The 57013-nt window shown below is 65.3% G+C and carries 50 protein-coding genes, 4 tRNA genes and 3 pseudogenes (1 of these 57 only partly in view); 28 read left to right on the top strand and 29 right to left on the bottom strand.

The annotated features are described in order from the left end of the window. Window positions 1-1390: 1390 nt before the first annotated feature. Window positions 1391-2530 carry a M42 family metallopeptidase gene (locus ACYQOP_RS20965; RefSeq protein WP_461223799.1) on the bottom strand — a complete coding sequence of 380 codons (1140 nt, stop codon included), beginning with the start codon at window positions 2528-2530 and terminating at the stop codon, window positions 1391-1393. A 748-nt stretch (window positions 2531-3278) separates the two neighbouring features. Further along, window positions 3279-3617 carry a DUF6894 family protein gene (locus ACYQOP_RS20960; RefSeq protein WP_461223797.1) on the bottom strand — a complete coding sequence of 113 codons (339 nt, stop codon included), beginning with the start codon at window positions 3615-3617 and terminating at the stop codon, window positions 3279-3281. A 221-nt stretch (window positions 3618-3838) separates the two neighbouring features. Here ACYQOP_RS20960 and ACYQOP_RS20955 point away from each other — a divergent pair, with 221 nt between their 5' ends. The 4 genes and pseudogenes from ACYQOP_RS20955 (at window position 3839) to ACYQOP_RS20940 (ending at window position 6241) form a co-directional block, all read left to right on the top strand. Further along, the gene (locus ACYQOP_RS20955; RefSeq protein ID WP_461223795.1) at window positions 3839-4900 is read left to right on the top strand and encodes a zinc-binding metallopeptidase family protein; all 1062 of its coding nucleotides are present in this window, start codon (window positions 3839-3841) and stop codon (window positions 4898-4900) included. 113 nt (window positions 4901-5013) lie between these two features. Continuing rightward, window positions 5014-5160: pseudogene (locus tag ACYQOP_RS20950) on the top strand (IS5/IS1182 family transposase); the annotation flags it as partial. Window positions 5161-5298: 138 nt separating this feature from the next. Then, window positions 5299-5511 (top strand): hypothetical protein, encoded by a 213-nt coding sequence (locus ACYQOP_RS20945; RefSeq protein WP_461225519.1) that lies wholly within the window; start codon window positions 5299-5301, stop codon window positions 5509-5511. Between the two features lie 391 nt (window positions 5512-5902). After that, complete coding sequence (locus ACYQOP_RS20940) at window positions 5903-6241, top strand: hypothetical protein (RefSeq protein WP_461223793.1); 339 nt, start codon at window positions 5903-5905, stop codon at window positions 6239-6241. Between the two features lie 197 nt (window positions 6242-6438). On the opposite strand, the gene ACYQOP_RS20935 is transcribed toward ACYQOP_RS20940, so the two are convergent. The 5 genes from ACYQOP_RS20935 to ACYQOP_RS20915 form a co-directional block, all read right to left on the bottom strand. Next, on the bottom strand, window positions 6439-6651 hold the full coding sequence (locus tag ACYQOP_RS20935) for a hypothetical protein (RefSeq protein WP_461223791.1): 213 nt from the start codon (window positions 6649-6651) through the stop codon (window positions 6439-6441). A 222-nt stretch (window positions 6652-6873) separates the two neighbouring features. After that, entirely contained in the window at window positions 6874-8496 is a 1623-nt protein-coding gene (locus tag ACYQOP_RS20930) for a recombinase family protein (RefSeq protein ID WP_461223789.1), read from the bottom strand. After that, a complete protein-coding gene (locus ACYQOP_RS20925; protein ID WP_461223787.1) occupies window positions 8496-9044 on the bottom strand; it encodes a DUF2924 domain-containing protein in 549 nt (182 codons plus the stop codon). Before ACYQOP_RS20925 ends, ACYQOP_RS20930 begins: the two co-directional genes overlap by 1 nt. After that, window positions 9044-9475 (bottom strand): DUF3489 domain-containing protein, encoded by a 432-nt coding sequence (locus ACYQOP_RS20920; RefSeq protein WP_461223786.1) that lies wholly within the window; start codon window positions 9473-9475, stop codon window positions 9044-9046. The genes ACYQOP_RS20925 and ACYQOP_RS20920 overlap by 1 nt, the downstream gene beginning before the upstream one ends. 476 nt (window positions 9476-9951) lie before the next feature. Continuing rightward, window positions 9952-10027, bottom strand: a tRNA-Ile gene (locus ACYQOP_RS20915). Between the two features lie 439 nt (window positions 10028-10466). Between ACYQOP_RS20915 and ACYQOP_RS20910 the strand changes: the two genes are divergently transcribed. The 4 genes from ACYQOP_RS20910 to ACYQOP_RS20895 all read left to right on the top strand — a co-directional run bounded on the left by ACYQOP_RS20910 (window position 10467) and on the right by ACYQOP_RS20895 (window position 12231). Then, the gene (locus ACYQOP_RS20910; protein WP_461223784.1) at window positions 10467-10871 is read left to right on the top strand and encodes a hypothetical protein; all 405 of its coding nucleotides are present in this window, start codon (window positions 10467-10469) and stop codon (window positions 10869-10871) included. Then, complete coding sequence (locus ACYQOP_RS20905; protein WP_018043878.1) at window positions 10868-11275, top strand: hypothetical protein; 408 nt, start codon at window positions 10868-10870, stop codon at window positions 11273-11275. Before ACYQOP_RS20910 ends, ACYQOP_RS20905 begins: the two co-directional genes overlap by 4 nt. A gap of 119 nt (window positions 11276-11394) precedes the next feature. After that, window positions 11395-11655, top strand: coding sequence for a hypothetical protein (locus ACYQOP_RS20900; RefSeq protein WP_461223782.1), 261 nt, complete (start codon window positions 11395-11397; stop codon window positions 11653-11655). Window positions 11656-11739: 84 nt separating this feature from the next. Next, window positions 11740-12231 carry a DUF2934 domain-containing protein gene (locus tag ACYQOP_RS20895; protein ID WP_461223780.1) on the top strand — a complete coding sequence of 164 codons (492 nt, stop codon included), beginning with the start codon at window positions 11740-11742 and terminating at the stop codon, window positions 12229-12231. Window positions 12232-12408: 177 nt separating this feature from the next. On the opposite strand, the gene ACYQOP_RS20890 is transcribed toward ACYQOP_RS20895, so the two are convergent. Then, the gene (locus ACYQOP_RS20890) at window positions 12409-12975 is read right to left on the bottom strand and encodes an MFS transporter (protein ID WP_461223778.1); all 567 of its coding nucleotides are present in this window, start codon (window positions 12973-12975) and stop codon (window positions 12409-12411) included. Window positions 12976-13127: 152 nt separating this feature from the next. Here ACYQOP_RS20890 and ACYQOP_RS20885 point away from each other — a divergent pair, with 152 nt between their 5' ends. Together ACYQOP_RS20885 and ACYQOP_RS20880 are read left to right on the top strand one after the other, a co-directional pair. After that, entirely contained in the window at window positions 13128-13421 is a 294-nt protein-coding gene (locus ACYQOP_RS20885; RefSeq protein WP_461223776.1) for a hypothetical protein, read from the top strand. Window positions 13422-13580: 159 nt separating this feature from the next. Beyond that, window positions 13581-13790, top strand: coding sequence for a hypothetical protein (locus ACYQOP_RS20880; RefSeq protein ID WP_461223774.1), 210 nt, complete (start codon window positions 13581-13583; stop codon window positions 13788-13790). 17 nt (window positions 13791-13807) lie between these two features. Here the strand turns inward: ACYQOP_RS20880 and ACYQOP_RS20875 are convergent, their stop codons facing one another. The 4 genes from ACYQOP_RS20875 to ACYQOP_RS20860 all read right to left on the bottom strand — a co-directional run bounded on the left by ACYQOP_RS20875 (window position 13808) and on the right by ACYQOP_RS20860 (window position 15491). Further along, complete coding sequence (locus tag ACYQOP_RS20875) at window positions 13808-14086, bottom strand: hypothetical protein (protein WP_461223772.1); 279 nt, start codon at window positions 14084-14086, stop codon at window positions 13808-13810. Window positions 14087-14185: 99 nt separating this feature from the next. Then, window positions 14186-14488, bottom strand: coding sequence for a hypothetical protein (locus tag ACYQOP_RS20870; RefSeq protein WP_461223770.1), 303 nt, complete (start codon window positions 14486-14488; stop codon window positions 14186-14188). A gap of 77 nt (window positions 14489-14565) precedes the next feature. Beyond that, window positions 14566-14994, bottom strand: coding sequence for a hypothetical protein (locus ACYQOP_RS20865; protein ID WP_461223768.1), 429 nt, complete (start codon window positions 14992-14994; stop codon window positions 14566-14568). Continuing rightward, window positions 14991-15491 carry a peptide deformylase gene (locus ACYQOP_RS20860; protein WP_461223766.1) on the bottom strand — a complete coding sequence of 167 codons (501 nt, stop codon included), beginning with the start codon at window positions 15489-15491 and terminating at the stop codon, window positions 14991-14993. Before ACYQOP_RS20860 ends, ACYQOP_RS20865 begins: the two co-directional genes overlap by 4 nt. 246 nt (window positions 15492-15737) lie before the next feature. Between ACYQOP_RS20860 and ACYQOP_RS20855 the strand changes: the two genes are divergently transcribed. Then, window positions 15738-17360, top strand: a complete 1623-nt coding sequence (locus ACYQOP_RS20855; protein WP_207412462.1) for an ABC-F family ATP-binding cassette domain-containing protein — start codon at window positions 15738-15740, stop codon at window positions 17358-17360. Window positions 17361-17450: 90 nt separating this feature from the next. Next, the gene (locus ACYQOP_RS20850; RefSeq protein ID WP_461223764.1) at window positions 17451-17825 is read left to right on the top strand and encodes a hypothetical protein; all 375 of its coding nucleotides are present in this window, start codon (window positions 17451-17453) and stop codon (window positions 17823-17825) included. Between the two features lie 99 nt (window positions 17826-17924). On the opposite strand, the gene ACYQOP_RS20845 is transcribed toward ACYQOP_RS20850, so the two are convergent. From ACYQOP_RS20845 to ACYQOP_RS20825, 5 genes are all read right to left on the bottom strand, one after another. Beyond that, window positions 17925-19601, bottom strand: coding sequence for a methyl-accepting chemotaxis protein (locus tag ACYQOP_RS20845; RefSeq protein WP_461223762.1), 1677 nt, complete (start codon window positions 19599-19601; stop codon window positions 17925-17927). A 386-nt stretch (window positions 19602-19987) separates the two neighbouring features. Continuing rightward, window positions 19988-20995, bottom strand: coding sequence for an inorganic phosphate transporter (locus ACYQOP_RS20840; protein WP_311274389.1), 1008 nt, complete (start codon window positions 20993-20995; stop codon window positions 19988-19990). A gap of 5 nt (window positions 20996-21000) precedes the next feature. After that, window positions 21001-21657 (bottom strand): DUF47 domain-containing protein, encoded by a 657-nt coding sequence (locus tag ACYQOP_RS20835; protein ID WP_207412466.1) that lies wholly within the window; start codon window positions 21655-21657, stop codon window positions 21001-21003. Between the two features lie 146 nt (window positions 21658-21803). Beyond that, entirely contained in the window at window positions 21804-26171 is a 4368-nt protein-coding gene (locus ACYQOP_RS20830; RefSeq protein ID WP_461223760.1) for a translocation/assembly module TamB domain-containing protein, read from the bottom strand. 104 nt (window positions 26172-26275) lie between these two features. Then, window positions 26276-28213: an autotransporter assembly complex protein TamA gene (locus tag ACYQOP_RS20825; protein ID WP_461225410.1), complete on the bottom strand. Its 1938-nt coding sequence runs from the start codon at window positions 28211-28213 to the stop codon at window positions 26276-26278. Window positions 28214-28847: 634 nt separating this feature from the next. Here ACYQOP_RS20825 and ACYQOP_RS20820 point away from each other — a divergent pair. Next, window positions 28848-29057, top strand: a complete 210-nt coding sequence (locus ACYQOP_RS20820; RefSeq protein ID WP_018043862.1) for a cold-shock protein — start codon at window positions 28848-28850, stop codon at window positions 29055-29057. 212 nt (window positions 29058-29269) lie between these two features. Beyond that, window positions 29270-29644: a DUF6481 family protein gene (locus ACYQOP_RS20815; RefSeq protein WP_056433860.1), complete on the top strand. Its 375-nt coding sequence runs from the start codon at window positions 29270-29272 to the stop codon at window positions 29642-29644. A gap of 255 nt (window positions 29645-29899) precedes the next feature. On the opposite strand, the gene ACYQOP_RS20810 is transcribed toward ACYQOP_RS20815, so the two are convergent. Together ACYQOP_RS20810 and ACYQOP_RS20805 are read right to left on the bottom strand one after the other, a co-directional pair. Then, entirely contained in the window at window positions 29900-30139 is a 240-nt protein-coding gene (locus tag ACYQOP_RS20810) for a hypothetical protein (RefSeq protein WP_056433863.1), read from the bottom strand. Between the two features lie 153 nt (window positions 30140-30292). Beyond that, window positions 30293-32431, bottom strand: coding sequence for a TonB-dependent receptor (locus tag ACYQOP_RS20805; RefSeq protein WP_461223757.1), 2139 nt, complete (start codon window positions 32429-32431; stop codon window positions 30293-30295). Window positions 32432-32686: 255 nt separating this feature from the next. Here ACYQOP_RS20805 and ACYQOP_RS20800 point away from each other — a divergent pair, with 255 nt between their 5' ends. From ACYQOP_RS20800 to ACYQOP_RS20775, 6 genes are all read left to right on the top strand, one after another. Beyond that, entirely contained in the window at window positions 32687-33415 is a 729-nt protein-coding gene (locus tag ACYQOP_RS20800) for a DUF3750 domain-containing protein (protein WP_461225408.1), read from the top strand. 14 nt (window positions 33416-33429) lie between these two features. Beyond that, complete coding sequence (locus ACYQOP_RS20795; protein ID WP_461223755.1) at window positions 33430-33939, top strand: GNAT family N-acetyltransferase; 510 nt, start codon at window positions 33430-33432, stop codon at window positions 33937-33939. An 80-nt stretch (window positions 33940-34019) separates the two neighbouring features. After that, window positions 34020-34265, top strand: coding sequence for a ferredoxin (locus ACYQOP_RS20790; protein WP_200919226.1), 246 nt, complete (start codon window positions 34020-34022; stop codon window positions 34263-34265). Between the two features lie 5 nt (window positions 34266-34270). Further along, a complete protein-coding gene (locus tag ACYQOP_RS20785) occupies window positions 34271-35572 on the top strand; it encodes an NAD(P)/FAD-dependent oxidoreductase (protein WP_461223753.1) in 1302 nt (433 codons plus the stop codon). Continuing rightward, the gene (locus ACYQOP_RS20780) at window positions 35569-36822 is read left to right on the top strand and encodes a cytochrome P450 (protein WP_461223751.1); all 1254 of its coding nucleotides are present in this window, start codon (window positions 35569-35571) and stop codon (window positions 36820-36822) included. Before ACYQOP_RS20785 ends, ACYQOP_RS20780 begins: the two co-directional genes overlap by 4 nt. A 168-nt stretch (window positions 36823-36990) precedes the next feature. Further along, the gene (locus ACYQOP_RS20775) at window positions 36991-37584 is read left to right on the top strand and encodes an AprI/Inh family metalloprotease inhibitor (protein WP_311274396.1); all 594 of its coding nucleotides are present in this window, start codon (window positions 36991-36993) and stop codon (window positions 37582-37584) included. A gap of 76 nt (window positions 37585-37660) precedes the next feature. On the opposite strand, the gene ACYQOP_RS20770 is transcribed toward ACYQOP_RS20775, so the two are convergent. The 7 genes from ACYQOP_RS20770 to ACYQOP_RS20740 all read right to left on the bottom strand — a co-directional run bounded on the left by ACYQOP_RS20770 (window position 37661) and on the right by ACYQOP_RS20740 (window position 47051). Next, window positions 37661-39415 (bottom strand): outer membrane beta-barrel protein, encoded by a 1755-nt coding sequence (locus tag ACYQOP_RS20770; RefSeq protein ID WP_461223749.1) that lies wholly within the window; start codon window positions 39413-39415, stop codon window positions 37661-37663. Between the two features lie 341 nt (window positions 39416-39756). Beyond that, window positions 39757-39897 (bottom strand): hypothetical protein, encoded by a 141-nt coding sequence (locus ACYQOP_RS20765; protein WP_461223747.1) that lies wholly within the window; start codon window positions 39895-39897, stop codon window positions 39757-39759. A gap of 242 nt (window positions 39898-40139) precedes the next feature. Then, entirely contained in the window at window positions 40140-41141 is a 1002-nt protein-coding gene (locus ACYQOP_RS20760) for an NAD-dependent epimerase/dehydratase family protein (protein ID WP_461223745.1), read from the bottom strand. Window positions 41142-41211: 70 nt separating this feature from the next. After that, entirely contained in the window at window positions 41212-42525 is a 1314-nt protein-coding gene (locus tag ACYQOP_RS20755) for a glycosyltransferase (RefSeq protein ID WP_461223743.1), read from the bottom strand. Between the two features lie 232 nt (window positions 42526-42757). After that, window positions 42758-44962 (bottom strand): polysaccharide pyruvyl transferase family protein, encoded by a 2205-nt coding sequence (locus ACYQOP_RS20750; RefSeq protein WP_461223742.1) that lies wholly within the window; start codon window positions 44960-44962, stop codon window positions 42758-42760. 355 nt (window positions 44963-45317) lie between these two features. Next, window positions 45318-46643: a glycosyltransferase family 4 protein gene (locus ACYQOP_RS20745; RefSeq protein WP_461223740.1), complete on the bottom strand. Its 1326-nt coding sequence runs from the start codon at window positions 46641-46643 to the stop codon at window positions 45318-45320. Between the two features lie 332 nt (window positions 46644-46975). Next, window positions 46976-47051 (bottom strand) — tRNA-Asn (locus ACYQOP_RS20740). 206 nt (window positions 47052-47257) lie between these two features. On the opposite strand from ACYQOP_RS20740, the gene ACYQOP_RS20735 reads away from it, so the two are divergent. Beyond that, window positions 47258-47331: transfer RNA gene (locus ACYQOP_RS20735), tRNA-Cys, on the top strand. Window positions 47332-47388: 57 nt separating this feature from the next. Here the strand turns inward: ACYQOP_RS20735 and glpK are convergent. Together glpK and glpD are read right to left on the bottom strand one after the other, a co-directional pair. Continuing rightward, window positions 47389-48894, bottom strand: a complete 1506-nt coding sequence (gene glpK / locus ACYQOP_RS20730; protein ID WP_461223738.1) for a glycerol kinase GlpK — start codon at window positions 48892-48894, stop codon at window positions 47389-47391. A gap of 71 nt (window positions 48895-48965) precedes the next feature. After that, window positions 48966-50474, bottom strand: coding sequence for a glycerol-3-phosphate dehydrogenase (gene glpD / locus ACYQOP_RS20725; protein WP_461223736.1), 1509 nt, complete (start codon window positions 50472-50474; stop codon window positions 48966-48968). Between the two features lie 523 nt (window positions 50475-50997). On the opposite strand from glpD, the gene ACYQOP_RS20720 reads away from it, so the two are divergent. The 5 genes from ACYQOP_RS20720 (at window position 50998) to ACYQOP_RS20700 (ending at window position 55434) form a co-directional block, all read left to right on the top strand. Then, window positions 50998-51071 (top strand) — tRNA-Gln (locus ACYQOP_RS20720). Window positions 51072-51188: 117 nt separating this feature from the next. Then, window positions 51189-51371 (top strand): DUF6538 domain-containing protein, encoded by a 183-nt coding sequence (locus tag ACYQOP_RS20715; RefSeq protein WP_348646135.1) that lies wholly within the window; start codon window positions 51189-51191, stop codon window positions 51369-51371. Window positions 51372-51864: 493 nt separating this feature from the next. Further along, complete coding sequence (locus ACYQOP_RS20710; RefSeq protein ID WP_461223734.1) at window positions 51865-54027, top strand: marine proteobacterial sortase target protein; 2163 nt, start codon at window positions 51865-51867, stop codon at window positions 54025-54027. Next, the gene (locus ACYQOP_RS20705) at window positions 54015-54590 is read left to right on the top strand and encodes a class GN sortase (RefSeq protein WP_461223732.1); all 576 of its coding nucleotides are present in this window, start codon (window positions 54015-54017) and stop codon (window positions 54588-54590) included. Before ACYQOP_RS20710 ends, ACYQOP_RS20705 begins: the two co-directional genes overlap by 13 nt. An 85-nt stretch (window positions 54591-54675) precedes the next feature. Then, window positions 54676-55434, top strand: coding sequence for a helix-turn-helix domain-containing protein (locus ACYQOP_RS20700; protein ID WP_461223730.1), 759 nt, complete (start codon window positions 54676-54678; stop codon window positions 55432-55434). Between the two features lie 113 nt (window positions 55435-55547). Here ACYQOP_RS20700 and ACYQOP_RS20695 read toward each other — a convergent pair. Further along, window positions 55548-55697: pseudogene (locus ACYQOP_RS20695) on the bottom strand (monooxygenase); the annotation flags it as partial. Window positions 55698-55775: 78 nt separating this feature from the next. Here ACYQOP_RS20695 and ACYQOP_RS20690 point away from each other — a divergent pair. Both ACYQOP_RS20690 and ACYQOP_RS20685 read left to right on the top strand, forming a co-directional pair. Further along, window positions 55776-56733: pseudogene (locus ACYQOP_RS20690) on the top strand (IS630 family transposase); the annotation flags it as partial. Window positions 56734-56737: 4 nt separating this feature from the next. Then, a protein-coding gene (locus ACYQOP_RS20685; protein WP_461223728.1) for a flagellar biosynthesis repressor FlbT crosses the window boundary here: on the top strand, window positions 56738-57013 show its 5' portion. Its footprint extends 96 nt past the window's final position; 276 of the gene's 372 nt are visible here — the first part of the coding sequence; the start codon lies at window positions 56738-56740; its stop codon lies beyond the right edge, outside the window.

Genomic DNA, 57013 nt, shown 5'->3' with positions numbered 1-57013 from the left:
TCTGCTAGACGGGTTGCAAACGCGGCCGCGAGATCCTCAAGGGCATGCCTTTGCTCAGACAGGCCATCGAAGGCTGAGAGTACTCCCAGATCTCTACATTAGCTTCTGCAACAGCTGGCGCGTCATCTGTATCTAGCATCGCGTCCAGCGAACTGAGGAGCTTTGCCAGTGGCGTCATGGTCATGGGAGATCCTCGTGCGCAGCTTCGCGTGACGAATTCAGAAAGCGAACCGCTTGGATGAGCATCGGGGTCCAAACGAAAGCCTTGAACGTCATGGAGTGCCCCTTTGTCTGAACGGACAACCTTGGGGTCGGCACGCAGGTTGCCGCACACGATGCCATGCTAGGGGGCTGAGCCAGAAGTTCATTTGCGGATTTCGAGTGTTTACCCACGTGTGGGCGATGTCCGCACCGAGGTGATGGATGGCCCATGGTCCCAAGCCTGCTCCTCTTCACCTGACCGAATGCGAGCGAACGCTCCTTGCGGGGCATGTCCGCCGCCACAAAGTCGGCCAGACCCCGCCAAGGCTTTTGACGTCGGTTAGCGGTTTCCAGTATCCACAAATGTAAATGATGAATTGCTATCAGCTTATCTCACACCTGTAACCCGATACTAGGTACCAAGCACCTTCTCGTCACGGCGGGTACCCTTCAATCTAATTAGATTCTGGTCTCGTTACGCTGCAACCGCGCACACGGCCCTAGCACTCTGCTCGTCAATTTGCTTCTTAGCAGAACAAGGTCCGAAGAGGAGTTCGTAAACCTCCGCTGCAGTGCGACAGCAGCCATTCTCGTCAATAATGTGAACATCAGCCATTCCGCTTGCTTCAAGAGACAAGCTTTGCTCTAAAGCGCTCAAAAGCGAAGCTCGGTAGAATGTGAATCTGCGGGCAGATAATCTTGCACGTACAGTAAAGCTCACTTCACGCTCCCCGATGCAGCATGCTAGTGTGGGTACAGATCCTAGCCGATCCGAATCACTAATCAAAAGATTTGAAGATATCTATGCGAATATTTATACTTTATCGACACCTATTGGCAAAGGCTTTTATTAATAAGTAAGCTCTCGTGTCAAAATCAATATTGCCCGCGTGCCGAGGAAAACCTCGGGTATAGGATTAAAGATGGTCCCACCGCCGAGATGTCTTCCGCTGACACAGATAATTACAAAACACCGACTTCGCGGCTAGGTTTCGGTATGACCTCACACCAATATAGATTGCAAACATAAGCTTCCGCTTGAAGAGAGCTCCAACTGGGAGCCAACCTTTCCTAAAATGAAGCTCCCAGAATTAGGTTTGGGCGACAACCAGCGAGTCTATGTACGGAGAAGGACATACACTCGCTCGGTCAGCAGTTTGTCATCTTAGCGGCCTTCGCGCACCTGACCTCAACGCGGTGTGAAGTCCGTCTCGGGGGTTACATTCCGGCAATAAGCCGCCATCAGGCGAGCACATTGCTCCACGTCGGTCAGACTCAACAGCTCGCAAGGTGTATGCATATAGCGGATCGCAACCCCGAGGAGACCGACGGCCATCCCGCCCCTGTTGACTTGCATCGCGTTCGCATCTGTCGGCGTCGCGCTGGGAAAGACGCTCACCTGAAACGGGATGCCTTCCGCTTTTGCCGCCTCTAACAGAAGGCTGAACACCATCGGGTTGGTATTGGGGCCACGGGACACGCTGGGGCCCTTGCCAATGTCCAGTTGTCCGAAGCGAGCTTTACTCACAGCAGGATAGTCGATGGCATGACCAACGTCGACGGCGAGCCCGGTCTGGGGCGCGATGTTGAAGGCCGAGGTTCGCGCTCCGCGCGAGCCGATCTCTTCCTGCACAGACGCAACTGCGTATACGCCGACATCGGGATGCAGGCCTCCCTCCTCGTTGAGGGCTCGTAGGGCTTCCGCCACAATAAATAAGCCGGCTTTGTTGTCGAACCCTCGTGCAGTTGCGCGATCACCCATCAACGCTTGGAATTCATACTGATAGGTGATCACATCCCCAAGTTGGATGATCGATTCAACCTCCGTGCGCGACGTCGCGCCGATATCCACCCACAGGTCCGTGAGCTTTGGCTTCTGCTTTCTTTCTTCCTCATCGAGAAGATGGATCGCTTTGCTACCGACGACACCAGGAACCCGCTCCTTCCCGTGAACCAACACCCGCTGCCCTAGCGGGATGACGCTATCGTGTCCGCCAATGCCGCTAATATAGAGAAGACCACTATCATCGATGTAATGAACGATGAACCCGATTTCATCCATGTGCGCCGTGAGCATAATCTTCATTGATGCGTTCGGATTTAGCACTGCGGCAACGTTGCCATGCGCATCGGTACTGACCTGGTCTGAAAAAGCCCCCGTGTACTCACGGTAGAGCTTTGCTGCATCCTGCTCATAGCCACTCGGTGACGATACGTTCGTAAGGGCTTTTAAGAACTCGACTGACGCGGGGCGCATTCGGTATTCACTTTCTTCGACAAGAGAGGCATCATGCCCAGTCAAAAAGCGACTAGAGAGAGGAAAGCTCACTTTTTCCCTGGAATTCGGTCGAGTAACGAAAGTTCATAGGGGCACACCTTGCTGTCCACGATCCCCGCCATATGCTTGCACTTAAGGTCTAGGGTTTAATACAGAGGACCATTTCCAAGCCGCGTTAGGGCCTCCGAGAGGTATCCTTATGCTCGAGATGTGGCTGTGGCCCAATTGGAGATGCGGCCCATCACGCCGATGCGACTGCCGGTAAAACGGTGTGGCTTGGGTAACTTACAGCGCGGAATGATGGCAGAGGCGGCAAGGTCAGACTCTCGATTTACGAGCATTCATTCCTAAACCTCGGAACATCGTCGAAGGTAATCAGCCAAAATCGAGCTGATGGAGCCGCCACATACCAAGCCCCACGGATCTCTAACCATTAGCCGGGCAAATGCCACCCGAGCTGTCGTGCAGCTAACCTATAATGCTTGGAGCGCCGCAAGCACTCATGCGCCATCTCGACGAACTCTCTAATGTCCGCTCCCCGCCGCCGGGCCAGAAGGGCGGTCTTTCGCTCCTGCGCCGCTTGGCGTAAACAAATAGTGGAATCCCGGCGCCTGATAAGCGCTGGTTTAAGCCCGCCACATAGCTCCTCAGTAAACCGCATATACACCACTCATGTGTAATCTTTAATGCCTAATGGGAAGCATTTCAGACGCGAAGGCACACTCAGTTTCCTGCTTGCGGAGGTAACCAGTGCGTTTCCGGAAACAGTCGGCTTTCGAGCTTGCGCGCCAGAAATCACCTAGCGCCCGGGTGTGAACACTTGCACCGCTGTCGTTCTAGTCGCGGGTGCAAGCGCGGCGCTCGCCCCACCATACTGTAGCTCCCCATTCACCTGGTGTGTGACATTGATCCACGCTCCACTATATGAGAACGTGCACATATAGATAATTTCGTCGCTTTGGTTGCGAACAAAGACCCTGCAATTCACCCAATCATTAGGTAACTGCAATTCGGTATTGATAACGCTCGCGTGCAGGCCCTTTGCGCACTTCTTGATCTCTTCAAGATCCGAGCATTCAACGCCGTCCCTGTCACGCACCAAATCGCCGTTATGAACGTCGAAGTAGTAACGTGGCATCTGCGCCTCCGATCAAACCCTTCACATGACAACGGTCCAGCGACGGTATGGTTTCGGTATGATGTCGCACGCTGCTTCAAACGTTTGCCCAAGCCCCATTGTCCGTCGGTCCGTAGGACTACATTAGAACTTATTTTCCACGAACCACGGAGCTATCGTGCGGTGGCATTCGTTCGTGGGTATGCTGATTACACAGCCTCGTTAACTTGAGTTGGGAATCGATGAAGCTGTTTCAGTGCCAATCGTGCCAGAATGTTCTTTACTTCGAAAATCGTTCCTGTGTTCGCTGCGGCCACAGGCTCGCCTATGTACCAGAGATCGGCGCGCTCTCGGCTCTGGAGCCAGCGGCCAGCGATGCCTGGGTGCCGCTTGCTGCACCAGATCGGCCAAGCCGCTTCTGCTCCAATGCAGGTCACGATGCGTGCAACTGGCTCGTGCCGCCCGGTTCAGACCAGGAGTTCTGCCTTGCTTGCCGACACAACGGAACCATCCCGAACGTCTCTGATCCGCCTCAGCTGTTGGCGTGGCAGCAAATCGAAGTGGCTAAGCACCGCCTGGTCTACTCTCTCCTGCGTTGGAACCTGCCGCTTAAAACTCGCACCGAGGACCCAGAGCACGGCTTACTCTTCGACTTCCTCTCTGACCCGCCTGAGACACAAGGCCCAAGGGTCCTGACAGGACACGATAACGGCCTCATCACCGTCGCACTTGTGGAGGCTGACGACGTCGAGCGCGAGAAACGGCGTAAGGATATGGGCGAGCCCTATCGTACGCTGATTGGGCACTTCCGCCATGAGATCGGCCATCATTACTGGGACCTCCTCGTGCGCGATGGCGGTAAACTCGATGCATGCCGAGACGTGTTCGGTGATGACGCGCAGGACTATGGGGCTGCCTTGAAGCGCCACTACGACGAAGGCGCTCCAGCGGATTGGCAGGAGAACTTCGTCTCCACCTACGCGACCACGCACCCCTGGGAGGACTTTGCCGAGACGTGGGCGCATTATCTGCACATCGTGGATACGCTGGAGATGGCGAGTGCTTTTGGTCTCGAGGTGAAGCCCCGAGTTGATAACGGTCAAGCGCTCACCGCTCGTGCAAACTTCGATCCTTATGAGGCCAACGGCATCGAGCCGATCATCGATGCTTGGCTGCCGTTCACCTTCGCGATGAACAGCATCAACCGTGCCATGGGCAACCGAGATCTCTATCCCTTTGTCCTCTCGCCTGCGGTGATCCAAAAGCTCGGCTTCATTCATGGCCTCGTGCACGGACGGCTGTGAAGATGGTGGACCTATCGCAAACGCGGGAAGCTATAGCAGGATGCTGAAGAAGTCCGTGGCGTGGCCGAACTGGGCATGATTCACTCCTTCCCGGAAGCGCTTGTGGTACGTGAATGCGGGGCTCCGATCAGCGTTCGGAGGCGTTGTTCTCTTATGTGGACTGGAGGCTCGTGTTCGGCGCAGGCACCCTCTGCGCACGATCCGGCAGCTTACGGATTTGGCTCTCGCATTGCTGAACGAGGACTTCTCTGAGCTCAATGTGCGGCGAGCACAACCGGCTGGGAATCGGCCTGGAACACGGCCACGGCAGCCGCCAATGGCTACTGGGAGGCTGCCAAGCGCATCGCTGGCATCAAGCTTAGAACTGGCACCGCGTCCGGGCCAAGGCTGGGAGTCACGTGCTCATTCGAATCGTCCCCGAAGGCGACGCACTGAAAAACGTGCTGACCATCGTCCTGTCGGTGGCTGCTATTGCAGCGGGGCAATTCTATGCCCCTGAATTGCTTGGCCTCCTGTCCATCGGCGTCAGCACGACGGCGAGCGCAGCGGCAGCATTCGCTATTAGCAGCCCGATCCTACTGACCGGCACCCTTCAACGACATGCGTTTTAGCGGCCGCCTGGACCGCCACCAGCGCTCCCATTCGGAATGGCTTGTTCTGGGCGGCTCGCGTTGCCCCCAGCGGCGGAATTGGTGGTCACTGTGTCGGCACCGGTTGCTCCGTACGAGATGACAACATCGCGGCTATTACCTGTCGTGTTTGATTGATTCTGAATGATGACGCCGCGCTGGCCATTGGGGGACGAGTAAATTCCCTGAGCGGCGGCGGGCAAGCTGAGCAGTACTGCAAGTGATCCAACGATTGGCAGGGTTCTTACAAATCTCATGACATTTCCTAACAGTTGGGGATACGGCCGGGGGGTATCTTAAGTTTACCGCAGAGATTAAAAGACCCGCCGAGCCGGAGCAGGGCGGGTCAAGTTCAGGGAGGAAACATGAAACTATGTCTTCCGATCGGATGCAGTTCCACCTTGGTGCGATTGCCGACAAAGAGAAGAAAAAACTTTGCCGGTTGGAGAAATCAGCTAAAAACGCAATCGTCTGGCTTCGAACACTTGTAATTTATGAAATCCATGTTGTGGCGAATCACGGCATAATTGTTTTGAATCTCCAAATTCCCTGCGGAATTCGGACTCAAAAAATGAACGTCCTCGTTAAACCAATCTCAGAGCTTGTAGCTCCGCCGGCATGCATCGCTTACCGAGTAGTTTTTTTAATCGGGGGCGGAACTGCGATTAACGCAATGCGCATTTACTCTGACAATGAAGGTCAGGCTATATAGTATACAAAATCTATAGTTGAAGGACACACGCTAGAGCTATGGGAGGGATCTCGGCATATCAAGACGTTTTATCCTGTAATATAATCACTTTAACAATACAGATAAAATTAAACTTTGCACAAAGCTGTTGTAGCGGCCTCTCTAAGCCGTCCTAAAAAGCCGGACGACAAATCCCGGCCAGCCTGAACATTGCTCGCTCAATTTGGCCGCTTGCCGGCGGGCTTTTTGGCTGCGGCGTCCACAGCATTCCGCTCCAGACGCTGAGCTTTCAGGCGAGCGATTTTATCGTCGCGCGCCGACTCACGGACTCTGACTTCTTCCCAGGCATGGCCCGCTGTGTCCGCACGCTCTGCGGCCTTGGCAGCCCTAGTGTCTTTACGATCCTGACGGCCCTCGGTGGCATCCGTCATTAGGAAGTCTTTCGTTGCGGCATCCCGGCATCCTTGATCGCTCTTTCGGCGACCAACTGGATCATCCGCTTCCGGTACGCTTTCCGGCAGCACCGGAAGCGGGGACCAAATACCGCCGTAAGTCGTTGAAATTATTGGCGCACCCGACACGATTCGAACGTGTCATCTTTGTCTTCGGAGGGTAAAGCTCATTGCCATAGGGTCAAGTTCATGAGATTTTAATCAGATATACCAGACCATTGGCGCTTGCATGAGCGCGGAGATACCGGACCCTTCCGGCAATGTGCCGGCGATCGCCGCCTGGATGAGGGATGGAGCCAGGAAGGCGAGGTTGAGGGTCATGCGCACCGAGCGCTCGCTGCAGCCTTCCGCTATGGCGATGGCATGGGTGTCCGCCACGCGGCCGCTGACAAGATCGTCGAGCCAGAAGCGCGCCTTGGCGATCCCGTCGACAAGACGGGCCCGGGTCTCGGCCCGCATCGGCCGGGGCGGCGCTGGCCCTTCATCGCCTTCAGCGCGGATGACCTCGCACCGACGACGGCTCGGCCGGGCTGACCACGGTACACGGAGGGAGGGAGGCTCGATTGCTCCTGCTTCGCCCGCTCTGTGGTCGTGCTCTGCCCCATCCGGCGGGACGAAGCTGATAGCAAGATGGCTCGGGTGAACGACGATGCGGCCAACCTGGGCGAACAAGTGCGTCTCATCGTTCGGGAAGGGGAGGTCAGGGGAGGGCGGTGTAAGCGCCTCCCGCACGGCCTGCTCGATCTCGGGTGCAGGCACCCGCGGGACCGAGCCGGCCTTGCCGCGCTGTCCCGTCTCGAGCGCACGTGAGACGTAGTAGCGGTAGCGGAGCGCCCCCTTCCTGGCCGAGCTCGGCGTCATCCGGTTGCCGCGGTCATCGTAGAGCAGCCCCGTCAGCCACGAGCCGGTGTTGCCCCGGAGGGAACCTTGCGCCTGCGCCTTCTCGCTTAGCGCCGCCTGGACCGCATCGAACAGCTCGCGCGGGACGATGCCCTCGTGCTCTCCGGGATAGTGCCGGTCCTTGTGGATCACCTCGCCGATATAGACCCGGTTGCGCAGCAGATAGGCCAGCGGACCCTTGGTGAAGGCGATGCCGCCCCGGATCGTGCCATCCCGGCGCGGGGTTCGCTTGGTCAGGATGTCCTGGACCTGCAGATCGGCCGCCAATCCGTTCAAGCATCCGAGCGCGAGGTAGCGCTCGAAGATTGTCCTGACCTGGGCCGCCTCATCGGGGCAGGGGACCAGCTTCTTGTCATGGACGCGGTAGCCCAGTGGGACGGGTCCACCCATGCGCATGCCCTTGCGCTTCGAGGCCGCGATCTTGTCGCGGATGCGCTCGGCCGTGACCTCGCGCTCGAACTGGGCGAACGACAGCAGGACGTTGAGCGTCAGCCGTCCCATGCTGTTGGTGGTGTTGAAGGCCTGGGTCACCGAGACGAAGGAGACGCCGTGCGCGTCGAACAGCTCGACGAGCTTGGCAAAGTCCGAGAGAGCACGGGTGAGCCGGTCGACCTTGTAGACCACCACCACATCGACGCGCCCCGCCTCGACCTCGGCAAGCAGCCGCTGCAGGGCCGGCCGCTCGAGGCTGCCACCCGAGACACCGCCATCGTCGTAGGCCTCGGGCAGCAGGCGCCAGCCCTCATGCGCCTGGCTCTTGATGTAGGCCTCGGCGGCCTCGCGCTGGTTGTCGAGGGAGGTGAAGGCCTGATCGAGCCCGTGCTCGGTGGATTTGCGGGTGTAGATCGCGCAGCGCAGAGCCTTGGGGGCGTGGGTCTTCGACGGCAGGGCCTTGGCATGCAGCGGCTTGGAGGGGGATGCCATCACGCGATCCCCCCCTTGGCCAGAGCCGAAAAGGACTCGTCGCCGCTGCTTGGCGCCCTGGTGGCTCCCTTGTCCCGAAGCCCGAAGAAGCGGGGTCCGTTCCAGCGGGTGCCGGTGATCGCGCGGGCGACTTCCGACAGGCTGGCATAGGTCGTCTCCCTCCAGGCAAACCCACCCGTCATCACGGTGACGGTGTGGACCTCACCCCCGAACTCCCGCACCAGCAGCGTGCCGGGCCGAAGCCCGGGCGTCGGGATCGGCGGGACGAGGGGCGGTGCCTTCGGCTTGGCCGCGCGTTCGGCGGCGGCGCGCCGGCGCAGGCGCTCCTTCGCAATCCGATCGAGCAGTCGGGCACTGTCGCGATCGAGGTCGCCCAGGGCCTTGGCCTGGATGCGGTAGGCGAGAAGCCGCACGATCAGGGTTCGGGACAGATGCGGGGGAGGGGCCGTTCGCAGATGCTGGCGCCACCGGATGCGAAGATCACCCAGATCGAGGGAGGCAAGCCTCTCGATCTCGGCCTTGAGCTGGGGGCTGATCGCGGCAGCCATCACCGGGCCTCCGTCGTGGCATCGTCGGTCAGGCGATAGGCGGTCCGACCCTCCGCATCGCATCCCTTCGTGAGGATCATCCCTCGCTTGCGCAGGCCGGTCAGGGCGGCGCGCGTCGAATGGGCGAGCCAGCCGGTGGCGGCCATCAGGTCGGCGAGCGTGGCGCCCTCGTCACGCTGCAGCATCGCGATGATCAGCGCCTGCTTCGTGCCGGATCGCGGCTTTGTCTCAGCCCCGTCTGCTCCGGCATCGAGACCAAGGCTTTCCCGACCGGTTGGCGTGAGGCGTAGCCCGATCGGACCGCGCTGGTCTTGGTGCCAGTGCGGCTCATCCGCGGTGACAACGACCTCGACCGCCAGCGCGGTCTTACACAGCTTGGCGGACTGCACCTTGGCCGCTCGGGCGTTCAGCCCGGCGGGACGGGCGATCAACTGGTCGTGGGATTCGGCGGCAGCCGTGAGCAGCGCCTAGTGTGTCTCGTCGATCATTACGGGTGGCCTCGCGATGGGTCGGCAGCGGGTCTGCTGCCACCAGCGCAACCCCACCGATCGCGAGGGATCGGCAGGGGGTCGAAGGCGCACCGCGTCGGCGGCCTCAAGGACGCTGACAGTTCCGCTCCATTCGCAGCGCAAGTCCAGTCCGAAGTGGCGGTCATCGCTCACACGCCAGTGCACAGCCACTACCGAACCACGGCTCTGCTAGCCTGCGAACCGGTCTCCAGCTAGGCCACCTAAAATGCTGCGGAAGCTGCACCGGCGGCAGGCGAGAAACCGGCCGAAATCGCCGAGAATCATGCCCGCAGGACCGCCCCGGAGAAGAGGCCACAAAGCGGCAGCTTTTCGCTATGCCCTTGAGACGCCGCACGTCTCCCGCCAAACGCGAACGTCCGTCGTTCGCGGGGAGCGAGTGGTGGGCCCGGCAGGACTCGAACCTGCAACCAGACCGTTATGAGCGGTCGGCTCTAACCATTGAGCTACAGGCCCCACGTCTATCCCGTAAAAGGAAAGAGGGGGCTTCGTCCAGCCGTCGCGAGTCCGAAGATCACGGATTTTCGCTGGTTGGCCCTCTCCTGTCATTGCGCGATCGAGGCGTGCGGTATCCGTTCCGGGCAGCCTGTTTATGCCGGACGGTTCAGATCTTGACGGGTGGTGTAGAGCCGGATCGGCTTTTGTCGTCTTGTCCGCGAGGCTCCAGACGCCGACCGTCGCTGGTCGAGATTCATCCCTCGGCGACCGGCAGGCCCTCCGACATATGCCCAGCGATGAGATTCGGGCTGTGGGGTCGAAGACGGGGCACAGCGGTGTTGGGTGAGAATGGAGACTCCCATGGGGCAAGGTCGTCTTCGCGTTAAGGTCATGTTAACCCTAGGCCGACGATCGTTCCCCGACGGACCAGGGGTCTGCCGATCCGATTGAGGAGCCGATGGGCCGCACGATCCTCGCTTGCCGGCTCGCCGCTTCATCTCTCGCCTGCGCCCTTGCAGGATCGCCCGTTCTGGCCCAGGAACCGCTCCTCCTGAGAATCAGGCCTCCCGACGCCGCTCCGGCCGAGATCGGCGCCAGCGGGGGAATGCCGTCGGCGGAGGAAGTGGCACGGGCCCGGGCCGCTCGCGAAGCGGTGTGGGAGCGAGCCGACCGCCGCGCCCGCATCGCGATCGCCTCCGTCTGCAGCGGCTGTCTGCAGCCGGAGCGGCCGGCGCGGCCCAATCCTCAACCGCGCCCGGAGGACGCCGTCGTCCGGACGCAGACGACACCGCCCGCCGCCGCCGACACGGCTCCGGCCCACACACTCGCCCAGACATCCACGAGCCAGACAGGTATTCCATGACCCAGTCGCACCCCACCAGCGGCGCCGAGCCGGATCCCGCCTGCCCGGTCTCCCTCGACCTGCTCGGAGCGGTCTACCGTGCCGAGCCGGAGGACCTGCCCGAGATTCTCGCCGAAATCCCCCCCACCACTCGCGCCAAGCTCGCCGTCTATCTCTACGGCAAGAGCCACATGCATCAGCTCGGCCTGTCTGTCGCCCGAGCCTGCGAGCGGGACGACCTCGTGCGTGTCGCGGGCGAGATCGGCTCGGTGGTCCATGGCCAGGCGCAGATGAAATCCGCACGGCCCGCGGCTCCGAACCCCGCCGCCCCGCCGCCGCCCCGCAAGATCAGCCTCGGCGGCGGTTCGGCCCCGAAGAAGATCAGCCTCGGCGGGTCCTCCGCGAAGTCGCGCTCCTTCGATTGAGACGCGCTCACGGAATCGTGCATCCGTGACGTCGGTTCGACCGAGCCGCCCGTTTCGACCATGGCGAGCCGCGTGGCATAAGCGCGGCCATTGCGCCCGTCGGCGTGGAGAGGACTGACATGTTCGGTGCGTGGTGGAAGCTCGGCATGGACGCGACCCTGCTCGCGATGGAATCGCAGCAGGTGATCGGCCTTCGTCTCGCCAAGCTCTCCCTGGGCGGCCCGGCCGCGCAGATCGAGGCTCAGCGTATGGTCAGCGAGAAGATCCTGGCGGCCGGCGAGGCGGCCATGATGATCGCGACCGGGGTCTCCACGCAGAAGGTGGTCACGGGATACCGCCGAAAGGTCCGCGCCAACGCGCGACGCCTCTCGCAAGCCTGAGACGCCCTGGCCGCGGGGCGACATTAACCGAGCATTAACCAACCTCCGCTTCCATCGGGGCCACCACCCACGAGGAGAGCGCTAATGAATCCCTTCGAGCAGCTGGTGCGCGAGCGCGCCTATGACATTTGGGAAAGCGAGGGCCGAGTGTTCGGCCGCGCCGAGGATCACTGGCTGACGGCCGAGGCCGAGTTGCGCGCGGCGAGCCTTTCCGCACCGGTCTACGTTCAGCCCGTGACCGCCGATCTCAGCCTGGCACCGAGCCCGGCCAAGACCCTGAAACCCCGCGCCTCGCGGAGCACCGCCGCCAAGGCCGTCGCCGAGAAGGCCGTGGTCCAGGCGTCCGAGACCGCGCCGCGCCAGACCAGGACGGCCAGCGCCAAATCGTCTTCGGCCAAGGCTGCTTCTGCCAAAACACCGGCCGTGCCCAAGGCGCCCAAGGCCGCCTCGACCAAAACTGCCGCGACCAAGACCGCATCGACCAAGACTGCATCGAGCTCCACGGCGACGAAGCCGCTCCGCGCCACGAAGCCGCGCGCCGTGGCGCCGATGGAATCCGCCGCGACCGTGCATTGACGGCAAGCGGATCCGCTCAATCCCGCCGCCCCTCGCCGGGCGTCGGGCTTCTTTTTTGTACCTTGTGATTCAGGCGGCGCGCCGTCGCTCGCTCCAGCACAAGAGCGCGGCCGCCACCATGGCGAGCGCGAGCAGGACAACGTTGAACGCTGACACAGCCGGCCAAGCCTGGGCTGCTCAGAACCATCCGCCGGCCGAACCAAGGCAGCTCGAACCGAGATAGTCAACGCGAAGGTACAGGGACGCCGCATGGCCCTTGGACCCGGCCGCCATCCGGTCGACCCAGCCGCTCGCCACCGAACGCGCCACGAAGAACCCGACCGTGACCGCCGCAAAGCCGGCGATCATGCCGGGAAGCGAGGGCAGCAGCGTAAGGGCGATGCCCACCGGCATGATCAGGATCCCCGAGGCGAGGATAGGACCACGACCGAACCGGTCCGCCAGGGAGCCTACCGTCGAGGATGACATCACCCCGAACAGGAACATGGCGAAGACCAGACTGATCTGGACCTGGTTGAGGCCGTAGGGCGGGGCACTCAGCCCGAACGTCAGGTCGTTGAAGGTCGCGACGAAGACGCCGAGAACAAGGAACCCGGTGGCGAAGAGCAGCGGCAGGCTGGGATGACGCAGGTGACAGGCCCAGGCTCCCAGATGGTAGGCCGTGTTGATGCCCGAACGCCTGATGAAACGGACCATGTCGAGCGCGGCATCTGGGTCGGGGAAATGCCGAGAGCGTAGGGACAAGTCGGGCAGAACCGATGGAGATCCTCTCCGTTCTGGTCCGCCCTTCCCATGGCGCCGCGATGGGACGGGCGGAACGTCGCGACAACCTTTGCTGTTATAGGATCACGTGATCGATTCGCGCCGGATCCCGGCCAGTGCTCCCGAGGCCTGTGATGAAGACCGCCTTTTCCGCCTTGCTCGCCCTGACGATGATGGCGGCTCCCTTTGCCGCGGAGGCCGGTCCCGGTCCCTATCGGGATCGTCCAGTGGTGCGGGACATCGACTCCACCGGTGGCATCACGGTGGGTGGCCGGGCGCCGTGGAACCAGGCCTGGGAATACGATTCCGGCAGCGATAACGACCGCCGGCCGGAACTGCCCTATTATCAGCAGGGCCGTGGCCAGCAGACCGGCGGGCCGGCACGCAACCTCTTGCCCGATGACGGTCTCCACATTGTCCCGCGCTGAGGGTCCAGTCTGGAACCGCTCTGCAAGCCACACATGACACAAATGCGTCAGAACCGGCTGCCGGCTATGAATAGTCGGCGAAAGGGACTGGCGGAGGCGGACGTCTTCGCGTAGCGAACCGCCCGGGGAAAAGTGATCCCGAGCGACGGAACGCAGACCATGGCGCATCAGGCCCAGTCGAGCTTCGATTCTCAGCGTCCTTATGAGCGGATGGCGCTCCAGGACCAGGTCGAGGCCGCAGTTAAAGACGGCACGACCCCGATCAGCCGGCTTCTGCGGCTGATGTTCGCCGTCGATGCGGATGCAACGGCCAACGAGAACCTGCGCCTGCGCCTGCGGGCGCGTATCGGCGCACCGCGCAGCGTCTGATCGTCGGCGGACGTAGCCTATCGCCGCCGACGTGCGGCGCGTGGCTGGGAACGCGCCATGCAGGTCATGTAGATCTGCCGGCCGACCGCGTAGAGCCCAATCCCACCCGGATCGGGCGTGACGAACACCTTCGCACGCGCCTCGTTGCGGCAGGCTGCATCCTGCGGGCTCTTGATCGGGGCCTCTGCTCGAGCCTGCGAGACCAATCCCAACAATCCCACAGCGACCATGCAGGCGATGCGCCCCCCTCGACGGCCAGCCGATTCTCCACCGCATGATCCGGTAGTTTCACCCATGAGTTTACCCCCCCTTCGTTGCGGCTAAGGTAGGGTGGTTCGTCGGAAAAGCGCATCGGTATTAGGTGCCGAATATCCGCTTCCCTCCGGCATGACTCCCTATGGTTTGATCCAGAGGCAGGAGGGCTCGCCCCTTACCGCGAGGCATTCGAACGGAGCGCCGCCGATCATGGCGCGGTGTTCCGGTGCGCCGACACGATCGCGGGCGATTCGGCGGCAGCCGGGAAGGTCGCCGAGATCGACCCGAGCCTGCCCCATCAAGACCCGCAGGTTGACCAAGGTATCGCAGGCGACCACCTCGCTCGCCGACATCGAGCCGGCGCCGGCCAGGGTCGTTCCCGCCATGCCCACTCCCGTCATGATCAACAGGAGAGCGATTCCCCGGCGTTGCGACAGCTTCATGGTGTGGATCTCCGGCTTGGCTCTACCGGAGGCGATATAGGGCGCGCTGCGGCATCGCCCGCCGCTATGCCGCGCCGTCAGCGCTTGGATTTGGGGGGCGGCGCCTTTTTGGCCGCTCGCGCCGGATCGGCCGGGACGACCGTTCCGGCGATGGTCCAGGAACAGATGCTGGTTCCAGTAATGCCAACGCAGTCGTACTCGTTGCCGTTGAGGGCGGCATGGTCCGTAATGGCATTGACCGTATCACGTCCGAGAAGATTGCAACTCAGGTGGTCGGCCTTCGGATCGGCCAGGGTCGCGGCCGCTTTCTTGAGGTCACCTTCCGACTGGCGCAGGAGAAGACGCAGATTGGCCAATGACGGGCAGCCAATCGCCGGCGCGGAGGGCAGGGCCGTGGACGACGGCAGGGGCGTCGGAGCTTTGGCCGGCTGCGCTTCGGCACGCGCCGCCCCTATCGCAGCGAGGAACAGGGCCGCCAGCGGGCGGGAATGGGATCCACGCCTCATGCCGCGCGCCTCGACTTCGCGTAGCGCTTCACCGCACGGTCCCGACGAAGCCGCGACAGGCGCTCGATCCAGAAAATGCCGTCGAGCTGGTCGATCTCGTGCTGCAGGCAGGCCGCTTCGAACCCCACCGATTCAACCTCATGTGAGACCCCGTCGAGATCGGAATAGCGTAGGCGTACCCGCGCAGCCCGCTCCACGGTGTCAGAGACGCCCGGCATCGAGACGCTGCCCTCCGTCTGGGGCTCCGTCTCGGAGGAAGCGAAGACGATCTCCGGATTGACGTAGATCGTCGCTGGCGTACCGGGCTCGAGCCGAAGCGCCACAACCCGGGCGAGCCACCCCACATGTGGCCCGGCGAGGCCGATGGCCGAAACCCGGGCGAGGGCGGCGACGAGATCCGCGGCATCGCGGCGAAGGTCCTCGTCGAACACGCTTACCGGTTCGGCGCGCAGACGCAGCCGTGGATCGGGGTAGAGGATCAGCGACTGGACCGGCACGGGGTAGGGGACCTTCGGCAGAGAAGCTTCGGCAAATACCCTTTGAATGAGGCGATGCGTGGATACGCGATCGGCCCGGCGCTGTCCAAGCAAGGCCCTCGCGGCATCTGGGCTCGGGTCCGGCCGGGGCACCCATCCGCGACAGCGAAGCCGTGCCTCCCGGATCGTGCCCGTGGTACCCCGCCTTCCGCTTCCGCGCGCCATGCCGTAAGGCCGCGGGACAGATCTCAGGACAACGATGCGCGCATGATCCGCCTCGAGAAAATCGGCAAGCAGAACGGACGGCAGATCGTCTTCATCGAGGCGTCGGCCGCTCTCCAGAAGGGCGAGAAGGTCGGCCTCGTGGGGCCGAACGGCGCCGGCAAGACCACCCTGTTCCGGATGATCACCGGCGAGGAGGAGCCCGACGAGGGCCAGGTCGCCACCGATCGGGGCATCACCATCGGCTATTTCAGCCAGGATGTCGGCGAGATGTCGGGCTGCTCCGTCGTCTCCGCCGTGATGGACGGGGCCGGCCCGGTGAGCGTGGTCGCCACAGAACTGAAGCAGATCGAGGCCGGCCTCGCCGATCCGGACCGGATGGACGAGATGGATGCCCTCGTGGAGCGCTACGGCGAGGTCCAGGCCCGGTTCGAGGAGCTCGACGGCTACGCCCTCGAAGGCCGGGCCTACGAGGTGCTAGCGGGGCTGAGCTTTTCCCAGGAGATGATGGACGGGGACGTCGGCAAGCTCTCGGGCGGCTGGAAGATGCGTGTGGCTTTGGCCCGCATCCTCCTGATGAATCCCGACGTGATGCTCCTCGACGAGCCATCGAACCATCTCGACATCGAGAGCCTGATCTGGCTCGAGGCGTTCCTGAAGAACTTCGAGGGCGCCCTTCTGATGACCTCGCACGACCGCGAGTTCATGAACCGCATCGTCTCCAAGGTCATCGAGATCGACGGCGGCACACTCACCACCTATTCAGGCGACTACGGCTTCTACGAGCAGCAGCGGGCCCTGAACGAGACGCACCAGCAGGCTCAGTTCGAGCGCCAGCAGGCGATGCTCGCCAAGGAGATCAAGTTCATCGAGCGCTTCAAGGCGCGGGCCTCCCACGCCGCACAGGTGCAGAGCCGGGTGAAGAAGCTCGACAAGATCGAGCGGGTGGAGCCCCCCAAGCGCAGGCAATCGGTGGCGTTCGAGTTCCAGCCGGCGCCGCGCTCCGGCGACGATGTCGTCATCATCAAGAACGTGCACAAACGCTACGGCAGCCGCACCATCTACGAAGGACTCGACTTCTCGATCCGCCGCCGGGAGCGCTGGTGCGTCATGGGCATCAACGGCGCCGGCAAGTCGACCCTGCTCAAGCTCGTGACCGGCTCGACCCCGCCCGACGACGGCAGCATCGCCGTGGGGGGAAGCGTCAAGCTCGGCTACTTCGCCCAGCACGCCATGGACCTCCTCGACGGCGAGCTCACCGTGTTCCAGGACCTGGAGCGCTCGTTCCCGCAGGCGGGCCAGGGTAGCTTGCGGGCGCTGGCCGGCTGCTTCGGCTTCTCCGGCGACGATGTCGAGAAGCGATGCCGCGTGCTCTCGGGCGGCGAGAAGGCCCGGCTGGTCATGGCCAAGATGCTGTTCGACCCGCCGAACTTCCTCGTCCTCGACGAGCCGACCAACCACCTCGACATGGGCACCAAGGAGATGCTCATCACCGCGCTGGCGAACTACGAGGGCACGATGCTGTTCGTGAGCCACGACCGGCACTTCCTCGCCGCCCTGTCGAACCGCGTCCTCGAACTCACCGCCGACGGCATCCATCAATATGGCGGCGGCTACACCGAATACGTCGCGCGCACCGGCCAGGAGGCACCGGGGCTGAGGAGCTGAGCGGCTGGTTTCCCCCTCTCACCGCGGGCGGGGTGAGGGGATGCACGGCAACGAAAGCGCCTCGAACCCGATCACCCCAGGAGACCGACCATGGATGCCAAACTCGCTGACATCGTCAGGGCGGCGGCGGCACAGGCCCGGCGCAAGGCCCGCGCCTTCGACGGATCGTCGTCGAAGGACGCGTTGCCCTTGGCGGTGATCGAGGCCTTCGATGCCGATGTGCGTGGACATGTGGAGCGCGACCGCCGGATCGAAGAGGAACGCGACCGGGTTCTCATCGCCGCCGTCAATTTCGCCGAGACACCGGACGAGGACGGCGAGGAGGCGGTCGGGGCCGCGCGGGATGCCCTTATCGATGCGATCGACTACCTCGAACAGGCCGTCCTGCGCTTCGGAAGCGTCAACCGCCAGGGAGCCAAGCTCGGCTACGGCGAGACGGGACAGAGGGTGACCGACGGACGGTGAGGGTTTCGCCCACCGGGGGTGAACCCGGACGGTCGACATGAGAACGGGCCAGGCTCCCGCGAGCCCGACCCGTTTGTAGGTCCGCGCGGTGGAATCGGGTCAGGCGGCCCGCACCGTGGCAAGGAAGCGGTGCACTTCTCCGGTGAGATGTTCGGATTGCTGGGAGAGTTCGCCAGCGGCGCCGAGCACCTGGCTCGCGGCCGCTCCGGTCTCTTCGGCAGCACTGGCCACGCCGGCAATGTTGCTCGTCACCTCGTTGGTACCGGCCGAGGCCTGCGAGACGTTGCGCACGATCTCCTGCGTCGCCGCGCTCTGCTGCTCGACCGCCGCCGCGATGGCAGTCGCCACGGCATTGATGTCCCGGATCCGCATCGTGATCGAACCGATGGCCGAGACCGCCTGGCCGGTTGCGCCCTGGATGTGGCCGATCTGCTGGGAGATCTCCTCCGTGGCGCGGGCCGTCTGGTTGGCCAGTTCCTTCACCTCGGCGGCGACCACCGCGAAGCCCCGGCCCGCTTCACCGGCGCGCGCGGCCTCGATGGTGGCGTTGAGGGCGAGCAGGTTGGTCTGGCTGGCGATGGTCGAGATCAGGCTCACCACATCCCCGATCCGGCTCACGGCGCCGCTGAGTTCCTGCACGAGGCCGGCCGTGATGTCGGCCTCCGTGACGGCGGATTGTGCGAGAGTGGCGGAGCTCGAGACCTGTCGGCCGATTTCCTGCACGGACGTGCCGAGTTCCTCGGCGGCGGCAGCGACGGTGTTCACGTTGACGGCGGCCTCCTCGGCTGCGGCAGCCACGGTGGTGGATTGCGACGCGGTCTGTGTCGCCGTCACCGTCATGGCCTGCGCCGTGGCCTGAAGCTCGGTGGCCGAGGAGGAGACCATGCCGATGATGCCGCCGACAGCCGTCTCGAAATCCTCGGCCATCTTGCGCATTCCAGCACGGCGCTGCTCCTCGGCGGAAGCCCGAGCGAGGACCGTGTCCTCTTCGAGCTGACGCGTGCGGATCAGGTTGGTCCGGAACACTTCCACCGCCTGGGCCATCTCGCCGATCTCGTCGCGGCGGCCCATGGAGGGAACGGCGGTCGTCTCGTCACCGCCGGCGATGTGACGCATGGCCTGGGTCATGCGCTCGATCGGGCGGGCAACGCCGAGGAACGAGAAGATCATGGCCGAGAGGGCCATCACGATGCAAACCGTGAGCATGATGATCGAGATCCGGATCGCTTCGGCCTGCTGGCTGCGCGCCGCCTCTCCGGCGGCGTTGGCCGCCGCCACATTGATCTCCACCAGACGGGTGGCCGCGTCGGCGACCGCCCGATAATTCGCGTGGTTGCCTTCGCGGAAGAAGCTCAGCGCCTGCTCTCTGTCGCTCTCGCGCATGGAACGAAGCTTTCCCCAATCGGCCTTCAGAATCTCCATCTTGGCGATCAGATCCTCATAGATCGCCTTTTCTTCCGCTTCGGTGATCAGGGACTTGTAGTCTTCGATGGACTTATTGCGCTCCAGCATCATTTCGTTCGCGAGCTTGAGATCGGCCTGCTCGATGGTGCTGTTGGGAGCGGTCAGGTAGCGCAGCTGGGACGTGCGGACCCGGAGCACCAGACGATTGATCTTGTCGGCCTGAGTCACCGACGGCACGGCATTGTCGACCAGAACAGCAAACTTCGTGCCGATGTCCTGAAGCTTGTATAGGGCCACCAAGCCCTGCGCTGCCGAAATCGAACCGACGATGCTGAACAAGCCGATCAGTACGGCCTTGATCGACAATCGCACGACTTATACTCCCCCAACGATACAATGATAATAACCGAATAAAGAGTCTTATTTAATATTTTATAACTACTTGTATGAATTATAGTTCATCGATATTTGATTTATATTCGCTCCACCTGAACGATCGCGTATTCAAATTTACGTAAATAAAAACTCTGCCCGCCCCACCGATGACTTGAATAACGACAAAACATGTATTGTCACGTCCAACTCGCGAAACCCTTACCGCGAAACTTATTTCAGTATTCTCGAGCATCACAACTGACCACCAATATCGGCGCAGCAGCGGTAGTGTGAGGCGTGCCTGATTTCCCTCGACCACGAGTAGAAGGGTCTCGCGCGGAGGTTCGCGGCATCATGGCTCCAGGCGAGCCGGGCAAGATCGCTCAGCCGAGCCAGCCCGTCAGGACGTAGCAGCATGCGGCGATGAGGGCGGCGGCGGGCAGGGTCAGGACCCAGGCGACGACGATGTTCCCGGCAATGCCCCAACGGACCGCCGAGGTCCGGCGGGCCGCGCCCACGCCGACGATGGCGCCGGTGATGGTGTGCGTGGTCGAGACCGGGACACCGAGCCATGTCGCCAGGAACAGGGTGATTGCGCCACCCGTCTCGGCGCAGAAGCCCTGCATCGGGTTCAGGCGGGTGATCTTCGAACCCATCGTGTGGACGATGCGCCAGCCGCCGAAGAGGGTCCCGAGCGCCATCGCCGATTGGCAGGCCAGGACCACCCAGAGCGGAACGTGGAAGCTGCTCCCCAGATGCCCCTGCGAGTAGAGCAGCACCGCGATGATCCCCATGGTCTTCTGGGCATCGTTGCCGCCATGGCCGAGGGAATAGAGCGAGGCCGAGACGAATTGCAGGAGCCGGAAGCTCCGATCGACCCCGAAGGGCGTGGCGCGCCGGCAGGTCCAGGACACGATCAGCACGAGGAGGAGGGCGAGGAGGAATCCGACGAGCGGAGACAGCACGATGGCCGCGATCGTCTTCGACAGGCCGGACCAGACCACGACGTCGAACCCCGCCTTGGTGATGCCCGCCCCGACGAGGCCACCGACCAGGGCGTGCGATGAACTCGACGGGATGCCGAACACCCAGGTGGCGATGTTCCAGGCGATGGCGCCCACCAGCGCGCTCAGGATGACGCGCGGATCGACGATCCCGGCATCGACGATCCCGGTCCCCAGGGTCTGCGCCACATGAAGGCCGAAGAACAGGAACGCGATGAAGTTGAAGAACGCCGCCCAGAGCACCGCGTATTGCGGGCGCAGCACCCGCGTCGAGACGATGGTGGCGATGGAATTGGCCGCGTCGTGCAGGCCGTTGAGGAAGTCGAAGAACAGGGCGACGGCGATGAGGCCGGCCAGCGCCGGCAGCGCGAGGGAGGCGGCGTCCATGCCCGTCACACGTTCTCGATCACGATGCCGCTGATCTCGTTGGCGACGTCCTCGAACCGGTCGACCACATCCTCCAGGTGCCCGTAGATCTCGGCGCCGATGATGTAGGCCATGGTGTCGCCGTCGCCGCCATCCTTGCGATGGGCCCGGTAGAGGGCCTTGAGGCCACGCTCCTGCAACTCGTCCGAGCGGCCCTCGACCCGGGTGATGCGCTCCGTGAGGGTGTTGATGCGTCCCGCATGGGTGCCGACGGCGTTGAGCAGGGGGATCGTCTCGGCCGTGAGACGCGCCGCCTCGAGCACGGTGTCGCCCATCTCGCGCATCAGAGGCTCGAAGGAGCGGATCTCGTAGAGGGCGATGGTCTTCACGGTCTTGTTCATCTGGTCGATGGCGTCGTCCATCGACTGGATCAGGTCCTTGATGTCGCCGCGGTCGAACGGGGTAATGAAGCTGCGCCGGACCGCGAGCAGAACCTCGGCGGTGATCGCGTCCGCCTCGTGCTCGCGATCAACGATCACCTGGCAATAGCCCGGCACGCCGTCGCCGCCCTTCAGGACACCCTGGAGCGCCTCCGCTCCCGCGACGAGGGTCTGAGAATGGCGCTCGAACAGGTCGAAGAAGCGATCCTCCCGCGGCATCAAGGCCCGAAACCAGCCCATCATTCGGCGTGCCCCTTCCCGATGTGGCGGGCACTCTCCGCTCGGCGCCGCAGGCTATGTCAGCCGTCAGGCGGCCGTGGCCCTGAGAGTCCTGCCGGCCGATAACGTCTTCGAGGCCGCTCCGGTGCCGGTCATTCGCTCCGACCCCATCAATATTCCCATTCGGCTCCCACCCCCACGGCCGTGCGGCCGTCGCTGCCGGCCTCGCCCTGGATCTTGATGCGACGGGTCACGTCGTAATCCACGGTGGCGGCGGTATCCTGAGGCTTGGCGCCCGCCTTGACGCCGACACTGAGACGGTCGCTGAGATAGCGCGAGGCACCCAGGGCCGGACCGCCGCTGGCTCCGGTGGAAACGTCCAGGCTGTCGAGGCCGAGGCCTTTGCGGGCCTGTTCGAACACGTCCGGGCCGCCGGCCCCGCCGGAGAGCTGCGACACGGCCTGAGCGAGCTGCAACGCCTGGAAGGGCGAAAGTCCCCCGGCCGCCTTCTTGAAGAGCAGCCGCGACAGCACCTCGTCCTGCGGCAGGGACGGGTCGGAGGTGAGGACGAAGTCGGGCTGGTTGGCGGGGCCGGTCACGGCGACGCGGGCGGTGACCTCGGCGGCCTTGGTCTCGGCCTGGAAGTCGAGATCGGGGATCGCGAGCTCGCCGTTGAAGGCCAGGCGGCCGCGGGTGAAATCGAGGCGCTGACCAATGATGCTGAGGCGCCCGCGACGCATGGCGAAATCGCCCACCGCCACCGGGTCGCGCGAAGTGCCGGTGAGGCGCAGGTCACCGCCGAGTTCCGCGTCGATTCCGCGCCCACGCACGAAGATGCGGTTCGGCGCATGGACGGCCACGTCCAGCGTGGCGTCGAAGGGCGGGGGCGCCTTCCTGCGCTTGCCCAATGCGGCGACCTTCGCCTTGCGGTCGGCCTTCGCATCGAGGCGCACCCGTACGTCGGCGGGCGTATTGACCCGGCGCACGCCGGGCAGGGGCTGCACGGTCGCGGGCAGCCGATCGGGGACCGTCACATCGACGGAGACGAGGTCGACCCGTCCCGACACTTTCGGCGTCCGCGCCAAAGGACCGCTCAGGGCGAGGTTGAGGCTCGCAGTGGCGGTGACGATGGGGCTGGAGACGAGCTCGGCCCGCTCGGCGGTGATCTTGAACGCGCCGGGGAACCCGCCATTCGGGTCCAGGGCCACGCGCCCGCTGGCCTGAAGGCCGCCGCCGTTCCGGGTCTGCGCTGTCAGGCGCTCCACCACGAGGGTATCGCCCCGCCCGGTGACGCGGCCCTCGATCTGCTTGAGGGCGATGCCCTGGAGCGGATCGGTGAAGCTGCCGCCGGAGAGGGTGGCGGCACCCTCGGCACGGGGCGTGTCGAGGGTGCCCGAGACGCCCCCGTCGAGGGCGATCCGGCCGGCGACCCGCTGACCGCCGACGCTGAGCAGGCTGTTGGCCATGGCCGCGTCGAGGGTGCCGCGCAGTTTCAGCGCGATGGGTCCGCCCGCCGAGACGGGCAGGAAGCCGGCAAGGGTCAGCTCGGCGCCGCGACCGGCCGAGACACGGCCCTCGATCCCGGCGCGGCCGTCGCCCAGTGTGCCACTCGCCTTGGCGTCGATGGGCGGCAGGCCGGCCTTGCGTGTCTCCGGGGTCACGACCTTCGCCACCGACAGGGCATAATGCCCTTCCGGCCGCGCGGCCGTGCCGTGGATATCGGCGTCCCCGTCGAGGGTACCGGTGAGGGCGAGGCTCGGCGAGGCAATGCGGGCAAGAGCCAACGGCAGCGCCCGGATGCCGAGCTTCAGGTCGAGATTCGATCCGGCGCGGCCGGCGAGGCTGACCCGCCCGGTACCGGCGGCGATGACGAGACCGTCGATGACGGCCGAGCCCCGGTCGAGGGTGATCGTGGCGGGACCAGCCAGCGCCAGACGATCCTTGCCGCGTGACGCGGAGAAGCGCAACAACTCGATCCGCGTGGCCTCAGCCGGAACCAGCCGGGCAGCCCCGTCGAGATCGAAACCGCGCGCCTTGGCGGTGAGGGTGATATCGCTGGCATTGGGCGACCCCACGGCGAGGAGGCGCACTGTGTCGATGGACTCGCCGGCGGCGATGACCCGGTCGGCATTGACCCGGCCGTCCACCACGGGATGGGCGAGGAGATCGCGGCCGGTGAGGTCGGCGTCGAGCTGCGCGAGGCCGATCTCACCCGAGCGCAGGGAGGCGCCCTTGGCCTTCACCGACGCGTCCTGGCGTCCCCCATCGCGCGAGAGGGCGACGGTCGCGTCGAGGCTTCCGGCCAGCGGCGTGAGGGCGAGCGGCGACAGATCGTCGAGATTGGCGGCAGAGAGCGTGACGCTGCCCTGCGTCAGGAGGGTCGCCGCATCGACGGCCGCCTTGCCGGCGAGGGTGGCCGAGCCGAGATTCACCGCAAGCCGGTCGAGAGACCAATCTGCGCCCGTGCGGGCGAGATGCACGTCCCCGCGCAGGGTCTTGCCGCCGATCTCGCCGCCCAGCGCCACCGTTCCATCGAGCGCCCCGGTGAGGTCCTTGAGCGCCGCAGCCACGCGCACGTCCCGGATCGGGCGGCCGAGCGCCCGTCCGTCGGCAGCGGTGAGGGTGGCGGTGAGGTCCGGCTTTTCTAGGGTTCCGGAGAGCCGCCCGTCGAGGAGGGCGCGGCCGGCAAGGCGCGGATCGACGGCCGAGAGGGTCTTCACGTCCACGAGGAGCTTGGCGTCGGCGTGGCGTGCCGTGGCCTTGCCCTCCAGCCGGGCCACCATCTCGGCGCCGTCGAGCTTCACACCATCGAAGCTGTACCCATCGAAAACCTGGGAAAGCCTGCCCGAGAAATGCGGCTCGCGGCCCAGGAGCCGGTCGAGGGCCGGCAGGCCGAGGACGAGCCCCTGTGTCGTCGCATCCACATCGGCGGTCACGGCCTTGCGGGCGGGGTCCCCGCTCAAGTTCGCCTTAACGGCGACGCTGCCGGCCAGGGTCCGGTCGGCGACATCGGAGAACGCCGAGAGATCGGCGAGACCCGCCTTCAGCGTGCCCGTGAGCGTGTTCTGGCCGACCCGGCCGGCATAGGAGAGCGTGGCGGTGGGCGCGTCGAGATCGAACGCCGCCACATCGACCACGCCATCGGGCTGGAGCGTGCCTCGGAAGCTGAAGGCACCGCGCGATCCGACCGCCCGGCGCAGGGCCGGGTCGGCTAGCTTCAACCCCTCCACATTGGCATCCGCACGGAGCGCGAAGCGGGTGGCATTGGGATCGCCGCCCGTGGGTTCCATGGCGAGGCTGGCGGCGATCCGCTCGAGGACGTTGCCGTCCGCGCGCAGGCCCGCCGCCTTGAGGTCGCCGTTCACCCGTGGCCGCGCGATCGGCCCCTTCACGGTCCCGTCGAAGACGAGGGTGTCGAGCTCGGCATTGGCCGCCTTGGTGACGCTGCCCTCGGTGGGGACGGCGCGGGCGGAGATAGTGAAGTCGGCGACCCGCTCCGGCGTGAGGCCGCCCGACGCGTCGAGGCGGGCGGTGCGGGAGGCAAGCGCGAGGCGGTCGATGCCGAACGCGCCGTTATCGGCAAAGCGCAGGGCGCCGTCGAGCTTGGTGGTGCCGGAGAAGATCGCAGCCGCCGGGCCGGGCAGGAGCCCCTCGATCCGCGAGGAGAGGTCGAGGGTGAGGGAGCGGTCGGCGCCGGCGCGGGCGATGCGGGCCGTGCCCTTGGCGCCGAGATCGGGGCCGGCATCGAAATCGAGCCGGGCGTTCCAGGCATCGAGGGTGCCGCGCCCGTCGAGATCGAGGTTGATCGGCGGCTCGCCGGGGAGATTGGCGAATTTGGAAAGGAGGCCACCGGCGGCCTCCACCAGGGTGGTCTTCACCTCGAGCTTCTCGCCCTTAGGCACGAAGAGCAGGCGGGCGACGAATTGCCCGGTGGCGTCGAGGCGGCGCACGGACAGGTCGAGGTCGAGCCCTTCGGACGGCGCGCCGAGCTTGGCCTTCCCCTCGGCGGACAGGCGTGCCGGCTGACCGGCGACGGTCTCGCCGAGGACGAGCTCGGCGAGCTTCAAGGCGGTGATCTCCACCTTCACGGGCAACTCGGGCAGCAGCGAGCCATCGGGCTCCGGCGTCGCCGAGACCGGGGCGGGGAGGGGACGGCGCAGCACTTCGAGGCGGCCGATCTCCAGGCTGTCGACCTGCAGCCGGCCGGAGAGGAGGGCGAGGCGGCTCCAGACGAGGCGCGCCTTGTCGAGCTTCAGCCAGGGACCGTTGCGATCGCTGATCACCACGTCGCGGATCGTGGCGTTCGACGAGAGCGCCCCGTCCACGGCACCGATGGACACCTGGGAGCCCGGCGTGGACAAAGCCTTCGACAACAACCCGCCGAGCACGGTCTTCTCGCCGTCGTCGGCGCGGGTGTAGGTCGCGGGAACGGCGATGCAGACGGTCAGAGAGACGATCGCCACGATGACGCGCGTTCTCCCTCCCCCCCTTGCGGGGGAGGGTGGCCCGCGAAGCGGGTCGGGAGAGGGTAGCGCCATGTCCGGAGAGGTCGGCCCCTCTCCCGCCTGCTCCGCAGGCACCCTCCCCCGCAGAGGGGGGAGGGTCGATGCGCACCGAACCATAACCCGTCCGAAAAATTCCATCAGAACGACTGCCCCAGGCTGATGTACAGGGCCACGGGACGTTCGCGGTTCCCCTTGATGCGGTCGAGGGGGAACGCCACGTCGACGCGGATCGGGCCGATGCCGGTATAATAGCGAAGACCGAGGCCCGCCGCGTAGCGGATGCGCTCCTCGAAATCGGGCAGGCTGCCCTCGAAGGCTGTGCCGGCGTCGAAGAACGGCACGATCCCGATCGTGTCGGTGATCTTGACCCGCGCCTCCACCGAAGCTTCGAGCAGGCTACGCCCACCGACCGGCAGGTTGAACGGCCCGCGTGGGCCCAAGGTCCGATAGGGGAAGCCACGCACCGAGCCGCCACCGCCGGCGAAGAAGCGGATATTGGCCGGGATGTCCTCCAGGCTCGCGCCCGAGATGGAGCCGAATCCGACGCGGCCGGCGAGGATGTAGCGGGCCTCGTCGTCGAGGGCGTAGTAGGTCGAGCCCTGTGCCTTGGCGACGAAGATCGACGGATCCGAGCCGAGGAAGCCGGCATAGGGTGTCACCGAGGCGGTGGCCCGGAACCCCTGCGTCGGATCGAGGAGGTTGTCGGTGGAATCGTAAGCCACGGAGAGTGGCACGCCGACGAGGCGGTAATCGACCTTGCCCAGCGCGTCCTGCGAGCGTCCGGCCTGACCGTCGACGCCGATCTGCGCGTAGAACGTGTCGGAGAACCGGTGCCGGATGCCGATCGTACCGCCGGCCGCGTCCGAGACGTAGGATTGCTGGGCCTCGCGGCCCGCGAAGATATTGGCCACGAGATCGTTGCGCGTGCCCCATAGAGCCGGCTTGACGAAGGTCGCGGAGACCCTGCCGCCCAGCCCGTTCGAATCGATCCCGGCGGCCTTGCGCTGCGCAGCGTAGAGGTCGTTGCCGAGATAGTAGATGTCGGCGTCGAGCCGCAGGGTCTCGCCGCCGCCGAACAGGTTGCGGTTGGCATAATAGGCACGGATGCCCGGGCCATCGACCGTGGAGAAGCGGGCCGCGACCCCGATCAGGTTGCGGTCGCGCTCGGTCACGTCGACGAAGATCGGCAGGTTGCCCTGCGCGTCGAGCGCCTCGCCCTCGCGTACCCGGACGGAGCCCAGGGCCTCCACCTTGGCGACGGACCGGCGAATGTCGGCCACGGCCTTGGGTGAATAGGGATCGCCCGGCTCGCTATAGATGAAGGAGCGCACCACGGCCGGGTCGATGCCGCTGGTACCGCGCACGGCAACTTCGCCCAGCCCCGCGATGGGGCCGGGATCGATGGTGAAGCGCACGTCCATGACATGGGCCTCGTCATCCACCACCGGATCGCGCGAGACCGCCTTGGCGAAGGGATGGCCCAGCGCGCGGAAGCGGTCGACGATCTTCGCCTCGCGGGCGAGCACGGTGGCCGAGCGGGCGGGGACGTCGTCGCCCACCCGGGTGAACCGCTCGGGCAGCACCTCGGACGGGAAATCATTGCCGCGGGGATCGGAGGCCGCCACCGTGCGGAGTTTGTAGAGCGGTCCGGCATCGACGACGATCTTCACGGGCACCAAGGCCCGGTTCCGGCCGCCCTCGGCGGCACGCGCCGCAGCCGCCACCGAGGCCTCGCCCGTCAGTTCTACGCCATCGATGCGGATGGCGACCTTGCCCTGGTAATAGCCGTAGCCGGAGAGCACGTCTGACAGGCGGCGAAGGTCCGCCTCCGCACGCCGCACGATGCCCTCGCCGTCGGGCGGAGCGTCCTGGCGAAGGCGATAGAGCGTGGAGGTGTCCTGCAGAGCCTGCAGCACGTCGTCATCCTCGAGCCCCTGAAACTTCACCGAATAGGGCAGCGTCTCGCCGCTCGGTGCCGGCGGCTCTTCTTCGGAACCGAACATACCGAACAGGTCGAAGGCGATGGCGGGGGAGGCGGCTAAGGTGCTCATCGACACGCCGCCGAGGACGGCCATGGCCACGCCCGCGCAGCCGTGTTTCAGGCCTCTGCCCTTTAGGTCACGCGTGTTCGACGTCACGAAACACGGCCCGCCCGTGATTCGGACCGGTCCGCTCTCGCCCCTTGCAACGGCATGCCCGCAAAGGTTCGTCCGTCAGCCGTCGATTCCGTCATCCCGCCCCCGCTTCGATGCCGGTCAACCTTCCGTGACGACCCCTCACCGGGTCGTTAAGGTCGTTCCTCGCCTCATGTCGCAGAGTGGCAAGCCTAGACCGCACCACCAACGAGGGCAATCTCGGCCGGTGCCGCAGCCCTTCGTTCAGTCGGCTCCGGGGAAGGATGGAAATCGCGCATCTCGACGGGAACCCGGAACGGCCGGGAGCCTTGTCTGAACATCGCAGGCACCCTAACTTTCACCTATCGGACCTTGTCTTCCACGATCCCCCGCCGGTTCAATCCGGGTCGCACGCCCAGCAGTCATTGCAGAACTGCCGCGGTCTGTCGCTTCGATCTCATCGCATCTCCGAAACCCTGCGCCCTGTCGGCCGCACGTCGTTTTCTGCGGCCCGAGAGGCCCCTCCCCACACAATTCGAGACGAGGGCGCGAAGACTGCAATCGCGTTCCTCCCGACGACGAGAAGGACATCACCATGAGCACGGGCACCGTGAAATGGTTCAACGAAACCAAGGGCTACGGCTTCATTCAGCCTGATGACGGCGGCAAGGACGTGTTCGTCCATATCTCGGCCGTGGAACGCGCGGGTATGCGCAATCTCATCGAGGGACAAAAGCTGTCCTACGAGATCGAGAACGACCGTCGCACCGGCAAGCAGTCCGCCGGCAACCTTCAGGCGGCCTGAACCGCTAAGGGCGAGGGTCGTTCAGTGAGGCCTTCGTTCAACACATGCGTAGGAAGCCGCCCTGTCATGGGCGGCTTCTGTTGATTCCGGCCGAATCGTGAGGCATTGGGCTTTTCGATTCGATCCCGTCTTCCGCTGATTCACAGCAAGGCTCAGCGCCGCGCGCTTCCGCTCGCGGAACGGGCCGAGACGCACCACCCGAGAAAGGTCAGATGAGCGCCTTCGACTACAGGAATTTCGACGACCGCCGTAAGAACTCCGCCAGCGCCAAGCAGATGCTGCTGGAAAAATTCAAGGCCCGTCCTCCGGCGGATGACCCGGAAATGGTTGCCAAGGCCCAGGCCCGCGCAGCGGTTGCCCGCGCCCGGGACGAGAGGGCTCGCGAACGCGAAGCCGCCCGCATCGCGGCCGAAAAGAAGGCCGCTGAAGAGAAGCGCGCCCGCGAGGAGGCGGAGCTCGCCGCACAGATCGCCCGCGAAGAGGAAGAGACGCGTCTCGCCGCCGAACGCAAGGCGATCGAACTCGCCGAGAAGAAGGCCCAGCGCGATGCGCGCTACGCGGCTCGCAAGGCCAAGGCTCGCCGCTGACACCCACAGAGGAAGCCCTTCCCGGGGAAGGGTTAGCCTCGTCGCTCCGGGGGACGCCGGACGCTGGATGAGACAAGGGCTCGGAACGTCGTACCGGATTTCGTATCCGCTGCGGCGCTCCGGGCCCTTCGCGTTTCTACGCGGCACACACGCCGAGAATGGAGCACGATGACAGGCATTGAACAGATGCTCGGAACACGAGATTCGGCGCGCCGGTTCAATGCCGCATCAGGACTAGCGACAGGAGGCCGAAGTTTAAGCCTCGCCCTCAGCTTCGCCTTCGTCTTTCTCGGAGGTCGTCTCGACCTCGCCCTTCGGCTCGGTATCGGCCTCGGGGCGGGGGCCGGCCTTGAACGAGCGGCGCGGGGCGTTGCCGCGCTTCATCTGCGCCGGCTTCTCGATAGCGCCGAGACGCTCGGAGAGCTGCTTGGCCCGTTCGTTGAAATCGTTAGTGGTGCGCGACTGGGACGCACCACTTTTAAACGCATTCGCCACTTGGGCCTCATGGAGTTGCCCAGGGCACGGGTTCGTGCGGGGTTGCTCACCTTATAGCACGGTTTGTCACGCCGCGGGCAGCTAACTGTCCGACTTCGGTCTCATCGGTCCCGAAACGGGCAGGTGCGGCCCGTTTCGAGGAGGGGTCCGGCTTCAGAACCGGGCCGTCAGGAACAGCCGAACGTTGCGACCTGGCAGCAGGATCTCGTCCTTCTTGAACGACGCGGAGTTGCGGATATCGTCGTCGAGGAGGTTGCGCCCCTGGAGCCCCACCGTGACCTCGGTGGCACCGTAGATCGCCGGGTCGAGGGACTGCGTGTAGGCCAGTTCGGCGCGCAGGTCGTTCCAGCCCCGGGTCAGCGTCTCGAACGGCGCGATCTCCGTATGGTCGAAGGCGTGAAGGAGGTTCACACGGCCGAACCAGCCATTCGCCCGTAGGAAGGCGCCACCACCCAGACGATGGGGAGGAATGCGCGGAACGTAGGAACCGTCGTCGAACTGCGCCCGTACGAAATCGTATTGCGCCTCGATCCCGGCCCAGCCGTCGCCAACGGGAACGATGTCGAGCTGCGCGCCGATCTCGGCGCCGTAGAAGGTCGTGTTGGCCTGGGAGTAGACGATCTGGCGCAATTCGTCGCCGCTGCCGCAAGAGGCGAAATCGTCATCGCAGCGGTTGCCCGTATCCCGGCGGTAGATGAAGCCGGTATAGCGCGTGACATATCCGGTCGCGTCGAGACGCAGGGGGCCTTCGGCCCGGCGCAGACTGAGCTCCATCGTGCGGGCGCGTTCCAGCTTCAGGGTCGGATCACCGATCTCGAAGGTCGCGGAGGCGTGGTGCGGTCCCTGCGAGAACAGCTCGTAGCTGGTGGGCGCGCGCTCGACATAGGAGCCGTTGATGCTCGCCACGAACCCGTAGGGGAGGTCCTGCAGAGCGCCGAAGCTCAGACTCTTGGGGGCGAAGCGGCGGGTCAGTGCGTAGCTCGACGGATCGATGCCGCCGGGCAGATAGTCGGTCGGGAACAGCGTGGCGATGCTGTTGAGCCGGTCGTTCCCGATCCGGCCGGCTGCCTGGAAGCGCAGGCCGCCCCCCACTGCGAGTTCCTCGAACAGATAGGCGGCCAGGGAGCGCGATTCCGTGGGCGGCAGGAAGCTCTCGAGCTGCGAATTGAGGACGCGCCGGCTGGTCTGCACGCCGACCGCGCCGGTCAGGGTGCCGAGCGCGGTGACGACCGGTACGTGCTGCGCCTCGAACCTGGCCTCGACCTCGCGGTTCTTGAAGATGGCCTGCACGCCCTCGGGGCCGGCCACCTCCTCATGGTCGTGCTCATGCTCATGGTCGTGATGCGCCAGACCGATCTCTTCGTGGCGGTAGACCGAGCCGCCGGCCCAGAACCGCAGAACCTCGAACGGCCCTTGGAGCGGTCGGTACTCGCCACGTGCGAGCACCCGGTCCTGCTTCGGGTTCAGACTTGAGCGGGTCTCTTCCGACTCGCCACCGGGGATCTGGTACATCGCCTCGTAATGGCTGAACGAAACGCCGAGAAATCCGCGATCGCCGATCGCCGAGATTCCGATGGAGCCGCCCTGCGTCTCGGTGGCCGAATTGCGCTGGATGCCGCCGGGAATCGCGTAGGAATCGGTTGCCGTCTTGAACCCGTCGGCATGGACCGCGATGCCGTTGGCCCCGGCATCGACGCTCGCCGCGCCGAGCCGACCGTTATCGACACTGGAATAGCCGGTGGTGACCTGGCCGGAGACACCCCGGGCCGGAATGAAGGTAGGCACCTGGTTATTCTCGGACGAGACCACGCCGCCGATAGCTCCCGAGCCGTAGCGCAGGGTCGCCGGGCCCCGGATCACCTCGATCCGATCGGCGGTGAGCGGGTTGACCGGCACCGCATGGTCCTCACCGAGATCGGATACGCCGCCATTGACGATTCCGTTCTCCTGAATTCGCACCCGCGCATTGTCGAGGCCGCGAATGATCGGCCGCGAAGCCGCGCCCGGCGCATAGGTCGAGGACGAGATGCCGGGGCGGTCGGACAGGGCGTCGCCGAGGGTGCGGGGCTGGTTGCGCTGAATCTCGGAGCGGGTCACCACCGTGACGGGGGAAAAGCTGTCGCCGACGACCGGCAGCACGCCGGTGGGAAACCCACCCACGGCGGAAGGGCCGGGGGCGGGAAGGATCGGGCTCGCGGAGGTCACGCTGAGTTCGGAGAGCGTCGCCTCGGCCTGCTGGGCCGCCACGGGAGCGACCATCGCGCCGGATGTAAGGCCCGCGCTGGATAGCATCGTCCCGGCCAGCCAGATCCTCGATCGTCTCGTCCGCATCACGCCCCTCAAGAATTATGTTATAATGTTTCATCCGCGAGAGCGTCTATTTCCGCAAGGGGGGGAGGGCGCTGATGGACGGTTGGAGCCTCGCCTGTTGCCGAACTGCATCAACGGCATGCGCCGCTGCGACGAAAGCGGCGCTTGCGGGAGGCTCGGCGCAGGCAAACATCTTTGTTTGTGATCTCCCTCTCCCTCCTTGGCACCACCGTCCGAATGCTCGGCCTGCTTCTGCTCGGTCTGTTCCTTCTGCCGCTCGGCACCCATGCGCTGTGGTGGACGGCGCGGGGCGGCGGCGCAGCGGATTGGGCAGTGGCCGACTGGTCGAGCGCCGGGCTGCTGCACCCGCCCAAAGCGACCGATCCGGCCCTCGTCAGGGTCTATGCGGCGCGTGTCGGGCGCTGGCGCGGGATCTTTGCCCATCACAGCTGGATCGTGGTGAAACCGGCCGGTGCCGCCCGCTACACCCGCTACGACGTGGTCGGCTGGGGGCTGCCGGTCCGCACGGATGGCTGGGCCGCAGACGGCCGCTGGTTCGGCAACGATCCGCAAACCATTCTCGCCCTCGACGGGGACGATGCCGCCCGCGCCATCCCGGCGATCCGCGCGGCCGTGGCCGACTACCCCTACCGGGCGCTCGGAACCTACCGGGCCTGGCCAGGCCCGAACTCGAACAGCTTCGCGGCGCATGTGCTGGCCCGCCTGCCGGAGCCGCAAGTCACTCTTCCGCCGACGGCGCTGGGGAAGGATTGGGCGCCCCCCGGACGCATCGTCGAGCGCACGCCGAGTGGCACTGGAATCAGGCTGACCGTCGGCGGCTATGCCGGTATCACTGTCGGCTGGGTCGAGGGGGTCGAGATCAACCTGCTCGGCCTCGTCGCAGGACTCGACCTGCGCCGCCCGGCGATCAAACTTCCCGGTTGGGGAAGAATCGGAGTGGCATGAGCCCGGATCGAACGATGACGTCCCTTCTTATTCGTGCCGCCGAACTCGACGATTCCGATGCGATCTGGTCCATCCTCGAGCCGGTGATCCGGGCGGGCGAGACCTATGCGCTTCCGCGTGACGGATCCCGCGAGGCCATGCTGGACTATTGGTTCGCCCCGGCAAACCAGGTCTTCATCGCCGTGGACGAGGGCAGGGTGCTCGGTACCTTCATGCTCAAGGCGAACCAGCAGGGTGGCGGGGCCCATGTGGCCAATGCCGGTTTCATGACGCATCCCGACGCGGTCGGCCGCGGCATCGCCCGCGCCATGGGACGACACGCTATCGACGATGCCGCCCGGCAGGGCTTCCTGGCAATGCAGTTCAACTTCGTCGTCGCCAGCAATACCCGCGCGGTAGCCCTGTGGAAGAGCCTCGGCTTCTCGGAACTTGCGCGCCTGCCCGACGCGTTCCGGCATCCGACCCTCGGATTGGTCGATGCCCTGGTGATGCACCGGAAGCTCGGGACCGACGTCGAATCGTGAAGCGCTCGCGCGACCTTTGCGCTCGCGACGGAACCTCGGCTCGCCGGAAACCTTGTCGGGTGATTCCTGCAGCGAGCCTCATGCCAGATTCTTCCTTGCCACCCGACGCGACGCCACCCTTGCGCGTCACCGTCGATCTCAACCGTTGCCAAGCTTATGCTCAATGCTGCTACGCGGCGCCGGGGCATTTCGTGCTGCATGGGCGAGAGGCTTTGTTCTACGACCCCGCTCCCTCTTCCTCCGCCCGTCTCGCCATCGAGCGTGCTCGGGTGTCCTGCCCGGTCCAGGCGATCCGCGTCGAGGATCCGGAGCGACAGGGCCGATGAGAAGCATGGACGCCGAAAGGAAGAACACCGGGGGACATACGGTGGTGGTCGGCGCGTCCCTGGCGGGCCTGCGCGGGGCCGAGGCCCTGCGCCGCGCGGGCTTTGCCGGCCGCCTCACCCTTGTCGGCGATGAGCCGCATCGCCCCTACGACCGGCCGCCGCTCTCCAAATCCGCTCTTACGGGCGAGGTGGCGCCCGAAGCGACGGTCCTGCCGAACCTCCACGCCCTCGCTGCCGATTGGCGGCTCGGCGTGGCCGCCACCGGTCTCGACAGGCAGGCGCGCGAGGTCCGCCTCGCCGACGGTACGACCTTGTCGTATGACCGGCTTCTCATCGCCACGGGTTCGCGCGCACGATCATGGCCGAACCCGACCGAGGCAGGCCTTGCCGGGGTCCATACCCTGCGCGGGCGCGACGATGCCGCCGCCCTGCGTCAGGCGCTCGCCGCCGGCCCCAAGCGCGTCCTCATCATCGGCGCGGGTTTCATCGGCTGCGAGGTCGCGGCCTCCTGCCGGGCCCTCGACCGCGCCGTCACGCTGATCGATCCGGGGCCGGCGCCCCTCGCCCGGATTCTCGGGCAGCCGGTGGGCGAGATCGTCGCTGCCCTGCACCGAGCTCTCGGCGTCGACCTGCGCAGCCGGACCAAGGTCGCACGGCTCGAAGGCAATGAGGCAGGCCGGGTGGTCCGGGCCATTCTCGAGGACGGCAATGTAGTCGAAACCGACCTCGTGGTGGTGGCGTTGGGCGCCGTGCGCAACACCGAATGGCTGAGCGGATCGGGACTCGATGCCGGGCCGGGCGGCGTCGTCTGCAACGAGACCGGCTACGCCCTCGACACCGAGGGGCGTCCTGACAGGGCCATCGCCGCGGCCGGCGACGTGGCGCGGTTCCCCCATCCGCTCTTTGACGGACGTCCCGTCGCCCTCGAACATTGGGGACACGCCGTGGCGCAGGGCGAGCACGCCGGGCGCCTTCTCGCGGGCGAAGCCAATGAGACGGACTATGCCGAGATGCCCGCCTTCTGGTCGTCCCAGGGCGGGATCACGATCAAGTCGGTCGGCCTCACCGAAGGGGCGGATTCCATGGTCTTCGCGCAGGGGAGCCCGAAGGAGGGCCGCTTCGTCGTCATCTACGGCGCGAAAGGCCGCTGCATCGCAGCCGTGTCGTTCGATTCCGCCCGGTGGCTTCCCGCCTATGCCGAGCAGATCGCCGCCCGCGCACCATTCCCTCCCATCTGCGGTGGAACCGACGAACACAATCTGACGGTGCTGTCGCCGGGCTTTCCCGAGAAACGGACATCGCCATGAAGACCGGACAGCTGTTCGAGGCGGTCAAGGACGAGGCGAACCGGGCCGATCCCTATCCGCTCTATGCCCGACTGCGCGAGACGCCCGTCTCGCGCCAGGACGACGGCATCTATGTGGTCTCGACCCATACGGCGATCACGAGTCTCCTGCACGATCCGCGGATCAGTTCGGAGACCCTGCCGCCGAGCGAACGCCCCCGGACCGGTAATCCGTTCTCGGACTGGATCGTCAACCCGGTCAAGGACCACCTCACCAACACCCATCGCCCCTTCATCTTCCGCGATCCGCCGGACCACGACAGGCTGCGGATGGCCGTGATGGGGCAATTCACCCATCAGCGCGTTCATGCCATGCGCGGGCGCTCGCATGACCTCGTAGCCGACCTCCTGGACAAGCAGAGCGATGCGACGAGCTTCGACCTCGTCTGCGACCTCGCCTATCCGCTTCCCGTCACGGTCATCTGCGAGATGCTCGGCGTGCCGCCGGAGGACGAGCCGCAATTCCACGGCTGGGCGACGCAGCTCGCCTCGGCCCTCGAACCGGACAACCTCGGCAACGAAGAGGCACGAGCGAAGAACATCACCACCTTCGACGAGATCTCCACCTACATGCGTGGCCTCATCAAGGAAAAGCGCCGACATCCGCAAGACGACATGCTGTCGGGCCTGAGTGCCGGTTCCGGGCCAGGCGGCGAACCGGGGATGGGCGAAGTCGACCTCATCGCCAGCGCCATCCTGCTGCTGGTGGCCGGGCACGAAACCACCGTGAACCTCATCGCCAACAGCACGCTGGCTCTGGTGCGCCACCCCGATATCCTCGCGCGGCTCGCCGGCGAGCCGGACCTCGCGCCGCGTCTGATCGAAGAGATGCTGCGCTACGACCCACCGGTGCATTTCCGGACAAGGCGGGCATTGAGCGCCATCGACATCGCCGGCATCACCATCCCGGAGGGTGCCGACATTGTCCTCCTCCTCGCCTCCGGAAATCGCGACCCGGCGGTGTTCTGCGATCCGGACCGGTTCGATCCGGATCGCCCCGATATCCGTCATTTCGGCTTCGGCGGCGGACTCCATTATTGCGCGGGCGCGCCGCTCGCCCGGCTCGAGGCCGAGGCGGCCCTGGTGGCGCTGGCACAACGCCTCGTCCATCCGCGTCTGATCGACGATCCGCCTCCCTATCGCTCGGGCGCTGCCTTGCGCGGGCCCATGCATCTTCGGCTTGCCATCGATGGAGTGGCACCTCGGCGCTGAGGCCGCGAGCATGCGCGGAGGCGATTGAGGCCTTGCCGCCACACCGTGTCCGAAACGCCAGAGCGATGCGCCTTTCCCCTCTCGGTCGTCCCGCATTGCCTTGCCGTCAGCGCAATTGGCGGTGACGCAGCGGTCTATTGCCGATGTCCCCGCCGGGAAGAGAGATCGATGCCGCGTCAAGTCCTGTCGACCGTTGCCCTCGTCGCCCTTGCCGCAGGCCTCGGCGCCTGCAGCTCGTCGCGCCTCGATGGGCCGAGCCGCGGCAGCCGTGCCGGTCTCGGTGCCCAGGCCGCTCTCGAGCCGGCCGCACCGGCCATGCCCGCCGGTCCGGTGACCTCTTCCCCCCTTGCTCCTCCCCCCGGCGCCAGCGCCGCCCCTGTCGACGCCCCGCCTCCGGTAGGTACGGACGTGGCCGTCGCGCCCGCCCCGGTCGTTGCCGAGCCGGTCTATGTGCCGCCGCCGGCTCCGCCGGTCGTGTCGAGCGGTCGCTCCTCGGTGGTGGGAAGCTGGAACGCCAGGGACGCCACGGGCGCGACCTGCAAGGTCTCCCTGTCGAGCGCCCCCGCCCTCGACCTCTACAAGGCGAATGCGTCCGGTTGCGCCAACAAGGATCTGGCGAAGGTCACCGCCTGGGATTACCGCGACGGCGAGGTCTATCTCTACCAGCCAGGCGGCACCGTGACGGCCCGCCTGCGCCAGGGCGGCGGGGCGCTGGACGGTGCGCTTTCCAAGTCCGGCGCGTCGCTGGCATTGGCGCGGTAGGGCCTTATCCGGCACCTGACAGAGGCCGCCTGAAGCCCTGCGGACGCTCAGGTTTCAGGAGGCGGCCCGAGCCCCCTCAAGGCGTGACCCGTAGCCCCAGCAGCCAGGTATTGGCACTGAAGCTCGACCCAGCGGAACTGCTGTCGATCTGCTGGTAGATGTAGCTGCCGCGCAGGGAGAGCCAGCGGTTGAAGCGGTAGTCGAGCCGTGCGGTGGCTGAGAAACCACGCTCGGTGATGTTGACCCGGTCGTAGTCGCTAGCGAGGTAACCGCCGCCCAGCGTGATCGACAGGTTGCGCAGGAGGTCGTGCTGCACCTCCAGCGTCACCGCTTTGGTCAGGACGCCGCTCGATCCCGGGACGGCGGTTTCGATGATGCCGGTGGCCGCGTTGAGCCGCACCGTGGTGAGCGGGCTCGCCGTCCAGATCAGGGCCGCATTGATGATCGGCGCGGTGAGGTCCTTCAGGCCCGGATCGACATAGGTCCGATGCTGGAGACCCGCCGAGACCTCGCCGTTGACGAAACGGGTGAGCGCCACGCGCGCGCCGCCCGTGACCGTGATGCCATCGGAATTCCGGCGGATCCCGTTGGAATCCGTGCGCAGGTCATAGACGCGGGTATCGGCCAGGACATCGACGAAGGGCGAGATGACCGGCGAGATCTCGTATGAGGCGCGCAGTCTCAGCCCGTACTGGTTCAGGTTGCGGTCGCTCTGGTTCAGGATCGCCCCGTTGGAGAGCGTCGCGCTCTCGAACTCCGACCGGTCGATGAGGCCCCGCAGGGAGACCTGGAAACGGTTGAACGTCTCGGTGACGCCGATCGTCGTGCCGTAACTCGCCACGATCGGACGGTTCGAGAGCGTGGCATTGATGTCGGGCGAGCCCGGCCGCTGCGTGTCGACGAGGAAGCGGGTCTCCACATCGACGGTGGTGCTGCGGTTGGCGTCGAGGCGCAGGCGAACGGTACCCGCGCCGTTGGGCCGGCTGGCGGCCTGGTTGTCAGGGAAGTCGAGATAGCCGCCGCGGAGTTCGCCCGCGAGTTCGTGCGAGGACCAGTCGCTGCGGAAGGCGAGTTCGCCCTCGGTGCGCAGGGCGAGCGACCCCTTGGCGCGGTTGGGCGTGATCTGGTCCGGATTAGTGTCGTAGCCCACGCTCTGCTGGAACACCGGCAGGAAGGTGAAGGTCCCGAGCTTGATGCCGAGGGGGGCATAGGCCTCGTCCACCACCAGCGGCCTGCGCAGGGCCGAGCCGAGGAAAGCACCCGGCGTGCTGATCCCGGCGAGCGGTAGCAGGGTCAGGGACGGCGCCAGGGGCGGGGCGGGTGACGGGGTCGGCAGCGGCGCGCCGACGACGGCGTTGCGGATCACCGGGGTCAGGCGCAGGTCCGGCGATGGCGTCCGCACGATGGAACGGACCGGCCGCGTCGTCGCCACGCCGAAACGACGAGGTGGGATCGCGCGCAGGCGCAAGAGATCGGTGGGATTGCGGTTGTTGCCGGCGCTCGAAGCCACAGGCGGAACGGGCGAAGGGGAGCGCCGCCGGGCAGCGGTGCCGGCCGAACCATCGTCCGTCTGCGAAAAAGGGCCGTCGCTCGGGGAGGCGGCACCCGTCAATGCATCGCCGGACGCGCCGCTCCCACGCAGGGTCGGACCACCCGTGGTACCGGCACCCGTGGCGGAGGAGGGATTCGTACTGCCGAAAGTCGGGGTGGTTGGCTGTGTCGCCGGGCGCGACTGGGCCTGCGCCTGCACCCCCGGCAAGGCGACGGCGGCCGTCAGGATCAGGCTACGAAGCCCCGTCCTGTGCCATCCTGCGGTCGGCCCTGCACGCATCCCGGACGACTGTCTCTCCGCGGCCCTGGCGTCGAACGTCTCGCGCGACAAGACCACTGCCCGGGATGTTTCACGGACGTCCCTTCGCGCATCCCGGACCGGCGCGATGGACGCGGCGGCCAAAGATCGCCCCAGAGGATCGCCCACGTCCAAGACGCACGGCCCTTACATCGGGACGGCTCCTCGCCGACCCCAACGTGGTAAAAGAACAGGGTTAGCGTTGTCTTAAGGACGGGGCGCCGAAGGGGCTAAAGTCGTTCACGCCCGTGATCGGCTCACGGCGCGAACGCTCCCGGCCATGAGGGCGAGAAGACCGACGATCCAGGGCGCTGCGCCCTGCTTCACCAGGTTACGGACGAGCCAGGCGCGGCGCGCTCCATGGCGTTCAGGACGTCGACCAGTGCGTCGGCCGCAGCGAAGGCAAGCCCGACCTGCCGGACACCATTCACCAATGCCGGGCGGCCGGTCTTGGTGTCGAACACTGTCCAAAGGTCGAGGCTCCGATCATCTGATCGGAGGTCGTAGGTGATACGGCAATCGATGAACATCTCTGTTCCATAGGAATCCCGGGTAAGGTCGAGCCCGTCGATCCTGGGAACACTAGCATCCCGCCAATTGCTGCCATCCCCCATTTGGGGGATGAGGGACCTCCCGCTAGCAGCCGGGTCCCCGATAGGACGCTGTCCATCCGCAATGCCGTCGACGCGGGGGTGTCTGGTTCGTATCAACCGAGCCGGTGATAGGCCTTGAACCAGCGCACGAAGGCCGGGATGCCGATTTCGATCGGCGTCGTCGGGGCATAGCCGAGGTCACTGGAGATGGCGCTGAGATCGGCATAGGTCTCCCTCACGTCGCCGGGCTGCATCGGCTCGGACCGACGGATCGCCGGACGCCCGCAAGCTTCCTCCAGCACGTCGATCATGCGCAGAAGCGGCACCGACGTGTTGTTGCCGATGTTGTAGAGCCGGTGCGGCGCATGACTGCCGCCCGCCTTGTCCGCGCCGTCATCGGGCGGCGGATTGTCGAGGCAGGCGAGGATGCCGGCGACGATGTCATCGATATAGGTGAAATCCCGCCGCATCGCACCGTCGTTGAACACACGGATCGGCTCGCCCGCGAAGATGGCTTTGGCGAACAGCCACAAGGCCATGTCGGGCCGTCCCCACGGCCCGTAGACGGTGAAGAAGCGCAGGCCCGTCTGGGGCAGACGATAAAGATGGGCGTAGGTCTCGCTCATCAACTCGTCCGCTTTCTTGGTGGCGGCATAGAGCGAGACCGGATGGTCGACACGGTCCTCGACCCGGAAGGGCAGGGAGGTATTGCCGCCATAGACCGAGGAGGACGAGGCATAGGCGAGATGCGCCACACCCCGGTGGCGCGCGAATTCCAGAATGTTGAGGTGACCGACCACGTTGGCCTGAACGTAGGCGCGCGGGTTCTCGATGGAGTAGCGCACCCCGGCCTGCGCCCCGAGATGGACGATCCTGTCGATCCCATGCCCGTCCAGCCCCCTGTCCAGGGCCTCGTGATCCGAGAAGTCGAGGGGAAGGAAGTGGAACGAGTCGCCCCGGCGCGTCGCGATATCGGCGATCCGGTCACGCTTGAGTGCGACCGAATAATAATCATTGAGATTGTCGATTCCGATGACCGTCTCGCCACGCGCGAGCAAGTGATCGGCCAAATGGTAACCGATGAAGCCCGCCGCTCCGGTCACGAGAATCGCCATTTCGGGTCGAGGCCTCATCGTGGTCCGAACCGCCTGCCGACGAGGCCGGCGGCGGTCCGGAAAGGGTCGTTCAGAGTCGCTCGTAGAGTTCCTTGAGGCGGCCGCGATAGATCTCGGGGCTATACTTCGCCGCCTGAACCTTGCCCATCTCGGAGAGGCGCCCGCGCAGATCCGCATCCGAATCCACGGCGCGGATCGCGTCGGCGATGTCGCGTGCATCGTAGGGGTTGATCAGCAGCGCGGCATCGCCGGCGACCTCCGGCGTCGAGCCCTCCTTGGAGGTGATGACCGGAGTGCCGAGCAGCATGCTCTCCAACACCGGCAGGCCGAAGCCTTCGTAGAGGGAGGGGAACACCACGCCTTTGGCGCCGCGGATGAGACTGACGAGAAGGGAGAACGGCGCGTAGTCGAACCGCCGGATGCGGTCGCGCTGGTAGGTCATGTTGTCGATCTGTTCGAGATACGAGTTCGTCGTCGGATTGATGAACTTGAACTCGACATCCGATTTCCAGGCCGCGCCGCCGACGATGACGAGAGGTGCCGAGACCTGGCTGGCGAGATAGGCTTCGACGAGGCGGCCGACATTCTTCTTGGGCTCGATGGCGCCAAAGAACAGGAAATAGCCCTTATAGGGCAAGCCGAACGCGCCCTCGATCTCGCGGCGGACCACGTCTTCGGGCTTCTCGGCGAACTTCTTCGGGATTTCCACCGACTGGTAGGTGTTGGTGATCCGGTGCTCGGGGCAGCCGAGCAGGTTGATGATGTCGCGGCGCGAGGTCTCGGACACGGTGACGATGTGATCGGCATCCTTCACGATACGCCGCATCAGGCGTAGGTAGCGCCGCTTGATGTCGCCGGTGGTGAAGGGCAGACGCAGGGGCACGAGGTCGTGCAGGGTGTAGATGTTTTTGGCGCCCGGAATCCGGATCGGCAGAGGATAGGTCCAGTGCATGATGTCGGGCGTACGCAGGCCGCTGACGCGCAGGGTGCGGTTGTAGGTCTTGAAATAGGCGAGCGCGACGTCAAACAGGTTCACGCTGTTCCAGATCTGGTCGAAATACGGCATCCGCGCTTCGAATGTCTTGCTGATGACGGTGCCGGTGATCGGCACTTTCACCGCACGCCGCCCCAGGGGCGAGGTGAGCTGGTCGCGAAGATAGCGCAGGATCACCAGCCATTGCGGCGGGACGCCCACCGCCGGATCGAAGAAGGAGATCTCGCGCAGGAGTGGATCGATGCCCGGCGATGCGCGGGTCCCGTAGAGGACGTCGGTCCGGTAGCCGAGCTCGTGCAACTCGTAGCTCAGGTTGCGGGCGTAGGTGGCGACACCGGTCCCTTTCTCCAGGCCGAGATTGTACCCATCCAGCATCACACTTTTAGGCATTCCAGACTTCCTTGGATGGTTCTGCGATGGGTCGTTGGCGACTAGGATAGAAGACTCGGACCAAATGAAAGATTTGGATCAAGTGCCGTCTTCGCGTCGGCGGCCCGGGTCCATGACGGAAGCATTCCGTTCCTGCTCCCCGGGCGGTGACGTCTCCGAAAGGGACGGAGTTCAGTTCTCCCAGATCGGCGCGTGGACTCGACGATATGACGCGTTCCGCGGAGCCGGAAGCCTAGAACTTGAGCGCTTTGAGCACCTTCGGCTCCACCGGCCAGGGCGTCGCATCGAACTCGACCGCCTTCGGCAGGGGAAAGGCCTCGAACAGGGCCTGGGGCGAGTAGGCCAAGGGACGCCATGTGGCCTTGATCCAGTCGAGGGCCTTGTCCCATTCGGGCTTGGCGCGCCGCTCCAGGCAGAAGGCGTTGAGGCGGGTCACACCGGCGCCGAGATAGAAATCCCGCACCCGGTGATCGACCTTCTCCTCATCGTCGTCGAGCTTGAGTTCACGGCCCTCGCCCTGGCCATAGGTGGCGAACCAGGCGCTCGGAATACCGTAGCATTCCGCGATCACGAGGCCGTGGAGCGAGGTGGAGAGGATGTGCCGGCAGGACACGATTTCCTCGACCTTGGCGCGCAGCGACGGGGCGTCACGTTCGGTGATCGTATTGATGATCCGGATATCGCCCTTGCGCTCGCGGGGGATACCGTAGCGCGTCATCACGTCGAGGACGGTGGCGGCGGGATCCTGGGAGGCGAGCTCGGTCAGGTGGACGATGACGCCGATCTCATGGGTCTTCGCCACATGGTCCATGGGCCAGAACTTGGGCAGCAGGTAGACCGGATCGCCGTAGATCTCCGGCACCGTGATGCCCTGCGCCCTCAGTACGGCGCCGGTCTTGGGGCCGCGCACGGCATGGACGTGGAACTCGGTCCCCGCCGGGCGCTGATAGGGCGCCGGGTTCGGACTGCCCGGCCTGCGCTGGGCATCGAGACCGGTGCCCCACATGTGGACCGTCCCGTTGGTGATGGCATGGCCGATGGTTCCGACCGCGACGAGACGCTCGGAATTGCTGTCGAAGGCCGCATGCCGCACGACGCGCCCGGAGATGGCGGCGACCATAACGGCGCTCAGCGCGTCACCGAAATTGGCGTAGGGAAATTTCTGCGAACTGGCCGCCCAGGCCAGGGGGACCGAACCGGGCGGCAGGGTCGATTTAATGCGCTTCAGGAGAGCGACGGAGCTCTTTTTTTTTTCTAGCTTCGCCGCAGCATCTTCGCCAGCTGGCTCGGAGACAGTCTTTTCGGCCACAGCTCTCGCAGCGGCTTTGGGAGCGCCTTTGGGAGATTCGTCAGGAAATCGGGCGGCTGCCACTTTGGCACCTCCCGGAAATTCCTTGCGGTCCAGGCGGTTCAGCTCGCTGACATCGTGACGTAGTTTCAGGTCAGTCAGCGCCTTGTGCTCCCAGATCGTCTCGCCGGGCGCGGCGGAGATCGGGCTCAGATCGACAGGGAAGGCGTTGATCAGGGCATCGCCATCAAAGCTCTTCGGCGACCAGCTCTTGTCGATGGCCTTCATGATGGCGGGCCAGTCGCTCGGCTTGGGCCGCGGCTGGTTGTAGACATCGATCTTCGGCAGGCCGAGGCCGGTGTAGAGATCGACGATGCGTAGGTCGACATCTCCCTCGGGGGTGAGTTCCACCGATTGCAGCCCGTCTTTGCTCAGGCTCGGCGCGAAATACAGGCAGGGAATGCCATAGGATTCCGCGATCACCATCCCGTGGAGGCTGGTGGAAACGATACGCTCGCAGGACAGGATCTCGTCGATCTTCGACTGAAGCGCGCCGACATGCAGTTCGGTGACGGTCGTGATGAGATGGACGTCGTCGGCGAGTTCGGCCGGAATTCTGAAGCGCGCGATCTCCTTGCGCGGCACCGCCTCCATCTCGCGATTTGCGAGCTCCGACAGGTGTAGGATGACACCGAGCTTGTAGCGCTTCTTGACGGTCGGCTTGTAGAAAAGCGGCAGCAGCCAGACTGGGTCACCGTAGGGAACGGCATGCGAGAGGGTCTTGGCCGAGAGGAGCGATTCTGAGACAGGCCCACGTGTGGCGGTCACGGTAAAGTGCGAATCCGCCGAAGGAACGAACGGCTTCTTTTCGTTCGCCGGCGCCGAGGGGTTGGCCCAGTTCGAGCAGCCCGTTCCCCAGAACCAGACCTGACCATTGGCGAAGCCGTGTCCGATCGTACCGACGCAGGACAGGCGAGGCGCGAAGGACTTCATCGGCGTTCTGCGGATCGGCTTGCCCGAGAGCAGCGCGATCATCACCGGGCTCAAGGCGTCGCCGAAGTTGAGATAGTTCATGTCCAGGGTCGAACCGGCCCAGGCCAGCGGAATCTCGCCTTTTTCACGCACGTACCGGGTGATGGATGTCGCCATAGATCACGTCCTCAGCTCTTAGATTATCTAAAACAAAAACGACGATTGCATCGCCATGACATAACTCAGATCCGCGAGCATCGATACGACCTAAACTCTTGTTCTCGTCTCATCGCAGCCAAGAAAAACGTTGCATAAAAATAAAATTGTCACTTGATTGACTATAAATTCGGCAATTCAACGCAACAACCGACCCTATCCTCCAATGGACATTGAGGTCATTCCGCATTCGATTGCCTGGTTCCCGAATCCATCGATCCTCTCAAGTCATTGGTGCGCCTGATTAAGGCGGATTCCGCAGGGTGTCCAGGGCGGGATTTCACGACTTCGAAAGACGGGGAGGGGGCGAACGACGTTACGGCGTGGTCTGAGAGACGCCTAACTGTGCGACGCCTGCCGGGGGAGCGGCCCGGCCGGGCGGGGCAGGGTGCTTGCCGACCCGGACGGTCTTAGCCTCTTCGTCCACACGTTTTAGCGCCGCCATGATCTGCCGACCTGTATCGGTCCAAGTGGCCGGCCGATAATTTCTTTGAATCTCGCGCTCCTTCTCTCGGAGCAACTCGGGATCGGTGGCATAGGCCTTGATCTTGTCGGCCCATTCCCTCGTCATATGGGGAGGGGCATAGTCGACGAAGTGCCGACCAACCTCGGGCAAGGACGTGGTCTTCGAGACGATGCCGAACTTACCGAAGCTCAGGGCCTCGGCCACCGGTAGCCCCCAACCCTCGTAGCGAGAGGGAAACACGAACATCTGGCAATTCTTGTAGAGGGTCCGCAGGGCCAGATCATCGACCTTTGCGAGGAAGTGGAGCTTCCGCGCCAGCAATGGCGTCCGCCTGATGATTGCACGCAGCATCATGCGCTTCCTGCGCTTGCTATGCCCGACGCAGACCAGGCTCGGGGCCGCCTCCTCATTGCCCTTGAAGGCCAATGACCAAGCCTTGATGGCGACCCGGTGATTCTTCCGCGGATGCACCGACGAAACGTAGAGGATGTAGGGCCCCTTCACCTTCAACGGCCTCGGCGGAGTGTTGTCACCGATCTGCGACACACCGAAATCAAGGGTCACGATCCGCCCGCAATCGAACCCCTGATAGGCGATCAAGGCTTCCGCGGTGGCGCGAGATGGCGTGAAGATCACGTCCGCCGTCTCGAGCACGAGATCAATCCAGCGCTTGAACGTCTCATGGGCTGAACGGAAGGTGAGCTTCGGCTGCTCGATCGGCAGCATGTCGTGGACCAGGATCGCCTTGCGGCAGGAGATGTTGGCGGATTTCAGCGCGCTGACGATGCCGGCATAATTCGAGCGCGACCAGCTCGCCCCGAGCATGACGAGCCACGGGGCGGACCGGGGCATGGAACTGTCGGCAGCCGCCGCCGGCTGGTTCTTGAAGATGCGGACATAACTCAGCTCCTCCACCGCCTTGGCGACGAGGGAGCGCCCCTTGACGGTATTGGTCCGGCCATAGGCCTCGATGAGCTCTAACATCGGGGCACTGATGGGCGCGAGCCGCCGTTTGAAGGGGGTGATGCCGATGGGAGTGATGACGCAGTCGAGATCGTCCGCCTGTATAGCGCTGGTGATCTCATAGACGACGCGCTGGATCCCGGTGATCGGCAACCCTCTTTTGAAGAAGGACACCAGATCCGTGTAGTCCATCAGGATGTTTGCAGACTTCATCGAACGTGCAATGCGGTTCCGACGATGGAGATAGACCGCAGCATGACATGCCCCCGTCTCTGACTGCCCCCGGAGTCAGCGATCTTTGCCATCGTCAGGAAGGCCCCGTCCGCTCGAGAACATAGAAGCTCAATGCGAGCACTACACGCCGAAAATATGACGTCCCCCGCACCGAGTGACGCTACCGCATTGCACTACCCACGCATAGCCGGTCCGGCGGAACGAAGCGCTCATGGATGGCCGAGGTTGAACAGGAATAGGTTTGAAATGAGGAGACCGCTCGGTCTCACACCCATACCTCGTTCGGCGTCACAATCGACCGAAGAGGAAATTGGCTCCCCGAGTAGGACTCGAACCTACGACAAAGCGATTAACAGTCGCTTGCTCTACCAACTGAGCTATCGGGGACCACGGCGGGGTCTCTACACACGGCTTTGGCGGGACGCAAGGCCTCTTCGCATATTTGTCGGCTTTGTTTACGGCCTCGCCTCCGTTTGGCCTCCTGTCGCGGAATCCCCGTTGCGGACGGGGCCCGGGCTCTGTAAGAGACCGGTCACCCCGGATCGACCGTCCGATCCGGGGGCGCCATTCCCTCATCGATGGGATGTGCGAGAGGCCTCGTGGCGGAGTGGTTACGCAGAGGACTGCAAATCCTTGCACCCCGGTTCGATTCCGGGCGAGGCCTCCAATTTCTTTCTCGATGGGTCACGGTGAGGCGAAGAAGGCCGGCAATGGCCGACCTTCCTCATCCCGTCGCTTCCGTCCACCCGAACGAACGCGTCACCGCCTTGCCCCAGGCGGCGTAGAGCCGGTTGCGCCGGTCCTCGTCCATTCGTGGGTGCCAGCGATGGTCGACGCCCCAATTGGCGACGAGGTCGCCCGTGCCGGCCCAGTAGCCCGTGGCGAGGCCTGCCGCGTATGCGGCGCCCAGTGCTGTGGTCTCGGTCACCTTCGGGCGCAGAACCGGCACCGCGAGGAGGTTCGCCTGGAACTGCATGAGGAGGTCGTTGCGGACCATGCCGCCATCGGCCCGTAATTCCTTGATGGCGATCCCAGAATCCGTCTCCATCGCCTCGATGACCTCGCGGGTCTGGTAGGCGGTGGCCTCCAAAGCGGCGCGGGCGATGTGGCCCTTGTTGGCGTAGCGGGTGAGGCCCGCGATGATGCCGCGCGCACTCTCGCGCCAATGCGGCGCGTAGAGCCCGGAAAAGGCCGGCACGAAATACACGTCGCCATTGTCCTCCACGGTGCGGGCGAGGGGCTCGATCTCGGCACTGTCCCGAATGAGGCCGAGATTGTCGCGCAGCCATTGCACCAGGGCCCCCGTAATGGCGATGGACCCTTCCAGCGCATAGACCGGGTCCTGATCACCGAGCCGGTAGGCGAGGGTGGTGACGAGGCCGCAGGTGGAGGGTACCGGCGCCGTCCCGGTGTTCATCAGCACGAAGCAGCCGGTGCCGTAGGTGTTCTTGGCCTCGCCGGGCGAAAAGCAGGCCTGGCCGAACAGGGCCGCCTGCTGGTCGCCGAGGATGCCGGCGATGGGAACCCCGGGGAGGGCGCCGCGCGTCTCGCCATAGACCATGCTCGAGGAGACGATCTTCGGCAGCATCGCCCGCGGGATGCCGAAGGCCGAGATCATGCCGGGATCCCAATCGAGGGTGTCGAGAGCCATGAGCTGGGTTCGGCTGGCATTGGTTGCGTCGGTGACGTGCAGACCGCCCGCGGGTCCGCCCGTGAGGTTCCAGACGAGCCAGCTATCGATGGTGCCGAACAGGACATCCCCGGCCTCCGCCGCTACGCGGGCGCCGGGTACCCGGTCGAGAAGCCAGGCGAGTTTGAGGCCGGAGAAGTAGCTCGCCAAGGGTAGCCCCGTGACCGTCCGGAAGCGGTCCTTGCCGCCATCGCGCGCGAACTCGCTCACGAGCCCGTCCACCCGTGTATCCTGCCAGACCAGGGCGTTGTGAAGCGGGCGCCCGGTGGCGCGATCCCAGATCAGCGTCGTCTCGCGCTGGTTGGTGATACCGATGCAGACGAGGTCGGAAGCGACCAACCCCGCCATCGCCAGGGCCTCGCGCATGACGATGCGGGTGTTGCGCCAGATCTCGTTCGCGTCGTGTTCCACATGGCCGGGGCAGGGATAGATCTGCTCGTGCTCACGCTGGGCCGACGCGACGATTGCGCCGCCGCGATCGAAGACGATGAAGCGCGTGCTGCTCGTGCCCTGATCGAGGGCACCGACATAACGGGTCATGGCCGCCTCCTATCCTTGGAGCGTGTCGTTTCCTGTACGGCTCGCGAGGCCGGGCGCGAGTCCATCGGCTCTCAGGCCGCGCTGGCCCTGCCGGTCATATAGTCTTCGAGCCAAGCCTGTCCCTCGGGTGACAGATGCAGGCCGAGTTTCGAGCGGCGCCAGAGGATATCCTGCGCGCTGCGTGCCCATTCGCGATCGATCAGGTAATCCACCTCCGCCGCCGTGAGTCCCTCTCCGAAATCGGTGCCGAGATCGGCGAGGGTTCGGGCCGTGCCGAGTAGTTCGTCCGTGCGGGTGCCATAGGCACGGGCCAGGCGCCGCGCCATCATCGGCGGCAGGAAGGGCCGTCGCGCCATGAGATCGCCGAGGAACCTCGTGATATCGGCATTCGGCATGTCGCCGCCTGGAAGAATCCCAGTGGCGGTCCAGGCGGGCTTCAACCCCGGTCGATAGGGGGCGAGCTTATCGATCGCGTGTTCGGCGAGGCGCCGGTAGGTGGTGATCTTGCCGCCATAGACCGAGAGCACGGGCAGGCGGCCATCGCGGTTCGAGACATCGAGGACGTAGTCGCGAGTGACCGAAGAGACATTCGTGGCGGCATCGTCGAAGAGCGGGCGCACGCCCGAGAAGCTCCACACCACGTCGTTGGGGCCGACCCGAGCCCGGAACGACCGGTTGATGCAGTCGCAGAGATAGCGGGTCTCGTCCTCGGAGATTCGGACCGGGCCCGGCTCCCCCCCATGGGGCACATCCGTGGTACCGATGAGGGTGAAGTCGCGCTCGTAGGGGATCGCGAAGACGATCCGCCCGTCCGGCTGTTGCAGGATATAGGCCTGCGCGCCATCATAGAGCCTCTTCACGACGATATGGCTACCCTTGACGAGCCTGACCGTCGCACGGCTTGCGAGGCCGAGCGTGCGCCCCAGGGTCTCACTGACCCAGGGACCAGCGGCGTTGACGACCATGCCCGCACGTATGGTCTCGCGGCGGCCGGATACGACGTCGCGGATCGTGGCGACCCAGGATGTCTCATCGCGATGGGCGGATTCGACGGCGGTGCGCGTCCGGATTTCGGCGCCGCGCTCGCGCGCATCCATGGCGTTGAGCACCACGAGGCGGCTATCCTCGACCCAGCAATCCGAATAAGCGAACCCGCGCGTCAGGCGCGGCTGCAACGGCGCGCCCAGATCCGTGCCTTGCAGGCGCAGGGAGGCCGAGCCGGGCAGGGTCTGCAGGCGGGCGAGGTGGTCGTAGAGAAACAGGCCGAGCCTCAGCATCCAGGCAGGGCGTAAGCCCTCGTCATGTGGCAGAACGAAGCGCAGCGGCCAGATGATGTGGGGAGCGAGCCGCAATAGGCGCTCGCGCTCGGCCAGCGCCTCCCGCACCAGTCGGAACTCGTAATGTTCAAGGTAGCGAAGACCGCCATGAATGAGCTTCGTCGAGGCGGACGAAGTGAACTCGGACAGATCGCCCTTCTCGCAGAGCAGCACCCCGAGGCCGCGCCCGGCCGCGTCGCGAGCGATACCCGCGCCGTTGATGCCGCCGCCGATGACGAGGAGATCGTATTCGCGCGCGCTCAACCCGTGACCTCCCTCGCCCTGCGGCGGGAGCGCTCTTGTCCGGCGGGGCTCATTCCACGCGGACCCTGTGACGTTCCTCGAACACTGACGGTCCCCGCCCGAAACGTCGCCGGAATGAATCGGGCCTCACGCTCTCTTCGCCAACCCCGGACAAGTATGGATGTTTCGGTGAGCTGACATTTACGCACGATTTTCCCATCGGACGAATGGCCCCACGGCCGCAGCACATCCGGCCAGTCAGGAGCGGGGGCGCGCGTGCGTCGCGTCGGGAATGCGTGACATGGATGTCGGCGGGTTGCATCTCCCTCGGCAAGGCCGGTCTCGGCTGGGCGGGGAAGTCGACTCCGCCGCCCGCGAGACGCCGACCGTGGAAATACATCCTCGGTGATTTTGGCATCATCGGGGTGGTTGACCGGACGGGAGCAGTGGCTTATGCGAACAACCTCGTTCGGAGGCGCTCACGAAGCTTCCGGCCCAGTTCGAAGAGCGGCGGTAAAAAACGCCTTGTCTTCAAAGGGTTCGTTGGGGGATAGTTTAACGGTAGAACAGTGGACTCTGACTCCTCTAGTCGAGGTTCGAATCCTCGTCCCCCAGCCACTGTCACATCTAAGCCCTTCAGATTATTGAGCTCCTCGCGCAGTCGCCCTGCGGTGTGAGCCTGTTGCTACACACCGCTGCTACACAAGGCACCCAGCCAGGTGCCGCAGGAGCGGAGTGGCGCCGATCGCGAATGTCGTCCTGCGTGGACGCACCTTTCATTTCCGCCGACGTATACCGACAGGCCTGCGAGCGACCTTGTGCCTCACCGAGATGGTGCGCAGCCTCAGGACATCGGACGCGCGGACTGCCAAGCTGCGGGCAGGCATCGAACTGATCAAGGCGTTCAAGGCCCGCTAAAGGCGAATTCGAGCCCCGCGACAAGCTTCTCAATGCGAAGCGAGCATGCCTCGCATTGTACGGCGAACAGCCCGAGCGCGGCCACGAGGGCTGTTCGGGCGAGATGTAGCCAATCCACGCCGATGCTCTTCTCAAACGGCCAGCGCAAGCTCGTCATCTCGTCGGTCGTCGGGGATCTCACGGGCTTGGAGTTGGCTGTCGCAACTCGAGCCTGCGCAACCCGAGCCTGCCCGGCAATCGCCGATGACCACCCTTCCGCAACACGGCCGCCTGGGACGCGGCCGTGCAGCGAGGTTCGCCTCTTCTTGAAGGCGGAGCGGAACCGCGTTGTCCGCACGGTACCGGACGGACACCGGACAGATCCGCCTGCGCCGGGCTCAGTCGTCCGGGTGCGGCCCGAGACTGGCCGAAGCGTCCCATGGCGAAGCTTCGATGCGCGGGTGAATCTCCGAAACGAGCCGGCCATCGAGCCGGGAGCTCGGAGATCAGACCCATGCTACCCTCAATTCTCACCAAGCGCGTCCGCCCGCCGGATGGCACCGGAATCGTCCAGCCCGTTTCGCCGTTGTTCCTGGCGCTTCTCGCGCTACTCATTTCGATCTGCTCGGCCAGTGCCCTGCCGGCACCGTCGAGCGGCAGCCTGGTTCTGCGTGTGCCGGATGCCGCCTCGCCGGTCGAGGCGCCGCGTCTCAGCACCGATTTCAGCGTCACCATCAGCGGCCCGACCGCCCGCACGGTGGTGACGCAGGCCTTCCGCAACACCACCGGGTCCTGGGTGGAAGGCACCTACCTTTACCCGCTGCCGGAAGATTCGGCGGTCGATACGATGAAGCTCGTGATCGGCGACAAGGTGATCGTCGCCGAGATCCGCGAGCGCGCGGCGGCCAAGCGCATCTACGAGGCGGCCAAGGCGGCCGGACAGAGCGCGGCCCTGACCGAGCAGGATCGGCCGAACGTCTTCACCAACACCGTCGCCAATATCGGACCGGGCGAGACCGTGCTGGTGCAGATTGAGTACCAGCAGACGGTGGCCATGTCCGGGGGCACCCGCTCCCTGAGGCTGCCCCTGGTGGTGGCTCCTCGCTACAACCCGGCCCCGCCCGCACTGGATCTCGTCTCGGCGCGTGATGAGACGGCCTCCGACCCGGTGCCCGATCGCGATCGGATCACCGCGCCCGTCCTCGACCCCTCCCTGGCCGCCCCGGTCAATCCCGTCGGTATCACGGTGCGGCTCCAGGCCGGCTTTCCGCTCGGCATGGTGAGGAGCGCCACCCATCCTCTCCATGTCGACGAGACCGGCCCGGAATCCCGGCGCGTGACCCTGGCCGACGGCGTCGCCCCCGCCGACCGCGACTTCGAACTCACCTGGGAACCCGTGCCGAGCATGGAGCCGCGCCTCGGATTGTTCCGCGAGACGGTGGCCGGCCGCACCTACCTCCTCGCTACCGTAACCCCGCCGGACGCGAACGCGGCGCGGCGCCAGCCCCGTGACGTGGTCTTCGTCATCGACAATTCGGGCTCGATGTCCGGCGCATCGATGCGGCAGGCGAAGGCCGGGCTGCTCGCCGGCCTTGCCCGGCTCACGCCAAGCGATCGGTTCACCGTCATCCGCTTCGACCACACCATGAGCCAGCTCTTTCAGGAGCCGGTCCCGGCGAATTCCGAGAACCTGCGGGCGGCCGAGAGCTTCGTCGCCGGATTGGAAGCGAGCGGCGGCACCGAGATGCTTGCGCCCCTCCGTGCGGCCCTCGCCGACAGCCATCCGGAGGATCGGACCCGCGTCCGCCAGATCGTCTTCCTCACGGATGGCGCCATCGGCGACGAGAACCGGATCTTCGCCGCGATCCACGACGGCCTCGGCCGGAGCCGGCTGTTCATGGTTGGGATCGGCTCGGCTCCGAACGGGCACCTGATGCGTCACGCCGCCGAGATCGGTCGGGGCAGCTACACCGCGATCCACACCGTCGACCAAGTGGCCGAGCGCACCCGCAGCCTCTATGCCAAGCTGGAGACCCCCGCCGTCACCGACCTTGCCGCGACGCTCTCGAACGGCGGTGACATCACCCCGAATCCGCTGCCCGACCTCTACCGTGGCGAGCCGGTGGTGCTCGCCGCCGACATCGCGGAGCCGACGGGCACCCTGACACTGACGGGCCGTATCGGCGAAGCGCCGTGGCAGACCAGCGTGTCCCTGGCCGACGCGGCCGAGGGGACGGGCATCTCGAAGGTCTGGGCACGCTCCAAGATCGCCGAGGCCGAAACCGCCCGCGTCACCGGGCGCGTAATGCCGAACCAGGCCGATGCCACGATCCTGCAGCTCGCCCTGGCGCATAAGCTGATGACCCGCCTGACGAGCCTCGTCGCCGTCGACGCGACCCCGCGCCGGCCGGCCGGTGCTCCCCTCGTGGCGACCGATCTGCCCCTGAACCTGCCGGCGGGCTGGGACTTCGCGAAAGTCTTCGGCGAGCGCGCCGCGCAGCCGCCGCAGGAGCGCCGCGCCGCTCTCATCCCGGCCCAGGCCATGGTTCCGGCCCAGGCGGTCCCGCTGCCCCAGACCGCGGCGGGCACCCGGGCGCAGATCCTCTTGGGTCTCGTCCTGCTGCTCGGCGGATTGCTCACCCTTCGCCGGGTGCGGAGCGTCCGATGCGCCGCATGACCGGGGGGAGGGTGCTCGCCACCCTCCTCATCCTCGCCGGCCTCGGCGTCCTGGTCGGAGCCGCCTGGATTCCCGCCAAGGCCGCGCTCGCGCAGGTGCTCCTGGAGCGTGCCTTCGCCCGAAGCCTCGCCGAGGGCCGCCCGGTGCGGCCCTGGCCATCGGCCGATACCGAGCCGGTGGCACGACTCACGGTGGCGGAACAGAGCTTCGTAGCCCTGCGCGGCGGCAGCGGACAGGCCCTGGCCTTCGGCCCCGGCCATCTCGACGGGACACCGGAGGCGGGCGAGCCGGGCACCGCCATCTTCGCGGCCCATCGCGATACGCAATTTGCGGTGCTCGCAGCGGTGAAGCCGGGCGATGTCGTCTCGGTGACCCGACGGGACGGGCGCACCATCCGTTTCCGGATCAGCGGCAGCCGGGTCGTGTCCTGGGACGCATCGGGCATCGATCCGGCCGCCCCGGGACGGAACATCGCCCTCGTGACCTGCTGGCCTCTGGATGGCCTGGTGCAGGGGCCGCTGCGCTTGGTCGTGGAGGCAGAGGCGGTGGACGGCGCGGATTGAGCCACTCCGCTTACCAAGCTGTGTCTTGCCAGCCTGTGCGGTTTCGTGCGGATCTCTGCAGAGACGAGCGACGAGCCGAGAGACCGTGCAAGAACCCGAGACCGAGCTGCCCGAGGGCCAGAGCCGCGCCATTGCCCAGGCCGTGCGCGAGGCGCTCGCCCGTCGCCGGATCTCCCGTCAAACGCTCGCCGATCTGGCTAGGATCAGCATCTCGACCCTGGAGAAGGCTCTGGCCGGCCGCCGGCCCTTCACGCTCGCCACCACCATCCGCCTGGAGGAAGCGCTCGGCCAGCGCCTGCGCAACGGCACCGAGCCCGTCAGCGCAGCACCGGAGACGCGGCACGCTCCTTCCGAACTCGGCTCCTATTCCCGGGAATCCGCCGCTTGGCTCGAAGGGCGCTATCTGACGCTGCGGCCATCCTTCGGCATGGCGGATGCGGTCTTCGCCTATCGCACCGAGATCGCGTGGGACGCGGCGAGCGCACGCCTTGCCTTCCGCGAGGCTGAGCGAAGCGATGCACCTTTTGCCCAGACCGGCAGCGTCGCGGTGCCGAACCAGTCGGGCATGATCTATCTCGTGACCAATTGGCAGGGGCAATGTCGCCTTGCCGTGCTCTGCCGGCCGACCATTCATGGCGAGATGTTCGGGCTGCTCACGACGCTGCATGCGGGACGCGGCACCCAGTTGACCCCAGCCGCGGCCCCGCTCGCCCTCATCCCCGAAGTTTCGGCCGGCCCAGAACTCAGCTACGGACGCGTGACGTCCGGCATGCCGGCCTATGCCGATTACCGCCGCCAACTCGGACGGGTGTTCGAGGAGGGCTACGGGGTATTGTTTGGCTGAGCCGACTCAAATCGGACGATGTCAAATCCAGCTATCCCAGAAGTAAAGGGAACCGGTGAGCCCCGACCAACGCCATCGCTATCGCTGGTTCTACTTGTCCTTGAAAGGGGGCATCATTTCGGCAGCACTTGGCCAGTCTTCCACTGGAATGGCGGTTCGGTACCATTGATGGCGAAATCTCCGACGATGCGGTCCTTGAAGAGCCGGGGGTTGTGCGACGAGACCGTGCGGGCATTGCGCCAATGCCGGTCTAGAGCCGTGCCCTGGCGGTTTGAATCGTTTGGAGTAGGCGATCTGGCTGGCGTGTGAGTCACTGGACGGGCTTATGAGGGGGGATTGCCATGCCTTCGGCCCTGTCAGTCGATCTGCGCGAGCGTGTGGTCGCCGCGATTGAAGCGGGTGCATCGCGGCGTCAGGCTGCCAAACGCTTCGGGGTCGGGGCAGCCAGCGCGATCCGTTGGCACGAGCGTTACCGGCAGGACGGGCGGATCGCGCCCAAGCCCATGGGCGGCGACCACAACTCGCAGCGCCTGGAAGCGCAGGCGGCCCTGATCCTTCGGATCAACGAAGAGCATCCGCAATCCTTCCTGCGTGAACTCCGCGACGCTCTCTCGGAACGGGGCGTCCGGGCAAGCACGAGCAGCCTGTCACGCTTCTTCGCCCGGCATGGGATCACCCGTAAAAAGGAGCTGCCCACGCAGCTGAGCAGGAGCGGCCGGATGTGAAGGCCGCACGCGAGGACTGGTTCGAGCGTCAACCCGATCTCGATCCGGATCGCCTGGTCTTCCTCGACGAGACGGCCGCCACGACCAAGATGGCCCGCCGCTACGGTCGCGCGCCACGCGGCCAGCGCTGCCGGATCGCCGTGCCTCACGGTCACTACAAGACCACCACCATCACCGCTGCCCTGCGGGCCACGGGACTGATCGTCAGAACCGTCTTCGATGGAGCCACGAATGGTATGCGGTTCCGGGCCCACGTCACCGACACCCTGGCTCCGGTGCTCGAACCCGGCGATACCGTCATCCTCGACAACCTGAACGCCCATAAGGTCGCCGGGGTGCGGGAGGCCATCGAGGCGGTCGGCGCACGGGTTCTCTACCTCCCGCCCTACAGTCCAGAACCGAAGGACCGCGAAGCGACTTCAACCCCATCGAGCAGACCTTCGCTAAAGTGAAAGCCCTCCTCCGGACCGCCGCAGCGCGAACCGCCGACGACCTGACCATTGCCATTCGAGAGGCTTTCTCTGCCTTCCGACAAGACGAATGCCGCAACTATCTCACCGCCACTGGATACGATCCCTATGATCCAAAAGCCCTACGAGGGCTTCCTCATCAACGGCGCGCTCATCCGCAACGGATCGCGGCGCTCCGACTTCCTCATCGAGACCCACTGTAAGTTCCTGCGCGAATCCGAGGTCATCAAGGAGAGCGAGGCCGACACGCCCGCGAAGATGCTCTGCGTCACCCTGCAGATCCTCTACCTCGCCGACGACCCGGCCGAGGCCGAGGACCTTTTCGCCCGCCAGGCCACCGAGATCATTCGGACGACCCCGGCGCTGGCCCCCCACCTGCTCGCG

Source organism: Methylobacterium sp. CM6247, from assembly GCF_054817925.1.
This window is presented reverse-complemented; position numbering and strand designations above follow the sequence as displayed.

Coding starts and splice junctions, on each gene's coding strand:
- ACYQOP_RS20960 (WP_461223797.1), bottom strand. CDS start 3,617: ATGCCACGTTACTACTTCGACGTTCATAACGGCGATTTGGTGCGTGAC.
- ACYQOP_RS20955 (WP_461223795.1), top strand. CDS start 3,839: ATGAAGCTGTTTCAGTGCCAATCGTGCCAGAATGTTCTTTACTTCGAA.
- ACYQOP_RS20940 (WP_461223793.1), top strand. CDS start 5,903: ATGTCTTCCGATCGGATGCAGTTCCACCTTGGTGCGATTGCCGACAAA.
- ACYQOP_RS20935 (WP_461223791.1), bottom strand. CDS start 6,651: ATGACGGATGCCACCGAGGGCCGTCAGGATCGTAAAGACACTAGGGCT.
- ACYQOP_RS20930 (WP_461223789.1), bottom strand. CDS start 8,496: ATGGCATCCCCCTCCAAGCCGCTGCATGCCAAGGCCCTGCCGTCGAAG.
- ACYQOP_RS20925 (WP_461223787.1), bottom strand. CDS start 9,044: ATGGCTGCCGCGATCAGCCCCCAGCTCAAGGCCGAGATCGAGAGGCTT.
- ACYQOP_RS20910 (WP_461223784.1), top strand. CDS start 10,467: ATGGGCCGCACGATCCTCGCTTGCCGGCTCGCCGCTTCATCTCTCGCC.
- ACYQOP_RS20905 (WP_018043878.1), top strand. CDS start 10,868: ATGACCCAGTCGCACCCCACCAGCGGCGCCGAGCCGGATCCCGCCTGC.
- ACYQOP_RS20900 (WP_461223782.1), top strand. CDS start 11,395: ATGTTCGGTGCGTGGTGGAAGCTCGGCATGGACGCGACCCTGCTCGCG.
- ACYQOP_RS20895 (WP_461223780.1), top strand. CDS start 11,740: ATGAATCCCTTCGAGCAGCTGGTGCGCGAGCGCGCCTATGACATTTGG.
- ACYQOP_RS20885 (WP_461223776.1), top strand. CDS start 13,128: ATGAAGACCGCCTTTTCCGCCTTGCTCGCCCTGACGATGATGGCGGCT.
- ACYQOP_RS20880 (WP_461223774.1), top strand. CDS start 13,581: ATGGCGCATCAGGCCCAGTCGAGCTTCGATTCTCAGCGTCCTTATGAG.
- ACYQOP_RS20875 (WP_461223772.1), bottom strand. CDS start 14,086: ATGGGTGAAACTACCGGATCATGCGGTGGAGAATCGGCTGGCCGTCGA.
- ACYQOP_RS20870 (WP_461223770.1), bottom strand. CDS start 14,488: ATGAAGCTGTCGCAACGCCGGGGAATCGCTCTCCTGTTGATCATGACG.
- ACYQOP_RS20865 (WP_461223768.1), bottom strand. CDS start 14,994: ATGAGGCGTGGATCCCATTCCCGCCCGCTGGCGGCCCTGTTCCTCGCT.
- ACYQOP_RS20855 (WP_207412462.1), top strand. CDS start 15,738: ATGATCCGCCTCGAGAAAATCGGCAAGCAGAACGGACGGCAGATCGTC.
- ACYQOP_RS20850 (WP_461223764.1), top strand. CDS start 17,451: ATGGATGCCAAACTCGCTGACATCGTCAGGGCGGCGGCGGCACAGGCC.
- ACYQOP_RS20840 (WP_311274389.1), bottom strand. CDS start 20,995: ATGGACGCCGCCTCCCTCGCGCTGCCGGCGCTGGCCGGCCTCATCGCC.
- ACYQOP_RS20835 (WP_207412466.1), bottom strand. CDS start 21,657: ATGATGGGCTGGTTTCGGGCCTTGATGCCGCGGGAGGATCGCTTCTTC.
- ACYQOP_RS20830 (WP_461223760.1), bottom strand. CDS start 26,171: ATGGCGCTACCCTCTCCCGACCCGCTTCGCGGGCCACCCTCCCCCGCA.
- ACYQOP_RS20825 (WP_461225410.1), bottom strand. CDS start 28,213: ATGGCCGTCCTCGGCGGCGTGTCGATGAGCACCTTAGCCGCCTCCCCC.
- ACYQOP_RS20820 (WP_018043862.1), top strand. CDS start 28,848: ATGAGCACGGGCACCGTGAAATGGTTCAACGAAACCAAGGGCTACGGC.
- ACYQOP_RS20815 (WP_056433860.1), top strand. CDS start 29,270: ATGAGCGCCTTCGACTACAGGAATTTCGACGACCGCCGTAAGAACTCC.
- ACYQOP_RS20805 (WP_461223757.1), bottom strand. CDS start 32,431: ATGCTATCCAGCGCGGGCCTTACATCCGGCGCGATGGTCGCTCCCGTG.
- ACYQOP_RS20800 (WP_461225408.1), top strand. CDS start 32,687: ATGCTCGGCCTGCTTCTGCTCGGTCTGTTCCTTCTGCCGCTCGGCACC.
- ACYQOP_RS20795 (WP_461223755.1), top strand. CDS start 33,430: ATGACGTCCCTTCTTATTCGTGCCGCCGAACTCGACGATTCCGATGCG.
- ACYQOP_RS20790 (WP_200919226.1), top strand. CDS start 34,020: ATGCCAGATTCTTCCTTGCCACCCGACGCGACGCCACCCTTGCGCGTC.
- ACYQOP_RS20785 (WP_461223753.1), top strand. CDS start 34,271: ATGGACGCCGAAAGGAAGAACACCGGGGGACATACGGTGGTGGTCGGC.
- ACYQOP_RS20780 (WP_461223751.1), top strand. CDS start 35,569: ATGAAGACCGGACAGCTGTTCGAGGCGGTCAAGGACGAGGCGAACCGG.
- ACYQOP_RS20775 (WP_311274396.1), top strand. CDS start 36,991: ATGCCGCGTCAAGTCCTGTCGACCGTTGCCCTCGTCGCCCTTGCCGCA.
- ACYQOP_RS20770 (WP_461223749.1), bottom strand. CDS start 39,415: ATGCGTGCAGGGCCGACCGCAGGATGGCACAGGACGGGGCTTCGTAGC.
- ACYQOP_RS20760 (WP_461223745.1), bottom strand. CDS start 41,141: ATGGCGATTCTCGTGACCGGAGCGGCGGGCTTCATCGGTTACCATTTG.
- ACYQOP_RS20755 (WP_461223743.1), bottom strand. CDS start 42,525: ATGCCTAAAAGTGTGATGCTGGATGGGTACAATCTCGGCCTGGAGAAA.
- ACYQOP_RS20750 (WP_461223742.1), bottom strand. CDS start 44,962: ATGGCGACATCCATCACCCGGTACGTGCGTGAAAAAGGCGAGATTCCG.
- ACYQOP_RS20745 (WP_461223740.1), bottom strand. CDS start 46,643: ATGAAGTCTGCAAACATCCTGATGGACTACACGGATCTGGTGTCCTTC.
- glpK (WP_461223738.1), bottom strand. CDS start 48,894: ATGACCCGTTATGTCGGTGCCCTCGATCAGGGCACGAGCAGCACGCGC.
- ACYQOP_RS20710 (WP_461223734.1), top strand. CDS start 51,865: ATGCTACCCTCAATTCTCACCAAGCGCGTCCGCCCGCCGGATGGCACC.
- ACYQOP_RS20705 (WP_461223732.1), top strand. CDS start 54,015: ATGCGCCGCATGACCGGGGGGAGGGTGCTCGCCACCCTCCTCATCCTC.